Here is a 57,671-nt window from a genome sequence, read left to right on the forward strand (position 1 = left end):
TGCCCACGTGGTTCGACGACTACAATCACGTGCACCCTCACAAGGGCCTGAAGATGCGTTCCCCCATCGAGTACCGAAGAGCAGCATCACCCCTCTGACCGTGTCCGATTTGACGGGGGCAACTCCAGAACCAGTTTCAACCCACGCTCCTCGCGGACACGAGGAGCGACTGACACCAACATCGAGTGGACGGACGTGGTGTGGTTTCAACCCACGCTCCTATCGGACACGAGGAGCGACGGCGCCCGAGAATCACCGACTTGCGCCAAAACGTAGTTTCAACCCACGCTCCTTTCGGACACGAGGAGCGACCCCCACAGCCGGTACTTCACGAGCAAGTACGACGCGTTTCAACCCACGCTCCTCTCGGACACGAGGAGCGACCGAAGCGCCCGCGCCTGTTGTCGTCGCTGCGAAGTTTCAACCCACGCTCCTCTCGGACACGAGGAGCGACTGACCGAGACCACGAAGAAGAAGCGCACCCCGAAGTTTCAACCCACGCTCCTCTCGGACACGAGGAGCGACCACCCGACCAAGAGCGCTCAGGGCGCTGCGCGGAGTTTCAACCCACGCTCCTCTCGGACACGAGGAGCGACCGCGCGAGGTCGAGTCGATTGTGTGCGTGCCCATGTTTCAACCCACGCTCCTCTCGGACACGAGGAGCGACCCGGGCGCTCACGCAGATATGGCAGGATCTCGCGGTTTCAACCCACGCTCCTCTCGGACACGAGGAGCGACTAGAGCGAGAGGGGAGACACAAGCAGCACTTTCAGTTTCAACCCACGCTCCTCTCGGACACGAGGAGCGACCCGCTCGGCCATCGTCACTCAGCGCACCAACCGCGTTTCAACCCACGCTCCTCTCGGACACGAGGAGCGACGCTCCCCGAATCTTGAGAACCGCCCGTGCGTAAGTTTCAACCCACGCTCCTCTCGGACACGAGGAGCGACTACGTGGTGCGGCCGAGCCTCGCGCCGCACGTGGTTTCAACCCACGCTCCTCTCGGACACGAGGAGCGACCTCCATGCCACCTCGACCGTGCACCCTGCCTGTTTCAACCCACGCTCCTCTCGGACACGAGGAGCGACTGAGGACCGTTGTCCGGCTCTGCTCGAAAGCGATGGTTTCAACCCACGCTCCTCGCGGACACGAGGAGCGACTGCTGCTCACCGTCCTTGGTGGTCCAAAGGAGGAGTTTCAACCCACGCTCCTCGCGGACACGAGGAGCGACTGGTGGCGTCCTCCAGCGCAAACGCGATGACCTCGTTTCAACCCACGCTCCTCGCGGACACGAGGAGCGACCAAAGTGAGGGCGCTGATACCGGCCGTCGTGAGTTTCAACCCACGCTCCTCGCGGACACGAGGAGCGACTGGGCCGGCGCTGAGACTGGAGGCCTCGAGTGACGTTTCAACCCACGCTCCTCGCGGACACGAGGAGCGACCCGCCGAGCGCGAGACGCAGGAAGACGTCTCACGTTTCAACCCACGCTCCTCGCGGACACGAGGAGCGACCGGCCGGCGCACTACGCAGGAGGAGCAATCCAGTTTCAACCCACGCTCCTCGCGGACACGAGGAGCGACTCAACCGGCTCCTGTTTCACCACGTCCCATGGGCGTTTCAACCCACGCTCCTCGCGGACACGAGGAGCGACCATGCTCCGCGACACGATCCATTGCCGACATGTGTTTCAACCCACGCTCCTCGCGGACACGAGGAGCGACGAGCCGCGTTGCTGTTGCCCATGCCTCGCCCAGCGGTTCAACCCACGCTCCTCGCGGACACGAGGAGCGACCGCGTCGCGCCTACGCACTACACCGCAAGTCGTTTCAACCCACGCTCCTCGCGGACACGAGGAGCGACCTGACCCAGCAGCCGCGGCCGGCCCACGCGAAGTTTCAAGCCACGCTCCTCGCGGACACGAGGAGCGACTGGAGCGCGCGGAGCCGCTCCTGGTCAACTCGCGGTTTCAACCCACGCTCCTCGCGGACACGAGGAGCGACCGCGCGGACCCCTATGCGGCCCGCATCATCGAGTTTCAACCCACGCTCCTCGCGGACACGAGGAGCGACCTTGGTTTTCTTTGGGTTGGGTTTCGTGTCTGGTTTCAACCCACGCTCCTCGCGGACACGAGGAGCGACTCCGGCTCTTGGTTGAGGACGGCGTGTTGGCAGTGTTTCAACCCACGCTCCTCGCGGACACGAGGAGCGACACCAGCCACGTCGTCATGCGGCCTCCCTCGTGCGTTTCAACCCACGCTCCTCGCGGACACGAGGAGCGACACCCTTCGCGTCCAGGGCGTTCTGACTCAGGACCGCGTTTCAACCCACGCTCCTCGCGGACACGAGGAGCGACGATGCGAGAGGGGTCCGCACTCGTGGACCCGGTTTCAACCCACGCTCCTCGCGGACACGAGGAGCGACCACCCGCCGCACGCGTCGCCGCCGACAGGTGAGCGTTTCAACCCACGCTCCTCGCGGACACGAGGAGCGACCATGAAGCTCAGAACGGAGCTGGTGCTCCGCCTGGTTTCAACCCACGCTCCTCGCGGACACGAGGAGCGACCGAGGAGAGCGCGCGGGCGCGCAGCGGGAGAGAGTTTCAACCCACGCTCCTCGCGGACACGAGGAGCGACGGGCGGACAGAGCGTGTCGGAGTGGCGTGATGCTGTTTCAACCCACGCTCCTCGCGGACACGAGGAGCGACTGGGACAAGGCAGCTTGCGCATATCGCAAGCAGTTTCAACCCACGCTCCTCGCGGACACGAGGAGCGACCAGCCGGTGCAGCGATGGCCGGAGCGGCCCCAGGGTTTCAACCCACGCTCCTCGCGGACACGAGGAGCGACCTCTCGACCCACCAAGCATCGCCCGACACACGGTTTCAACCCACGCTCCTCGCGGACACGAGGAGCGACTCTGGCGGGATCCCGACGCGTCGTCGGGCGTGGAGTTTCAACCCACGCTCCTCGCGGACACGAGGAGCGACGAGACCGCCCACCTGACCTTCATCGCCCTCGTGCGGTTTCAACCCACGCTCCTCGCGGACACGAGGAGCGACGAGCACCCTCCCCTCTTCGGCTGAGGTGGTGGTTTCAACCCACGCTCCTCGCGGACACGAGGAGCGACGCCAGGGCCGCGCGCTGCTCGCGCTGGAGCTCCTGTTTCAACCCACGCTCCTCGCGGACACGAGGAGCGACGCGCATGCCCGCCGGCAGCGTGGAGGCGACGCAGTTTCAACCCACGCTCCTCGCGGACACGAGGAGCGACCCCGAGATTTTCGCGGCCCCGGAGTGGTGTGCGTTTCAACCCACGCTCCTCGCGGACACGAGGAGCGACCATGGCCACCCCAGTCCACCACGAGGATAGGGTGTTTCAACCCACGCTCCTCGCGGACACGAGGAGCGACGTTCGCGGTGGGGAGACCTACAACCGCAAGGACGGTTTCAACCCACGCTCCTCGCGGACACGAGGAGCGACCAACCGCAACCACCAGAATCCAAAAATCCTTCAGTTTCAACCCACGCTCCTCGCGGACACGAGGAGCGACGTCTCCTCACGCAATGGCTGGGGGGCATTATCGTTTCAACCCACGCTCCTCGCGGACACGAGGAGCGACGGCGTGCTGGATGGCGCGCCCTACGACATGGCGTTTCAACCCACGCTCCTCGCGGACACGAGGAGCGACCGCCTTGTGCGCGCGCTCCAGTGGGAGCTGAATCGGTTTCAACCCACGCTCCTCGCGGACACGAGGAGCGACTTGTGGGTTCGACTCCCACCCCACCCGCTCCTGGTTTCAACCCACGCTCCTCGCGGACACGAGGAGCGACTCCGCAGCCTCCAGGCGTGAGAGCACGGCGGGGTTTCAACCCACGCTCCTCGCGGACACGAGGAGCGACCGGCGGGACTGATCAACTACGGAGCTGCCTGGGCGTTTCAACCCACGCTCCTCGCGGACACGAGGAGCGACCACGTCAGCAGCAAGGCGCGCGGTGTAGATACGGTTTCAACCCACGCTCCTCGCGGACACGAGGAGCGACCGCTACCGGTGCCGGGGCGCCCAATCCAAACAGGTTTCAACCCACGCTCCTCGCGGACACGAGGAGCGACGACCTTCTTCACCACCCGACCCAACTTCTTGAAGTTTCAACCCACGCTCCTCGCGGACACGAGGAGCGACACGTCACCTGGAGTCGACGCAGCAGATTCTCGTCGTTTCAACCCACGCTCCTCGCGGACACGAGGAGCGACTCATCGCGGTCCCACACCATGCGGACGAAGTCGGTTTCAACCCACGCTCCTCGCGGACACGAGGAGCGACCGCGAGTGGTTACGAGGGGTTGCCGGTTCGCGCGTTTCAACCCACGCTCCTCGCGGACACGAGGAGCGACGCGGCCCATCGCTGGTGATGATGTCCACCGGCACGTTTCAACCCACGCTCCTCGCGGACACGAGGAGCGACCGTCGTGGTATCAAGACCTGATTCACCAGTGTTTTGTTTCAACCCACGCTCCTCGCGGACACGAGGAGCGACCAAGGTCCTTGTTGTTGATGCTAACACGGCCCAGTTTCAACCCACGCTCCTCGCGGACACGAGGAGCGACCGCCTGCGGTCACCATCTCGTCACCACGCGGTCAGCGGTTTCAACCCACGCTCCTCGCGGACACGAGGAGCGACTCTGCCCGACTAACTTACCGTAATTACTGACGAATTGGGCCGGTTTCCGCGAACCTCCATTTTCGAGGCCGCTGCGCTCCGGGAATAGGGCTCCACTCCCCTGTAACCCCTGACGACTATTGTTGATTTCAATGAGCGCGAACGCTCGACGAACCCCGCACCGGCGGAGGTTCGCGCGCGCGCCATCGGCAGCCGTGCAGTCTAGAGGATGAGCGGCCCCTCGACATCCAGCGGCAGCCGGACACCGTGGTGCTCGGTACGCTTCGCCGTGTCCGCGCCCAGGAAGTAGAACCGCAGGCTGTCACCGGCGGCGTCGAACTCGCTCAACAGCCGCGCTCGGAGCACCACCCAGTCCTTCGGTTCCAGGACACACTCGAACACGGAAAACTGGACCCGCACGCCGTGGTCCCGACAGGCTCTCGCGATGCGCCTCAGGCGCCGCGGCCCCTCCGAGTCCGACACGCGCACGTCATAGCAAATCAAGACCGTGAGCTTCTTCATCCGTGCACGGCGAACGGTGGATAGGCGTCCAGCTCCCCGCGCACCGTACGCGCGAGCAGCAGCGCCTGCAGATGCGGCGCCAGCCCCCACGTCGTCTCCTGCTCCAGGAACCCGTGACGCACCTTCGCTTGCTTCGCGGTCTGGTACGCCACCAGGAACGCCTTGCGCGCCTCGTCCCGCAGCAGCACCGCCCCCGCGAACTCCGTCCGAAAGTCCTCGGGCTTGACCTGTCCGCGATTGACCAGCGAGAAGACGAGGCGATCCACCACGGGCGCTCGGAACTCCTCCATCAAGTCCAAGGCCAGTGACAGGCGACCCGGCCGCTCCTCGTGCAAGAACCCCACGGCGGGATCCAACCCAACGCCAGACAAAGCGCCCGCGCAGTCCTGCAACAGCAGCGCATATCCAAACGAAAGCAAGGCGTTCATGGGGTCTCTCGGAGGACGCCGGTTCCGTCCCTCGAACGAGAAGCCCTCCGCACCCCCCTTCTTCAACAGTGCGGGGAACGCCTCGAAGTAGTCCCGCGCCGCAATGCCCTCCACTCCGCGCAGCGCGTCCAGCTCCGACACCGGCTCCAAGGCTCTCAGGTGTATCGCCAATCGGTTCGCGGTCTCCGCAAGCTCCGCGGCGTGCACGGGCTCTGCGTCACGCCGGGCATGGAGGATGAACTGCCTCGCGTTCGACACCTTTCCAATCACGATGGCCCGCGCCAACTCCAAGGTCCGCGCGGCGTCATCCGCCGCCCGGAACTGCTGCCTTCGCAGCAAGACATTGCCTCCGGGAACACCCTCGACCCTCGCCAGGAATCGCCCCGTCACTCCAAAGAAGGAGACGTGGATTCCGGATTCAATCCAGCTCTCCATCAACTCGGGCGTGAGCCAGGCGCGCGACAGGCACACCACGGAGCGCAGATGGCGCAGGGGCACCTCTGCCTTCTTTTCGTCCTGGACGGTGACGACCACGCATTCCCCCTCCTTGTTCAGTCGGGTCCCTTCCACGGTGATGAACAAGGTGTTGAGCGCAGTCGTCACGGTCACTCACTCCTTCTTGGGCAGGCTCAGGACTCCGCGGTCACTCGCTGCCTCAAGTAGTCGCGGACTCGCTTCTGGCCCGCGGTGACTTGCGGCAGGCATCTTGGCTCCAAGGAGCAGCCATCACATTTCGGGGCGCGCGCGGCAGTGGGCACGGACTGGGTGCGTAGCAGGATGTGCATCCGCTCGATGGAATCCTCGGTGAGGCGCCTCAAGGCCGCGTCGAAGAGGACGACGTGGCGCCGGTGCTCCACGCCCGAGAAGATGGCTCCTTCGGGGACCTCGACTCCGTGCATCTCTTCCAGGCACAGCGCCTGCGCGCAGAGCTGAACCCGGTCCGCGTCGAGCAACTTCCTCCGGCGGTGCTTGACCTCCACCGGATACGGCCGCCATCCCGAGGGGGTCGTCGCGTCGCGCAGATACTCGACGAGGTCCGCACGCCCTGCCACTCGCAGCCGGTCCGAGCCCAGGAGTACCGCGCGCTCCACCCGACTCGTGCGCCGGGCGTCGTGCCCCGGCAGGTCCACGCGCTCGTGCAGCAGCCTCCCCGATGCGGTCAGCAAGTCCTCCAGCCAGATTCGCTCCACGTGGATGAGCGCCGCCTGCCGCTCACAGAACAGCAGGTGCTGCAAAGCAGACAGCGTCACCCACGTGTCTCGCTCCATGACTCAGCCCATCAAGTTCATGACCTCGATGCCCGCGGGCAACCCCGCCTTGTCCACCGAGACCACGTAGTCGGAGTAGGCACGCGCCGGCCGGCCCTCATGCTGGGGCTTCACGCTCACTCGGTCGAACAACATGTGGGCCGGCGCGTTCCCCAGGTCGGAGGCGTGCTTGAACACGATGACCTGCCGCATGGACATGAGCCCCCGCGCGGCGCTGCGGTCCAGTTCGAAGATGTGCTCGAAGGACTTGAAGAGCAGGTCCACGTCCGCCATCGCGAACCGCGTCTGACGCGCCAGATGCGGAGAGATGAAGCCGTGGGCGCGATAGAGCCCGTAGGGCACGATGTTCTTACGTCCCATGGTGCGGTTGTCACCGCCCTGCTTCTCCGCCTCCCCTTCGGTGGCCACGGCCATGCGCGTGATGGAGTGCTCCAGCGAGACGATGGGCTCCACCGAGCGGGCGAAGGTGAGCTGCACCGGGCCCCGTACCTGGCCGGCATTCGCTCCCGTGGACATCACGGCACCAAAGGCGCGCACATCGAAGAAGGTCTTGCACATCCAATCGCGGCCCTTGACCACCTCGGACCCCTGGGCCGTGCCCTTGTCATTGCGCTTCTTGCCGTCCTCGGCATTCTCCGGCTTCTCGTTCAGGTTGACCTTCAGCGCCTCGTAGGCCTTCGCGATGGTCACATTGAGGATGGCCTTCTCCTTGACGAAGATGTCCAGGCCCTCCTTCCCGCCCTGGGTGAGCTGGATGAAGTTGCGCACCTTGCGCTTGAGGCAGACATCCGTCACCAATCCATGCCCCGTCTCCGGGTCGATGCGCGGCAGGTTCCCCGCGTCCGGATCGCCATTCGGGTTTCCATCCTGCACGTCGAACAGCAGCACGAAGTCGTAGCGGTTCTTGAGCTCGTTCATGGTCATTCCTCAGGAGGCGAGTGGAAGTCAGGATTCAGAGGGGGGAGCGCCGCCCTCCGTGGGCGAGCGCTTGGTGAAAAAGGCTTCACGCTGATGGTAGTAGCCGACCGCGAACAGCCCCTGGTCCTCGAGCGAGAGGATGCGCGGGAAGCGATTGGCCGGAAGCAGCGCCATGACCTCGCCTTGGACTCGCTCCAACCACTTGCCGTTGTCCGCCTTGGCGGCGTGGTGCACCGCCAGCTGCAACAGGCGAGGGAACACCGTGATGGGATTGCGCGATGCGGCGCCGAAATAGCGGTCTCGGATGGTGGCGTTCAGGTCACCTCCGAGCGCGGCGGATTGCAGCCGTTCCAGCACGGCGAAGAGGCGGCCCAGGACATAGGGCTGCGCCGTTTGGGTCTTGTCCAATGACACGGTGACCTCCAAGAGAGTGGTGTTGTCTCGTCGCAAGCGCAGCAGATAGGCCTTGATGAGCGCGACGCGCAGCCGCAGTTGCTCGCGCTCCAACTCGGGTTTGCCTGGCGGCAGGCGCAGGCGGTCCAGCGCGGAGACCAGGACCTGTCGGGGAAGGGCATGCCCCAGGAGCGCGGCCCCCAGCATGCGCGTGGCCACATCAGGCGTGAGGCCGCGTCCCCCTGGCGCCTCAATCGCACTGAGGAGCCTCCAGACGGGGACAGGCTTCGGGGGTGTGTTCCCCACGTGCAAATCCGTGAAGTACTTTCGGATGTTCCTGACCACGTCTCCCAGGCGCGTCTCGAACCAGTCGCGCACCACGACGCGGCCCGCGTTGCCAGCGAGGGTGACCGAGTAGAATCGCTTGTCATCCAACTCGATGGACTCCAGGCCCTTGAGCGGCGCTTCGAGCACCCGCCGCAGATCCTCTTCGGTGGGATCCATGTAGCTGAGCAGGAGGCTCTCCGCGCTCTCGGACGCGTTCGTCCAGAACACCAGCACCGAGTCCTTCCCCACCTGGATGCCCTGACGGAAGCGGCGCGACTCCGTCCCCTTCAGGAGGTGATTGAGCGCCAACGCATAGCCGAGCGCCGCATCCTGTGAGATGGGGGCATTGTCCCCTTGCTCCAAACCATGGGACTCGAAGGCCTTGGCATTGAAGGACACCAGCGAGGCCCCGGCCGCCTGCGCTTCAGGGACGTTCTTGAGCTTCTCATGAAGGCGGGCGAGGACCGCCTCCCTCCCCGTCACCAGGCAGCGCCCTGTCTTCCCTTGGGCCTTCTTCTCATCATTGATCCGTGCCCACTCCTCACGGACGGTGGGCAATTGATGAACCGGATCCGTCGCGTCGCCCACCGCGAAGGCCAGCAACTCCGAGCCCGTCCATTCGTCCTGGGGGCGCTCCGCAAGCACCGCACCTCGCGCCTCGTCGCTCTCCAGAAAGGCCGCGACGGCTCGAACCTCGGGACTCTTCGCGCTGGCGGCCACCGCCCGGACTGGGGCGAGGAAAGCCGCGAGGCGAGCAGCGGTCTTCTCCGCGCGCTTGGCCTTGTTCCCCGCGCCACCATCATCCTTGTCGAAGCCTAGGACGTACTTGGGGTTGTCCACGAAGAAGCCCGCCGCGATGTTGGCGGCGCGCATCGGCAGGCGTGGGATGGACATGGGCGCGCCACGCCCATCCTCGTCCTGTCGCGACTCCAGCTTGATGAACTTCCCCTGCGAACTGATGCGGACCAGGAAGTCCACGGGCTTGGTCTCGTACAGCGGGTCATCCACGAGTCCGCGCGCGTGGGCGAACACATTGAGCGCCGCGAGCATCATGGGTGGCTCCCTTCGAGCGCGATCACTTGCTCGCGGGGCGGCACCTTCAGCACGCCGTGCTCCAGATACGCCTCGAAGAAGACCGGGCGCACAGCCGCTCCGCCATCACCGAAATCGAAGTCGTAGAACATCAGGCCCAGCGGGCGCTTGGGTTCGGACTCGGCGGGGTGCAGGTCGAGCGGTGCTGGCTCGACGCGTGCGGCGAACTCGCGGCAGCCCAGATAGGGCGCGTGGAAATACTGCCCTTTCTCCAAGCGCCGCTCGAACATCTCCTCGAACTTGCGGACGTTGTCCTCGGGGCCTGCCTTGCCCGGGACCATCGTCAGCGACGCCGTGATGACGTAGTCCACGTCGCTCAGCGCCACGGTGTTGCGCTGGGCTCGGTCTTCATCCGCCGCGTAGTCGAATTTCCCCACCGTGGCTCGGCTGTTCACCTCGTTGCGGCGGAACGTGGTCCACTTCACCGGCGCCAGCACGGCGATCTCATGGATGTGCCAGCGAATCGCTGGCTTCCACAAAATGGCCTCCAGGACACCCCGGGCCGCCGAGGGCGTCATGACTTCGTAGCTGACGCGCTCGGCCTTCATCTCGGGTCTCGTGAAGCACGCAATGGGCCCTCCGGCGCGCACACGAAACCGCTTGCTTGCAGCGGCTCTCATCACTGCCTCCTGAAGTGTTCTCAAGCGGGAATGAGGGACGACGGGTCACGCAGCCCCACCTGGTCCGGGACCAAACCAAAACGCTCGCCATAGGCGGGCCGGTGTGCCGTCCCCAGGAACGCCACCGTGTCCTGGATGAGCTCCACCATGCCGCCCGTCAGCCATTCCTCACGGACCTTGCGTGGCACGGTCACCGTGAAGCGTTGCAAGGCACGCAGCCGCTCTCGGGACGGACCGAACTGTCGCAGCGCCTCGATGTGAGGCTCGACACCTTCGTAAGGGACCACCAGCGCGGCGCTCCAGTCGTCCTCGACGAGTTGGAATCGCTGCGCCACTTCCTTGAAGGAGAGATTCGCTCTCAGCTCCTGGATGCCCTTCGCATCGAGCTTCTGGTTCGCAAAGAGCCGCTCGAAGTAGAGGCGGAAGTTCTCAGGAGCAGAAAGGTCCAGGTCCGGCCGCTGCGCGAGGAGCGAGCGGGTCACATCCTGGGCCGCCTGCGGGACGCCTCGGGGTGGTCGAGTCTCCGCCTCGAAGACGCGCAGCTCTCCCACTCCGTCGAGCAGACCTTCGCGATTGCAGCGCCCCGCCGCCTGCGCAATCGAGTCGAGCCCGCCCAGCGCGCGATAGACAACGGCGAAGTCCAGGTCGACTCCGGCCTCCACCAACTGGGTCGCCACGACACGCACGGCCTCTCCGCGCGCCTTGCGGGCCTTGATGTCCGCAATCACCGCGGAGCGATGCGCGGGGCACATGAGCGCGGACAAGTGCACGGTCCCCTGATGTCCCAGCCGCGCATCCACGAGCTCACACAGCCGCCGCGCATCATCGCGGCGGTGCACGATGGCCAGGACGTCGCGCTCCCCCGCCATCGCCTCCGCCAAGGCCTCGTAGGTCATCTTTCCGGCTTCGGCCTTCGGCCAGGAGACCCTCACGCGCCGCAGCCGCTCGAAGGCCCTCAGCTCCGTGGGCACCAACTCCCTCACGTGAGGAAATCCGAGTGGGAGTCCCGCCCGTTGCCCCAGCGCCGGTTGGGTCGCGGTGGAGATGACAACCGAGCATCCGTAGTCCGCCACGAGCGCCTGGAGCCCACTCAGAATCGGATCCAGCAGTCCCGGTGGCAGGGTCTGCGCCTCGTCGAGCACGATGACGCTGCGAGCAATGCGATGCAGTTTGCGACAGGCTCCGGGCCGGTTCGCGAACAGGCTCTCCAGGAGCTGCACCGTGGTGGTCACCACCACAGGCGCATCCCAGTTGTCGCTCGCCACGCGGTTGAGCGCCGTCTCACGCTCGGGGTCGATCGCGGAGTGGTGCTCGATCAGCCCCTGCTCCAGTCCCGCGAAGGCCTGCCGGTAGACCTCCGCGCTCTGCTCGATGATGGAGGTGTAGGGGATGGCGACGATGACGCGATGATGGCCGTGCGCCTGGGCGTGCTCCAGCGCGAAGGCCATGGACGTGAGGGTCTTCCCGCCTCCCGTGGGCACCGTGAGGCTGAAGACGCCCGGAGGCTGCACCGCCGCCGAGAGCGTGGCGGTCAGGACCTCGCGCCGCACACGATTGACCTCCGTGTCGCGCGCGCCACTCTGCTTCTCATCCAGGTATGCGCGCAGCCGGTTCGCGAGCTGAGCAAGGGTCACCTCCACCTTGCGCTTCTCGTGCCTGTCCGAATCGAAGAACGACTCCGAGTCCAGGAAGTCCGCATCGCAGAGCACGGAGAACAGCATCCGCGTCCACATCTCCAGTTGGAGCTTGTTGAACGACAGCAGCTTCTGGATGTCGAGGTTGACCGAGGCGTTCAGCAGATCCGCGGGCACCCCCTGCCTCAGCACCTCCTCCAACAGGGCTTTCTTCTCCGGGCTGGTGATGCGCGCCTTGAATTTCGGCAGGTCCGACAGCCCGGCGTGGTGCCCCAGAATCGCCAGCGCGAGCGGCATCCACCGCGCATCCCGGCGCAGCGCCCACAAGCCACCCGCGGTCGAGTGGTCGCGCTCCAGCTCCCCCTCTTTCTCCAGGTGCGCTTCGAAGCCGTTCTCACTGCGGATGCGGAACTGGAAGTCCCGGAGGTACTTCCCCAGGTCGTGCCAGAGGCCCACCGCTCGCGCCGCGTCCGCGAGGTCCTGTCGAGGCGCCAGGCGGGCCGCCAACGTCCCCACCGCCTCGAGGTGCTCCCGCAGCGAGTGGAAGCGCCCATCCCACGTCGCGTGCGCGAGCGGCTCGTCCGGCGGCTTCGCTCGCGGTCGTTCCCCTGCCCCCGTGTCTGGCTGACGGCTCTTCATGCGCCCTCCCGCGCTGAAGACAGTCAGCCATGACGAACCACGAAGGCCAATCCCTTCGGAGAGGTATGTCGAGAACGTCAGCTTCGACTCAGAGTGGGCCGCTCAGACCCCAGACACAGAGTGTCTGTCATCAACTCGACATTCCGCTTGCCATCCCCCTCAGTGTTCACGGGCGGCGACGTAGCGGTCGACCTCGCGGTCCACGGCCGCGGTGAACCGAGGCTCCAGCTCCTCGAGAATCTCCCACTCGGTCTCCAGGGAGCGATTGAGCGTCGGGTGCGCCGAGCGCGGAATGCCGGGCTCCACCGCGATGAGCTCCTGCGGCCCCAGGTTCGCCACGTCCGTTGACGTGTTCAGGCCGGAGCTCGGGAAGTTGGGCAGGGATTGTTGGCGGGCGAAGGAGAACGCGGTGATGTTGTAGGCGCGCACCACCATCCCACCGCGCTTCAGCGGATACCCTTGGATGACGGCTTTCGACCAACGCACGCCCATGTCGTGGCTTCCGCTCATCTTCCAGGGCGTGTGGAGCAGGAAGGGGTCCGTGCTCGGCAGCAAGGAATAGCCTTGCGCCGACAGGACCTTCTCCGCCGCATGCATCACCTGGGCGGGCTCCTGGTGATACACGACGAGGCTGCTCGTGCGCTCCTTGAGCATCTTCCGGTCATTGGCGCACCCCACCAACCCCAGCGCCAACACCACACCCCCGAGCACCCCGAGCCTTCGCGTCATGTCCCCTGCTCCCAGGACCCACTGAGCTGGCGACGGGGTCCCAAGACATGAACGGCGCAATGCTCCAGGCATATCGAACGTTCACAGCGAGCCCAGGAACGCCAACAGCGCGCTCCGGTCCTCACGAGACAGACGGACATACATGTCTCGCGACTTCGCCGCTTCGCCGCCATGCCAGAGCACGGCCTCCTCCAGGGTTCGCGCCCGGCCGTCGTGCAGGAAGCGCGTGTGTCCACTCACGGCCTCGGTGAGCCCGATGCCCCACAGCGGCGGCGTGCGCCACTCGCTCCCCGAAGCCTCGCCATCCGGACGTCCATCCGCGAGCCCCTCGCCCATGTCGTGGAGCAGCAGGTCCGTGAATGGGCGAATGGACTGTCTCGACACCTCGGGAAAGCCATCCACGTCGCCGGTCATCACCGGCGTATCCACATGGCAACCCGAGCATCGCAGCGCCCGGAACACCGCCTTGCCACGCAAGACATTCGGCGCGCCTTCGTCCCGGCGCCTCGGGACCGCCAGGAGGCGCGTGTAGAAGAGCAGGCGCTCCAGGTCCTCGGCGGACACCTCGGGGCCCTCCGCGTCCACGCCGTCACGGTGTCCTTGCTCGCGCGGATAGAGCGTCGTGGTCATCCCCATGTCCGCCAGCAGCGCGTGCGCCACTTGCTGACGCAGCGTCGGTTGGTTCGCCTTCCAGCCGAAGCGCCCCAGGAGCGGCCGGTGCTCGGTGACATCCTCCACCCAGTTCGGCCGCCCCGAGATCCCATCCCCGTCCGCGTCGTCGGGGTCGGCTCGCGCCAGGAGCGTCTCCTCGGGGATGGCCTCCAGCAAGCCCAAGCCAGGATTGGCGGGCGCGACCCGCGGCGAGAACCGCGTGCCTTCTTCCAGCGCGCCCTGAGCCATGTCCATGAAGCGATAGCGTGGCGAGGTGAGCGAATAGGACTCACCTGTGGCGAACGCACCGGAGCGTGTGTCCCAGGTCACCGCGACCCACCCCTCCGCGGCCTGGCCCTCCACGGCTCGCGAGTCGAGCTGTCCGCCGTATCGCTCGTGGGGCAGCGCCCCCATGGGCGCGCTCAATTGAAACACCAGGGAGACGGGCCGCTCGGTGGCCTCGGCGGGAGGGCGCCCACGCCCATCCTTCACGTGGCACGTCATGCAGGAGGACGCGCTGAAGAGCGGCCCCACCGGGATGGGCGCGAAGCGGGGCTCGCTCCAGTCTCGTTCGAAGACACCCTTGCCCACGTAGAACGAGGGCCACCGGGCCGGGTCCAGGTTCATGGGCGAGCGACCGAAGGAGTTGCGGCCCGTGTCCTCCACCGTGGTGGCACCGCCCAGGAGCGCCTCGCCCTCCTCGACCGAGGCGCGGATATCGCCCAGGTCGAGCACGTCGGAACGGCAGCCCGCCGCGCCCACCCACAGCGCGAGCAATCCCACACACCCAGCGGCTCGCATCACGACGTTCCTCCCGGGAATGAACAGACATGAGGCACCGGGCAGGACTCCCCCCTGCCCGGCGCCTCGGGACTTCAGACCGCGATGACTGGGATTACCGAGCCGCCGTGACGTACTCGCTGGTGATGTTCATGTCACCGGACGAGCCGCGCACATCGATGCCCGTGAAGCTCTGGTAGGGATAGGCACCCAGGGCGATGGTCTCGATGAACTCGACCTCGTCGCCGACGATGTCCTTGCCGTCGATGTTCACCGTGAAGGGCTGCTCGGCCGTCTTCACGCTCCAGGCGCAAGCCCCGATGGCGCCCTTGCCGTGGTTGGAGATGGAGTGGAAGTCCACGTCGAACTGGTAGAAGTCCGTCTGCATGGCCATCCAGTTGAGGAAGTCCCGCCAGTTGGTGAAGGTGATGACCATCCCGGCCGGCTGGCTGGTCGTGCCCGTCAGCGTGCCGTTGTGATAGACATTCATGATGTAGCCCGAGCCGCCCGGGCCACCCGTGAAGACAGGCTTCAGCAGCGCCTCGCCCTTCACCTTGCCCTGGACGACCTGGAGGCTGCTGACCACCTGGTCACCCGAGCGGGCGGCCAGGGTCAGCGCGGCCTGGTCACCCCCGAGGCGAACCTGGGACGTCTGGGACCAGCGCACGGCCTTGGCGAAGTTGCTGGAGACGCCGTCGGCCCGGGCGCTCGCGAGCCCCATGACCTGCACGCCCTTCTCGGACGCGGTCACGCTCGCCTTGCCCAGCGCGCAATGAGAGACACCATCGAACCGCTGGACGCAGGAGGACTCGGCCTTGGCCTCCTGGTTCGCGAGCTCGGGGTTGGCGGCGGTGGCATCGTCGGGGCCTGCCTGACAACCCGCGGCCAGAGACAGGATGGCCGCGGTCATCAGGCGGCCGGTCAGCTTCCACTGCATGTCATACCTCTTGGTGAGAGAAGAACCAGCGTCCCCGCCCCACGAGAACCGTGAGCCCTGCCCCCCAGTGGCTCGCGTTTCTCATCAGGCGGTCGCGATTCTTCACTGCACTGTTCGCGCCAAGCCGTGAAACACACGCCGAGACACGCGCTCCCGAGTGAGACAGGCGTGGATGTCTCGGGCGCGTGTGGCACGGCCCGTCTCAATCCCATGCGGGCCTGTATCATGTCTCGTTACAGACCCCGTCCGAGGCGCTACCGGCCGGGCAGACGCAGGTCGCGCGAGCGGAAGAGCAGCCCGGACGCAGTGGCGGGCGCGAGCACCGACGCGACGATGACCAGCCAGTCCCCAGGCCCTCGCGCGCGGGCGGCGTTGAAGACCGCGGCCTGAAGGAAGGTCAGGCACGCATCCGCCGCCGTCAGCCCACCCAACGCGGTCGCCAGCCGGTCACTCCAGCGGCGCACGAGCGCGAACAACCCCGCGGCCAACCCGATATCGAAGAACACCCAACCCCACTGCACGGACTCGGAGGGGAACCAGCGCGCACTCACCGGCAGGGCCAGCAGCGCCGTCCAGGGCACGAGCAGCGCCGCCAACAGGTGCACGAGCAGGCGCGGCCGGCGCACCAGGGTGGCCAGGCCGAAGAGCACGAGGCTGCCCTGCGCGAAGGCTCGCAGCGCGTCGTACACCGCCAGGGGGCCGCTCCCACCAGGAGGGTAGGACAACGAGATGGGCACCCACGCGTCCGGCCGGAACTTCGCCTTGAACGCGTGCAGGCCCTCGAAGTCGAACAGGGGACGGCCGCAGGCCCGCGCCAGCCGCAGCCACGGGCGCACCGGGCCCGCCAGCGGCGCCAACCCCAACGTCACATAGCGGCGCCCTTCCGAGGCCGCCGCGCGCATCGCTGCGTCCACCAGCAGCTCCACCGTGCCGTTGGGCGCGCTCGGGTCTCGCAGCAGGTCCTGGAGGAACCAGCCATCGCGCGCGTACACCGGCGACACGGACAGGAAGCCTCGGACCTGCCCGTCCACCTCGGCCACGAAGGCGCGCCGCTCCCGCGCGAACGCCGAGGGCGCCAGCCGCACCAGGAAGCCCATGGGGGCCATGCGCCGCGCCGCCAGCCAGCGCTCCATCAGTGCCCCCACCGCGCGATGCGTGGGGTGCGCCGCGTCCTCCATCACCTCGGCGGGGACCTCGCGCACGGTGACGCGGTGGGCGCGGGCGCGGCGCAGCTGCTCGCGCAGGCTCCGGCTGCCCCGCACCACGCCCTCCCATCGCGCGGGGTCCCACACGGGCTGCTCACCCACGGAGAGCTGCTCCACCGAGGTCAGCTCCGCGAAGCGGGGCTCGGTGGCGAAGAAGCACACGCGCCGGCCCGCGCCTCGCGCTGCCTGCTGGAACTCGAGCGCCACCTCGCGCACCCGTTCGTGCGAGGCGATGGGCGCGCCGGCCGCCACCCACGCGCCGCCCGTGTCCACGTAGGCGACGCACCCGTCCCCCGCCGCGTCGAACCAATACGCGAAGCCGGGCTGGAGCACCTGGAACGACGTCGCGTTCCAGCCGTACTGGCGCAGCAGGGACAACACCCGGGCGCGCTCGCCGTCCGGCCCGGATGGAATGGCGTCCTCCACGAGATGCGACTCCTCAGCCCGCGTGCGACGCGCGCGGCGCCAGTTGGCGCGTGGGCCGCAGGCCCTGCTCCACCCGCCGCGCATTCTCCAGTCGCTGCCGATGCGCGGACAACAAGTCGCTGCGGGTGACGATGCCCACCACGCGCGTGGGGGCGTCTCGGCACACCACGGGCAGGCGGCCCACGCCCTCCTCCACCATGAGGTCCGCCGCCTCGCGCAGCGAGCTGTCCTCGAAGGCCACCGCCAGCGGGCGCTTCAGCAGCTCCCCCACCCGCCTGCCGTCGGTCGCCGCGCCATCCAGCAAGTCCCGCCGCGTGACGACGCCCAGCAGCGCGCCGTCGGGCGCCACCACGGGGAAGCCCTGGTGCCGGGTGCCCTCCGCGCCCGAGCCGAGCCACGCGCGCACGTCCTCCAAGGTCCGCTCGGAGGCCAGCGTCACCACCTGGCGCGCGGCGTGGTCCTTCACCAGCGCCTGACTCAGCGGATCCACGCCGTACTCGGTGAGGACGCGACCACCTCGCCGCGCCAGCTTCTCCGTCATGATGGAGTGGCGCATCAGCAGCGATGACACGAGGTACGCCGCCGAGCACCCGCCGAGGAGCGGCAGGAGGCCCATGGGCTGACGCGTGGTCTCGAAGGCGAAGACGACGGAGGCCAGGAGCGCGCGCGAGGCGCCCGCGAAGATGGCCGCCATGCCCACCAGCGCGGCGATGCGCACGTCCACGCCCAGTTGCGGCGCGACCCGCGTGGCCAAGAGCCCCAGCCCCGAGCCCAGTCCGCCGCCCAGGGTGAAGAGGGGCGCCAGCGTGCCGCCGGACGTGCCGCTGCCCAGCGCGATGGACCAGGACACGAACTTCATCACGCAGAACAGCAGCATCGCCGCACCCACGAAGCGCCCCGAGAGGATGTCCTCGATGTTGGTGTAGCCCACGCCCAACGTGCGCGGGGAGAAGTAGCCCACCGCGCCCACCACCACCGCGCCCAGCGCCGGCCACCACATCCAGTGCAGCGGCAGCTTCTCGAACGCGTCTTCAATCGCATACACCGCCTTGGTGGCGCCCATGGAGGCCAGACCCACCACGGCGCCCATGACGATGTAGAACGCCAGCGCGGACCCCGACGGCGCCACCAGGTCCGGCATGGCGAACGCCGGCGCGCCGCCCACGAAGGCCATGCGCACCCCCGTGGCCGTCGCCGTGGCCAACGCCACGGGGATGACCGAGCGCGGCCGGTACTCGAACAGCAGCAACTCCACCGCGAGCAGCACGGCCGACACCGGCGCGCCGAACGTCGCCGCCATGCCCGCCGCCGCGCCCGCGGCCAGGAGCGCCTTGCGCTCATCCGCCGTCACGCGCAGCAACTGCCCCAGGAGCGAGCCCAGCGCGCCGCCCGTGGCGATGATGGGCCCCTCGGCGCCGAACGGTCCGCCCGTGCCGATGGCGACCGCGGCGGACAGCGGCTTGAGGAACGTCATGCGCGGCGGGATGCGGCTCTGGTTGTAGAGCACCTGCTCCATGGCCTCGGGGATGCCGTGGCCTCGGATGGCGCGCGAGCCGTAGCGGGCCATGAAGCCCACAATCACCGCGCCCACCACCGGCACGCCGATGACCCACGGGCCGAGCGCGTGGTCCGCGGGAGACAGGTTCTCCGTCGACAGGCGCCCGAAGAAGGCGATGTTCGTGAACAGGTGGATGAGGGCGCCCAGTCCCTGGGCCACCAGCCCCGCCGCGAGGGCCAACAGCACCGCCATGCCGCTGATGAACACCACGCGGCCATCCACGGGCTCGACGGACCGAGGCCAGCGTTGCTCCGCCAGCGTGGGCCCCATGGAGGGCGCGACCGGCAAGCGCGCCCGCGCCTCGGGGCCTTCTCCGTGACCTTCCTCCACCCGCTCCTGCTCAGGCCTCTTCATCGGATGAACCTCGTGTCCTCTTGCCCCGCGCACGGGGCTCGTCTTCAAAGAAGAGCGGGGCCTCGTCACCCTCCAGGCCCAGTTCGGACACCCATGCCGCAAGCCCGCGCGCCAGCCCCTCGCGCGTGGCGGGGTCCAGGGCGCGCAGCCCGGTGATGAGGCGGGCCTGCGCCATCGGCGGGGCCTCTCGCACCACGGCCCGTCCGGCGGGCGTCAGGGACACCTCCACCCGACGGCCGTCCTCGGCGGAGGCGCCACGGCTCGCGAGCCCTTGCTCGATGAGCTTCGTCACCACCACGGACACGCTGCTTTGGTGCGTGAGCGTTCGCGCGGCCAGGTCGTTGATGGAGCACGGCCCGCCCTCCGCCAATTGCTGGAGCACGAAGAGCTGCGCGCCGCTGATGCCCACCAGCCGCTCCGATGCCCGCGCGGAGACGCGCAACAGCCTCACCAGCCGCCGCACGCCATCCATCACGGCGCGCACCTCGGCGGGGTCCTCGGTCCGCTTTGTATGGGAGCCCATATGTCAGGCGCGGAAGGTACGCGCCGGCAATTCACGTCGCAAGCCGGAGTGCGGGCACGCACAGCCTGACGCGGGGCTTCTGGACGGTGGGGCGTTAGGCCAGCTGCTGGCTCCCCGCAGGGAAGCCACCGGACCTCGTGATGCATCCTGGACAGTGGGAGCGCCGCGACCGAGCCGAACCGCGCTCAGCCTTCTTCCTCGACGGGCTCCTCCGCGTCACCGGCTCCAGCCGGCGCGCGGCCCAGGAGGCGGTCCACTTCGGCGTGCGCTTCCTCGGCCTGCGCGTGCGTGATGCGACGGACCGTCTCCAGCTGCGTCACGATGCGCTGCGCGTGACGCCACAGCGCGGGTGAGCCGGAGCTCGGCGAGCGCTTGCGCGGCGCGGGCAACATGGCGGCGAGGATGGCGGCCTGGGCCACGGAGACCTGCGCCGCGGACACACCGAAGTGCTCCCGCGCGCCTGCCTCGATGCCATAGACGCCGTTCCCCCACTCCACGACGTTCAGGTACAGCGTGAGGATGCGCTTCTTGGTGAGCGCGTCCTCCAGCCGCCGTGCCAGCACCAGCTCCTTGCCCTTTCGCCAGAGGCTGCGGTCCGTGGACAGCCAGAGGTTCTTGGCGAGCTGCTGCGTGATGGTGGAGGCGCCCCGTCCCAGCTTGTGCTTGCGGACCGACTCCTCCACGGCGCGGGCCAGCTCCACCGTGTCCACCCCGTCGTGCAGATAGAAGCTGGCGTCCTCGGAGATGACGACCGCGTCCACCGCGTGCTTCGCGATGGAGGACAGGGGCACCCACTGCTGGCGGCGGCGCGCCTTCTTCCCTTCCTCGCGAGCCTCCTCCGCGCGCTGCTCGATGAGCGCCGTCGTCTTCGGGTTCTGCGTGGCCAGCCACGTCGCCTCGGGCAAGGCGAGGTAGGCGTACGCGCCGAAGCCCAACCCCACCACGAGCGCCAGCATCAGCCAGCGACCCCAGCGCGTCCCCGCGCGACGGCGCACCGTCCGCGTCTTGCGGGTGGTGACCTGGGAAGGAGGGCGAGAATCCGGCTTGGACCGGCGCGCCGGGGGCGAGGTGGCCATCGGGGCTTGTCTCTAGCGCCTCCCTCCCGCCTCGTCACGATTCGAGCGGTAACTCCAAGACAAAACACGCGCCCTGGCCCGGCTGGCTGCTCGCTGACACCGTGCCGCCATGCGCCTCGGCGATCTGCCGGGTGAGGAAGAGACCCAGCCCCAGGCCGCCATATCGCCGCGAGGACACGGCGCGCTCGAACCGCCCGAAGATGCGCTCCAGCGCGTCCTCCGGCACGCCGATGCCGTGGTCACACACGCGAAGCCGCGCGCGACGCTCCCCCTCGCGCGCCAGGGACACGTCCACCGGCTGCCCCGCGCCGAACTTGATGGCGTTGGACAGCAGGTTGGTGAGCGCCTGCTCCAGCCGCGCCCGGTCCCACGTCCCCATGAGCCGAGGCATCACCGACGCGCGCAGCTCACAGCCCGCCCGCGCCGCCGCGTCGCGGAAGCGCTCCACCACCTCCAGCACCAGCTCGGACAGGTCCATCGGCTCGCGTCGCAGCTCCAGCCGCCCGGTGTTGATGCGCCCCACGTCCAACAGGTTCTCCACCAACTGCGTGAGCCGGGACACCTGCCGCGCCAGGAGGTGCACCTTGTCTCGCACCTCGTCCGGAACATCCGGCCGCCTCAACCGTGACTCCATCCCGTGCACCCGCAGCGTCAGCGCGGCCAGCGGCGTGCGCATCTCATGCGCGGCGATGGCGATGAACTCGTCCCGCGCGGCGATGGCCTCGCGGGCCTCGTCGAACAGCCGCGCGCGCTCCAACGCATGAGCGCAGCGGCGCGCCAGGTCCTCCGCCAGCGCGCGCGCCCCTTGCCCCAAGGGGGCGGACGCGGGCCCCGTGCACAGCGTCAGCGCGCCCACCACCTGCCCGCCCGTCCACATCGGCGCCACCAACCCCGAGCCACCCGGTCCCTGCCACGCGCGCAGGGCCCCCGACGACGCCGGCTCGGGAGGGCGCGCGGAGCACGTCCCCGCGCTCGCGAGCGGCTCCATCGTCCGGTCCGGTCGCATCAGCCAGAGCGCGGCCCCGTCACACAGCTCCGGTACCAGCAGCGCCACCACGCGCGGCAGCGTGCCCCGCCAGTCGAGCGACTCGCCCAGGACCGCGCCGGCCTGCGCCAGGACGCGCTGCGCGTTCTCGGCCCGCCTGCGCTCGGCCGCGACCGCCGCGAGCGTCAACCCCGACAACGTCAACACCGCGAGGAACGTCTGCACGGACAGCACCTGCTCATTGTTGTCCACGATGAGCGTGCCAAAGGGCCCCAGTCCCTGGCTGGTGTACCAGATGGCGATGGAGCCCATCATCGCGGCCACGGTCGCCGCGCCGCGGGGGCCCATGCGCAGCGCGGCGGTGATGACGACGGGGAACGCCGCGTAGGGCAGCGTGGCGAGGATGCCCTGCGAGGACGAACTCACGGGCTGACGGAACAGGAACGCCGTCACGAACACCGCCACGCCAACCACCAGGCCCGCCTCCGTCCCCGAGACCCGCCAGGGCACGCGCGAGCGCAACGGCCACCAGGTCAGCAACACGGGCGCGACCAGCACGGTGCCCAGCGCGTCACTGAGCCACCAGCTCACCCACTCGCGCCAGAACGACGGGGACTGCAACCATTGCACGGACGCGAGCGCGCCCAGCGTCGCGCTCGGCAACGCCGCGACGAGCGAGCCCAGCACCAGCAAGCCCGCCACTTCACGCACCCGGATGAGCAGCACGGGAGTGCCCAGCACCTGACGCATCAGCGCCGCGCCCAGGCCCATGCGCAGCGCATTGCCCAGGCCCCACAGCAAGCCCACCTGCACGGGGAAGCCCTGCACCACGGCGATGCCCAGCTCCACCCCCAGCACCGCGCCCAGAAGCGCCGCCCACATGCGGAGGGGCGAGCGCAGCAGGAAGGCAAGGCTCACCCCGGCGGGCAGCCACACCGCCGAGCCGCGCAGGGGCTCGAAGAGGAAGCGCGCGCTGATTCGCTGCAAGGCGAGAAAGGCGACGCCCAGGACGAGGGCACGGCCCCAGGTCGCTCCCAGCGCGGCCCTCACCCGGGATGCGCCGGGCATGACCTCCATGCCACCTCCTCCGCTCCAACCTATGCCCCGTCTCCTGGGGAGGCTCTGGCAGGGCAGGCCGGCGACCCACCCCCACCTCGGGCGCCGCCTCGCTTGTGGCGTGCCGCGCGCATCCCCATCCCTTGCGGGCGACACCGCCGGGGAGGTCCGCCATGAGGTTCATCGCCTGGTTCGAAGCGCTGGGACGCCGGGACACCCCCACCGTGGGAGGCAAGGGCGCCAACCTGGGAGAGATGACCCACGCGGGCCTGCCCGTCCCCCCGGGCTTCGTCGTCACCGTGGAGGCCTTCCGCACCTTCGTGCACGAGAACGGCCTGGGCGAGGCGCTCGGCTCCGAGCTGAACGCGCTGCCCGTGGATGATGCCGCCGCGCTCCACGCCGCCGCGGAGACGCTCCAGTCCCGCGTGCGGCGCGCGCCCATGCCCGCCGCCGTGCGCACGGCCATCGTGGAGGCCTACGCGGAGCTGGGCCGCAAGGTGAACTCGGGCGCGTCGCCCTGGGTCGCGGCGCGCTCGTCCGCCACCGTGGAGGACGCGGCCCAGTCCTCGTTCGCGGGCATGTTCCGCAGCCACCTCAACGTGCGCGGCGCGGAGGAGCTGCTGCGTCGCGTGCAGGACTGCTGGGCCTCGGCCTTTGGCGCGCGCGTCCTCTTCTATCGCGCGAAGCAGGGGCTCGGCGCCACCGAGCAGCTCGTGGCCGTCGTCGTCCAGAAGATGGTGGCGTCGGAGAAGTCCGGCGTCATGTTCACGCTGGACCCCACCTCGGGCGACACCGGGCGCGTCGTCATCGAGACCGCGTGGGGCCTGGGCGAGACCGTGGTGTCGGGGCAGGTGGAGCCGGACCGCGTCGTGCTCGACAAGCGCGACCTCGCCGTGAAGGAGCGCGTCGTATCCCACAAGGAGCGCGAGCTGGTGCGCGACCGGGACAGCGGCGTCACGCGCATGCGCCCCGTGCCGCCCGAGCGCGCCGACGCCGCGTGCCTCTCCGAGGACGAAGCGCGCACCCTCGCCCGGCTGGGCCTCCGCGCCGAGAAGCACTACGGCCGGCCGCAGGACCTGGAGTTCGCCATCGAGGAGGGCCACACCTATCTGGTGCAGACGCGGCCCGTCACCACGAAGGGCCCGCGCGCGCCCGCGGAAGGGGCGGCACACCCCACCGACGCGAAGTCGAGCGGCGGCGAGGTGCTGCTGCGCGGGCTCGGCGCCAGCCCCAGCACTGGCAGCGGACGCGTGCGCGTGCTGCACACGCCCGACGAGGGCCCGAAGTTGGAAGCCGGCGAAGTGCTGGTGACGGGCATGACCACGCCGGACTGGGTGCCCTTCATGCGGCGCGCCTCGGCCATCGTGACGGACAGCGGCGGCATGACGAGCCACGCGGCCATCGTGTCACGCGAGCTGGGCCTGCCCTGCGTGGTGGGCACGCACACCGCCACGTCCGCGCTGCGCGACGGCACGGTGGTGACGGTGGACGGGCGCACCGGCACCATCCGCGCGGGCGCCACCGAGGCGTCGAGGGCCCCACGCGCGGCCCCGGCCTCCTCGGGCGTGGAGCCCGTCACCGGCACGCGCCTGTACGTCAACCTGGGCGAGGCCTCGCGCGCGGAGGAAGTCAGCGCGCTGCCCGTGGACGGCGTGGGACTCTTGCGCGCCGAGTTCCTGCTGCTGGAGGCGCTGGAGGGCAAGCACCCGCGCCTGCTGTTGGAGCGCGGCCAGTCCCGGGCCTTCGTGGAGCGGCTGTCGCACGGCCTGGACCTCATCGCCCGCGCCTTCCACCCACGCCCGGTCATCTACCGAAGCACGGACTTTCGCAGCAACGAGTTCCGAGGCCTGGAGGGCGGTGAGCGCTTCGAGCCCGCCGAGGCCAACCCGATGATTGGGTACCGGGGCTGCTTCCGCTACGTGAGCGAGCCGGACCTCTTCAAGCTGGAGCTGGAGGCGCTGCGCGACGTGCGCTCGCGCTCCGACAACCTCCACCTGATGATTCCGTTCGTGCGCACCGCCTGGGAGTTCGAGGCGTGCCGAGACCTCGTGCTCCAGAGCGGCCTGCGCCCCGGGCGGCACTTCCAGCTCTGGGTGATGGCCGAGGTCCCCTCCGTGGTGCATTGGATCCCCGAGTACGCGCGCCTGGGCGCCACGGGCGTGTCCATTGGCTCCAATGACCTGACCCAGCTCATCCTCGGCGTGGACCGGGACAGCGCGAGGTGCGCCCCGCTCTACGACGAGCGGGACCCCGCCGTGTTGGACGCCCTGCGTCGCATCATCCGCGCCGCCCAGCGCGCGGGGATGACGGCCTCCATCTGCGGGCAGGCCCCCTCGGTCCACTCCGACTACGCCGAGGCGCTGGTGGACTGGGGCATCGACTCCATCTCCGTCACGCCGGACGCCGTGAGCGCCACCCGGCGAAACATCGCGTCCGCCGAACAGCGCCTGCTCCTGCGCGAGCGCCGGTCCCCCCGACGCCGCCGGTAGGCCCCACCCCGGGGCCCCGAGGGGATGGTGCGCCGTGTAGCGGCGGACACCTCGGTGGCCCCGGACGCGGGGTTTTGCATCCGGTGCGCTTTGCGAGGTGAGCAGCCGGCACGGCCAGCGCTAGATTGCCCCTCCCTATGGCGCATCCCACCGAAGACAAGAACTTCCGCCTGCCCACCACCGTTCGCCCGCGGCGCTATGCGGCGACCCTGACGCTGGACCTGGAGGCGCGGGCCCTCAGCGGGCAGCAGACCGTGGACCTGGAGCTGGCGCAGCCCACCCGCGAAATCATCCTGCACGCCATCGCGCTGCAGGTGGGCGAGGTCACCTTCCGCGCCAGCGGTGCGTCTCACCGGCCCGCCTCCATCGACGTCATGCCCCAGAGCGAGACGGTGGTGCTGCGCTTCGCGGAGGCGCTGCCCGCGGGCGCGGGCTCGCTGGACGTCGCGTGGACGGGGCGCTTCACCGAAGGCCTGCGCGGCCTGTATCTGGCGGGCAAGGTGGCGGCCACCCAGTTCGAGGCGGCCGATGCGCGACGCGTCTTCCCCTGCTTCGACGAGCCGGCCTTCAAGGCGCGCTGGGCGCTCACGGTGCGCGTGCCCCAGGGCAACACGGTGCTGAGCAATGGCGCCGTGGTGAAGGAGGAGCAGGACGGAGCGCTGCGCCGCGTGACGTTCCAGGAGACGGAGGTGCTCAGCTCGTACCTCATCGCGCTGGTGGTCGGTCCGCTGACCGGCACCGCCGAGGAGCGCGCGCAGGGCGTGCCGGTGCGCACCTGGGCCCTCACGGAGAAGGCGCACCTGACGCGCTTCGGACAGGACGTGGCGCTCAACGTGTTGCCTCGGCTCCAGGACTACTTCGGGCTGCCCTATGCCTACGGCAAGGTGGACCAGGTGGGCATCCCGGACTTCGAGGCGGGCGCCATGGAGAACGCGGGCCTCATCACGTACCGCGAGGTCACGCTGCTGTTGGACCCCACCACCGCGCCGCTGTCCGTGCAGAAGCGCGTGGCCGAGGTGGTGACACACGAGCTGGCGCACCAGTGGTTCGGCAACTGGGTGACCATGGTGTGGTGGGACGACCTCTGGCTCAACGAGGCGTTCGCCACGTGGATGGCGTTCAAGATTGTCGACCAGTGGCGCCCCGACTGGCGCATGTGGCTGGACTTCGACGCGCACAAGGCCAGCGCGCTGCACCTGGACGCGCTCAGCTCCACGCACCCCATCCGCGGTGAGGTGCGCAACGCGGGCGAGGCGGGCGAGAACTTCGACGTCATCACCTACGAAAAGGGCGGCGCGGTGCTGCGCATGATTGAAGGCTTCCTCGGCGAGAACGCCTTCCGCGACGGCATCCGCCAGTACATGCGCAAGCACGCGCGGGCCAACGCGGTGGCGGATGACCTGTGGAGCGCGCTGGGCGAGGCGGCGAAGCAGCCCGTGGTGGAGCTGGCCAACGCGTGGATCGGCCAGAGCGGCTATCCGCTCGTGTCCGTGAGCGTGTCGGGTCGCACCCTGACGCTGACGCAGCGGCGCTTCTACTCAGAGCCCGGCATGCGCAGCGATGAGCGCTGGCCGGTGCCCGTGGTGCTGCGGTTCGCGGACGACTCGGGGGTGCATGAGCAGCGCGTGCTGCTGCGCGACGCCCAGACCACGGTGACGCTGGAGGGCTCCACGGCCCCGGTGCGCTGGCTGTGCGCCAACGCTGGGGCCACGGGCTTCTACCGCGTGGCCTACGACGCGAACGCGATGAAGGGGTTGGCGGCGAACCTCTCCGCCCTCGCGCCGTCCGAGCGCATCGCGCTGCTCGCGGATCAGTGGGCGCGCGTGCGCGCGGGTGAGGCGTCCGTGGCGGACTTCCTGGACCTGGCGGGGCGCTACCACGGCGAGCAGGACGACGCGGTCCTCGACGAGTTGGTGGGACGGCTCGCCTACGTCGAGGGGCGCCTGGTGGAAGGCGAGGACCAGGAGCGCTTCCGCCGCTGGGTGGAGCGCCTGCTGGGCGACGGCCTGAAGAAGCTGGGCTGGCAGCCCGCGGCCGGCGAGTCCGACCGAGACCGCCTGCGTCGCGCGGCGCTGGTGCGCGCCGTGGGCGGACTGGCGCGCAGCCCCGAGACGGTGGCCGAGGCCCGAGGCCGCGTGGCCCGCATGCTCCAGGGTGAGAAGGACGCGCTGGAGCCCAACCTGTTGGACACCGCGGTCAGCATGGTGGCCCGCGCCGGAGACACCGCGCTGTTCGAGCAACTCCTCGCGCGCGTGCCGACCGAGCCCGACCCCGCCACGCAGCGTCGCTACCTGATGGCGCTCGCCGCCTTCGAGGACCCCGCGCTGGCCTCGCGCGCGCAGGGACTCCTCTTCACGGAGACGGTGAAGACGCAGGACTCGGCGGGCTTCATCTCCGGGCTGCTGGCCAACCGCACCGGCCGCGACGCGTGGTGGCTGCGCATGCAGCAGCAGTGGAAGGAAGTGGTGGGACGCGCGGGAGGCGCCCCCATGTTGCTCCGTCGCGTGGTGGAGGCCCTGGGCTTCTTGCGCACGCGCGCGCAGCTCGAGCAGGCCCGGGCCCTGCTGGACGCGCAGCCCATCCCCGAGGCGCAGCAGGCCACGCGCCAGACGCTGGAGCGGCTCACCCAGGACGTGGCCTTGCGCGAGCGCGCCGCGCCCGAGGTGTCCGCGTGGCTGAAGCGCCAGCCGTGATGCCCCCCACTCCGCGCCCATGAAGACCACCCTCGACCCCGCTCATCCCGTCCCCTCTCGCGAAGCGCTGCGCCAGGCCAACCGCGCCAGCGCGCTCGCGTATCCAGGGGACTCGCCGCGGCGCCAGCCCGTGCACTCCGTCTACGGCGGCGCCCACCTCTTCCGCGCGGAGACGGCGCGGAAGATGGGAGACCTGGCGCTCGCGGCGCTGCGCGAGTACGCGCCCGACGCCGCCGAGCTGGCCCACAGCCTGGGCCTCCCCCAGCGGGGCCGCTTCGCCCAGCGCGTCTACGAGCGCGTGGTGGACAAGCTCCAGCGCGAGCCGGTCGAGGACTTCCGCATCGACTTCGAGGACGGCTACGGGCACCGCCCGGACGCGGAGGAGGACGGCCACGCGGTGTCCGCCGCCGAGGAGCTGGCGCGCGGACTCCTGCAAGGCACCCTGCCGCCCTTCATCGGCATCCGCGTGAAGTCCTTCACCGAGGAGCTGTTCGCGCGCGCCTCCCGCACGCTCGACCTGTTCATCACCACTCTGGTGACGCGGACCTCGGGGCGCGTGCCTCCGTCCTTCGTCGTCACGCTGCCCAAGGTGACGCTGCCCGAGCAGGTGGCGGCGCTGACGGAGCTGCTGGAGGCGTTGGAAGCAGCGCACCACCTCACGCCCGGCGCGCTGGGCGTGGAGCTGATGGTGGAGACCCCGCAAGCGCTGTACGACCACGAGGGACGGCTGCACCTGCCTCGGCTGGTGGCCGCGGCCAAGGGGCGATGCACCAGCGTGCACCTGGGCGTGTATGATTACACGGCGGCGCTCAGCGTGAGCGCGCACGTGCAGGGCATGTTGCACCCGGCCTGCAACTTCTTGCGAGACGTGGTGCAGGTCTCGCTCGCGGGCACGGGTGTCGCGGTGGCCGACGGCGCCACCAACGTCCTGCCCGTGGGCCCGCACAAGAAGCCCGCCGAGGGCGCGCTGCTGGCCACCCAGAAGCGCGAGAACACCGAGGCCATCCATCGCGCGTGGCAGCTCGCCTACCGCCACACGCGGCACTCGCTGGAGCGCGCCTATTACCAGGGCTGGGACCTGCATCCCGCGCAGCTCCCGGTGCGCTACGCGGCCGTGTATGCCTTCTTCCTGGAGGGCCTGGACGCCGCCTCGCATCGGCTGAAGGCCTTCGTGGACAAGGCAGCCCAGGCGACGCTGCTGGGGGACGTGTTCGACGACGCGGCCACCGGACAGGGGCTGCTCAACTTCTTCCTGCGAGGCTTGAGCTGCGGCGCGCTCACGCAGGAGGAGGTGCTCGCCACCGGCCTCACGCTGGACGAGCTGCGCGGTCGCTCCTTCCGAGCCATCGTCGAGTCACGGCGCGCGCGCCTCGCCGCCCGCTAGCGACGGTCGCGCCACACGGCGACGTCGAGGAGCACCGCGCCCGCGAGGAACAGCCAGGGGCCCACCAGTGAGGCCATGCCCAGCAGGCCCCACACGGTGACGAACCCCGCGACCAGGAGCGGGACCACCGGCGGCACGGCGGCGCGCGCGCGGCGCAGCGAGACCAGCATCGCGAGCGCCAGCAGGCTCAGCACCACCCACTGACCACCGGGGCGAGTCCGCCCCGGGATGGCGATCTGCCACGTGCCTCCCGCGCCGGACTCCCACTTCCACGTGGCCTTGTCCTCCACGTCGTGGCTGAAGTCCTGGCCCACGTAGAGGGTGCGCTCCTTGTGCAGTTGGAGGCCCGGGATGGGCACCCCCACGCCCGTGCCCCACGGCAGCAGCAAGGCCACGACACAGACCGCGACACCCGCGAGCCCCCAGCGCTGCAAGCGCACCGCTTCGAGCGAGCGCGCTGCCTCCTCGGTCGACGCGGGCGCGACACGGAAGGCGCGCCACTGCACGAAGCCGAGGACCACCGCGGCGAGCAGCCACAACAGCGACGCCAGACTGGCCCCGAGCTGCACGAACGCATGCGTGAGCGTGAGCGCGGTGAAGAGCGGCAGGAAGGCGCGGTGCTCAGCCACGTCCACGGTGCGGACAATCGCTTCCGGCAAGGTACGGCCCGAGGCGCGCAGCTCCCGCGCCACGAGCATCGCGCTGCCCACGAGCATGACGAAGGCCCAGGGCGCGGGGACGGCATACGCCAATCCGAACACCCAAGGCATCACGACCGCGGTGGCCACCAGCCCCGCGCCGAGCAAGGGCAATGAACCACCCGGGAGTCGCTCCCGGAGACGCGGATCATCGAACACCCGCTCCACCGCGCGCCCCGTGGCCTCCGCCGCTTGACGAGCCCCGTCGGTGACGTCCTGGACGATGGGCGCCACGGCATCCCTGCCCGTCGTGGGGGCGAGTGAATGACCACAGTGGGGACACGCCTCGCTCGGCGTCGAAGGCAGGGGTTGACCACAAGATGGACAGGACATGAAAGCCTCGTAGCAGCGAGCGCGGTGCCAGCCTACCGTTTCGCGACGACAGGACAACGCGCGCTGCCCGCCGGTCCTCATGGCGCCACGCCATGGCTGCGCCAGGCACAGTGTCGGCGGATTCATTCATCCCTTCCCGCCATGGCATGTCGCAGCGAGAAGAAGAGCGCGTCACCCACGCGCCTTCGGAACGAGCGACATCCCAGCGGGTTTGTCACCGAGCTTCGCGCACGCCCCATCCATCACCGAGCATCGAGCGTGCGAGCACAGTCCTCGCGAGGTCTCGCATCAACGACGCGCACGCCGTCGCTTCGCCGCGCATCGAGCACCTCTGCTCGCGCCCGAGCAGCGAGCCGCGCACGCGTTCTTCCTTCGCGGCCGACATCGACCGCACGAGCGCGTCCTCGTCGGGCTCGGGCCGAGACACCCCACCGCCATGCCCGCGTGGCTCCTTGCTCCCCCGCACTCTCCGCGACTGCACGCGGCGTCGCGATGACGCTGACGCCTTCCCGCGTTAGCTTGCGTCCCCCGGCACGAACCGCCGGCCAACCACTCACCTCCGCCGCGGGCGGGAACAGGGGCTATCCCGGATGAATCGCGAGCGACGTGGCTCCCCCTTTCACTTCGGCATGTGGCGCTCCCTCCTCGTGCTGGGACTCATCACCGGTTGCGCCGCGCCCACGCGGATGACGGTCGCGCCCGCGCAATCCTCCGAGCCACCCGCCGCTCCCCCCTCCTCGCCCACCGTCGAAGCCACGCCCCCCGCGCCTCCCACGCCACCGGAGCCGACGGGCCCCGCGGCGCGTGAACTGTCCGACCTGCCTCGTCAACGCGTCGCCTCGCCCGAGGGCACCTTCATCGCGGAGGTCGAAGGCAAAGCCCCACCCACCCTGTCGCGCGGCGAAGGCGTGGTCCGAGTCACCGTCCCCCTGGGCACCAGCGCCCCCCTCGTGTGCTTCGTCTACGAGCGCCCCTTGGACGCGGCCAGCGCCCTGCTCGCCTTGGCGGACACCGTGAAGAAGGGCCCGGGCGTCACCGTGAAGCACATGGGCCTCACCGAGTTGGTGGAGGTCGCGCACACGCCCGCGCTGTTCCTCGACGTGGACTACGAAGCCCCCACGAAGGGAGGCGAGCGCGGCGCGGGACAACTCAAGCTGATGGTGCACGCGGACAAGGACCTCCCGCTGCTCTGCGCGCACGACGAGCCCGGCTACATGCGCACGTTCCACCGCATCACCACCGCCCTCGCCGAGTCGCTCCAAGTCCCCGGCCCCCGCCGTCCCCCCGAGCCGTGGGAGGAGATCCAAGCGGTGCGCCTCGAAGGCCAGCTCGTGGGCTTCGTATGGCGGACCCGAGACGACCTCCCCACCCTTCCCGCATCGCCACACCGCACCCAGTCCACCACCAGCCTGCTGTGGACCACCGCCGAGGGCGACCTGCGCGCGGAGGACACCACCACCACCGCGCTCGCGGATGCACAGGGGCAGCTGCTCGAGTACCGCTCCGCCCACGCCGAGAACGGCGTCCTCGCGCTTCAAGTGACCCTGCGCAAGGACCCCAAGCAGGGCTACAAATACGAGGCACGTCAGGGCGCGAAGTCCGCGCAGGGAAGCATCGCCACCCAACGAGGACTCACCGCCGAGCCCGCCGACCTCGCCACCCGGCAACTGCTGGCCGAGTCCTCGCGCGACGCGGAGCGCGTGCTCGACGTGTATCGCCCCGAGGACTCGCTCGCCGCCGCCGTGCAGCTCACGCTGCGCAAGGACGCACCCCGCGGCCCCCGCGCGCTCACCACGACCACGCACGAGACGACCACGCGCGCGCTCGTGGATGCCTCGGGCCACCTCCAGCGCGAGGAGGCCCGCACGGCGCAGGGACTGCGCGCCTCCGAGCGGCTCTTCCCCGTGGAGGTCAGCGCGCCCTGAGCCGAGGGCTCACCACAGCATGTCCTGGTCTTCGGTCACGCCGGGCACGTCGGTCAACGTGAGGGTGCGGTTGCCCACGCGCACGGTGCCCTCGAAGAAGCCCACCGGCTGCGCGAACCGACTCACCACGAGGCGCAGGTTCCGGTCCTCGCGGTGCGCGTAGAACGGCTTGAAGCGCAGGTCCACCGCGCCATCCGCCGTCGTGAGGCGCCACGGGTCCAACAGCTCCTTCGCGTTGTACTCGAAGCGCGCGCGGCCCAGCGGGTACAGCTTGTCGCCCAGCCACAGCGCGTTCTCGTTGGCCTCGGTGGCGCCCTCGTTGAAGCCCTCCACCAGGTTGAGGCTCAGGGGCGTCCCGTCCTCCAGCCGCCCCGCCGCGAAGGCCCAGCGCCACGACGTGTGCCGCGCGAGGTAGCCCTGCGTGTAGTCCATTCCGCCCACGCCCCCATCCAGCGAGAAGCGCCGCCCGGCCACCTCCAACGTCCCGGAGGACAACAGCCCGCCGCGCTTCTGCGTGACGTTCACCAACCCGTCGCCGACCACGGGGGCAATCACGGTGAGCGCCGGAGGACCGCCGGCCACCGCCAGCTCGCCCGTCCATCGGAACGCCTGCATGCCCTTGGTGCGCAGGCGGCTGACGTCCAGGTCCACGCGGTAGTGCTCATCGTCCACGCCCCGCCGCACCGCCATGCGGCCGCCGAGCGTCCGGAACGAAGCCTCCAGCCCCGCGCCGGGCTTGTCTCCCACCACCGCCAATGGACCCGGCACGCCGAGGAAGCTCACGTCGCACAGCGGCTTGCGCGCCTTCAGGTCCAAGGCCACGGCGAACGCGCTGGACGAGTAGCTCAGGTCCACCACCGCGAAGAGCACCGCCACCTCGGGCGTGGCCGCGAAGGCGTAGTGCCACCGCTTCTGCCGGAGCAGTCGCTTCACCCGCGCGGGCGCCCACGGGCCCAGCAGCCGCGGGAGGTCCACCTCGGGAAGCTCTCCCTGGTACGTGCCGAACCGCGGCTCGCCCTGCGACGTGGCGACGGACGCGGGGGCAGCGGGAAGGATGGCGTGGGATTCGAGTGTCATCTGTCCACCATTGGAGGCCAGTCTCCTGGCCCTGTCACGTGGAGTTACTGCTCGGGCATGTCCCCGGACAGTCCTCCTCGCCCGGCCGCTTCCCCAGGAATGTGCGGCGCTGGACGCGCATTCCCTCAACTGCGTCCGAAGATGATTCGCTCGCGCGACAGGAGCCGCGTCGTGAAGCGCAGGCAGACGAATGCAGCCACTGCGCTCGAAAGCGCCGCCAGCAGGAAGGGCACAGGCCCCAGCCACTCACCGCGCATCACCTCGCCCGCGAGCAACTCCTGCCCCAAGACGGGGACCGCGAACATCCACGTCTGGCTCTGCATCGGCGACAGCGCCAGCACCATGCCGGGCAGCATGGGCAGCACCATCAGCAGGGACAGGTACGTCTGCGCCTCCTTGTAGGAGCGCGCATAGGTGGACACCCACATCTGCACTGCGGACGCCGCCAACGCCAGCGGCAGCACCGCGGCCAGCATGCCCAGCGCGGCGGGGCCATCGAAGCGAGCCTTCAGGCCCAGGTCTTCCAAGGGCACTCGCCGCACCACGAGCATGTACGCCACCAGACTGAGCAGCACCGCGCCGCACGCCATCGACACCGTGGCCAACCACTTGCCAGCCACCAGCGCGCCTCGGGGCACGGGGTTGAGCAGGAGCGGCTCCAGCGAACCGCGCTCACGCTCTCCCGCCATGGTGTCGCTCGCCAACGACATGCCGCCCGCGAACGTGGCCAGCACCAGGAAGAGCGGCACCATGTTGAGGACGCTCGCCGCGGAGCGCTCGGGCGTGGACAGGTCCAGCTCCTCCACCTGCACGGGCACGGCCAGCTCGGGCACCACGCCGCGCGCGGACAGCCGCTGTCCGCCGAGCTGCTGCCCATAAGCCTGGAGCAACCGATGGGCGCGCTCGATGGTGTGGCGCGCCTGATTGCGCGAGCTGTCCACCACCAGATGCACCGACGCCGTATGGCCCGCGGAGAAGTCCTGGGCGTAGTCCTCGGGCACCACCAGCACCGCGTCCAGGGAGCCCGCGCGGATCCGCTCTTCATAGTCCGCGGGGGCTTCGGACAGGTGAGCGCCATAGCGTTCCAGGAACGCCATGAGGCTCGGCGCGCGCGCGCGGCCCACCACCGGCAGCTCCAGCGGACGGTCCTGGCGGTACCAGGAGGCCATGAGGTTGAACATCACCAGGAAGACCGTGGGGCCCAGCAAGGGCCAGAGCACCGCGGTCCCCAGCGCGCGCGTATCGCGGAAGTGGTCTCGCAGCTCCTTGCGGAAGACCGTGCCGATCAGGTGTCTCATTCCATCAACCCCTGCTCGCTGCCGATGATGGACACGAACGCTTCCTCCAGGCTGTCCTTGCCCGTGTGAGCCCGCAGCGCGTCCGCAGTGCCATCCGCCACCACGCGGCCCCGAGCCACCACGACGATGCGGTCACACAGCGCGGCCACCTCCTGCATGACGTGGCTGGAGAACACCACGCAGCAGCCCTGTGCCTTCAATCGCCGCAATAGCGCGCGCACCGCGCGGGTGCTCATCACGTCCAGCCCGTTGGTGGGCTCGTCCAAGAGCACGTTGCGAGGGCCGTGCACCAGCGCCCGCGCCAGCGCCACCTTCACGCGCTCGCCCTGGCTGAAGCCCTCCGCGCGCCGGTCCGCGATGTCCTTCATGTCCAGCAGCTCCACCAACTCCGCCACGCGCGCATCGAGCGCCGCGCCGCGCAGGCCGTGCAGCTCGCCGTAGTAGCGCGCGTGCTCGCGAGCGGTGAGCCGCGGATAGAGACCGCGCGCATCTGGCAGCACGCCCAACGCACGCCGAGCCGCCTCGGGGTCGCGCACCACGTCCACGCCGTCCACGCGCGCCGTCCCGCCGTCGGGCCGTACCAGCGTGTAGAGCATGCGCATCGTCGTCGTCTTGCCCGCGCCGTTGGGCCCCAGCAATCCGGTGATGACGCCATCCGCGGCGGAGAAGGACACGTCCTCCACGGCGGTGACGGTGCCGAAGCGCTTGTGCAGATGGATGGCTTCAATCATGGCGAGCGGTCCTCAGGGCACGGGACCCGCGAACGAGGTGAAGAACGGGGGCCGCTTCAGATTCGCGCCGCAGGCGGGGGACAGCCCGTCCACGCTCCCGCGCGACAGCACCTCCGACATGAGCGTGCGCGCGCACTCCGCGGCCACCGTGTTGTGCCCCACGCCCGGCACCACCACATGCAGCGAATGGCTCAACGTGCGCTTCGCCTCCTCGGCCCACGGTGGCGGCGTCACGGGGTCCAACTCGCCGGAGAGCAGCAGCGTGGGCACCGCCGACACCACCGGCTCGCGATACCCCGACGGCAGCGTCGCCTTCGGCCAGCGCGAACAGACCTCCAGCACCGAGCGCGGCGAGTCCGCGCCGAACCACGTGCCCCGCGCCTCGCGCTCGGCATCCGCCACGCTGAAGAAGGGCGCGTCCTCGGCGCAGACCACCGCGAAGAAGAGGCCCGGGCTCATCGACTTCTCCAGCGCCCGCCCACCGCCGAACGCCAGCGCGGCCAGCGGCGCCCAGTCCTCTCGCGTCGCGCGGTCCAGCATCAACGGGACCAGCGCGGCCTGCTCCGGGCTGTACAGCAGCGAGAACACCTCCGCGAGGAAGGCGCGGCGCGTGAGGGTGAAGTCCTCGGGAACACCGGTGAGCGGATGCGCGACGCGGGCCTTCGCGGGCGTGGCCTCCAAGCGCGCGAGCAGCGCCTCCGTGCGCGCCCGCAGCGCCGGGTACGCCGCCGAGCACGCCACATCCTGCTCACACTGCGCCAGCAGCGCGTCCAGCGCACGCTGCCCGTCGCGTGCGGCATACAGCGGCAGGTACAGCCCCATGGGCGCCACGCCATCGAGGATGGCCGTGCGCACGCGCTCCGGATGCTGGCGCATGTACACGAGCGCCGCCCGCGTGCCGTACGACACGCCCCAGAGGTTCACCCGCGCATAGCCCAGCGCCTGGCGCACATCGTCCAGGTCATCCATGGCGATGGAGGTCGTGTAGAGGCGCACGTCCGCGTCCCAGCCCGCGCGGCAGCGCTGCATGGCCTCGGCGTCACCCCGGTCATCGAAGCGCGCGGCCAACGAGGACCGAGCACCGCTGAGCGCGTCACACCGCAGCGGATTCGAGTCCCCCGTACCGCGCGAGTCCACCAACACGATGTCTCGGTGGCGGCGGATCTGCTCCAGCACCGGCAGCACCCCGGAGCGCGAGGCCGCCTGCCCCGGCCCTCCCGCCAGCACGAACAGCGGATCCGCCTCCGCCTGCGCGGACAACGCGGGCACCACCACCACGTGCAGGGGAATCTTCCGTCCCGTCCGCGTGGCCCGGTCCTCGAAGACCTCGTAGGTCCCACACTGGGCCGGCGCCGAGGTGCCCTCCAATCGACACGGGGTCAGCCGCACCCGGCGCTCGCCCTCCGCGCCGCCCGCCGGGCGCGCGCACGCGGACACCTCGATGACCCCCAGGACGAGGAGCCCCAGCGCCCACAGCCATCCACCTCGGCGACGCGAGACACCGGAGGGCGCGGCGCGAGGTGGATGCAAGCAGGGGTGCGAATTGATGCCACCTGACACGGGCGTCGACCTCCATCGCGGAGCGGGGACACGCCGCATAGCATCGCCCCACGTCACGCGCACCTGCCGCTCCCGCCTCCTGACCTTGAATCCCGAGCCACCGCGGTCCGTCGGTGGTACGCCCATGCTCATGAAGAAACGCTCGCTCCTGGTCCTGTTCGTTCTGGCCGTCACGACGCTCGCCGGCTGCGCATCGCTCCAGAACATGATGAAGAACGCGTTCAAGAAGCCGCGCATCAGCTTCAAGACCGCGCGCCTCGCGGACGCCTCGCTGTCCAACGCCACCGTCAACCTGGTGTACGAGGTGGAGAACCCCAACGGCTTCGGCCTGGAGCTCGCCTCGGTGAGCTACGCCTTCTTCGTCGAGGGCAAGCAGGTGGTGGCCGGCTCCCCGCCCAAGGGCCTGGACCTCAAGGCCCACGGCAAGAGCGAGCTGGTCTTCCCCGCCAACGTGAAGTTCGCGGACATCGTCCCGGTGGTGGAGACCTTCCTCAACAAGGACCAGGCCGCGTACAAGGCTCAGGGCAGCGTGGGCATCCAGACGCCCATCGGCGTGCTGACCTTCCCCCTGGAGAAGGAAGGCACCTTCGAGGTGCCCAAGATTCCGCACGTAGAATTCCAGGCGCCACACATCACCCAGGTGGGCCTGACCAGCGCCACGGTGGAGTTCCCCCTGGCCATCACCAACCGAAACAGCTTCGCGCTGCCCATCGCCAATATCTCGGGCGCGTTGAAGGTCGCCGGCGCGGACGTCGGAACCCTCTCCACTGGAAATCTGGGCTCCCTCGACGGCAGCGGGACGCGACAGGTCCGCCTGCCCCTCACCATCAACCTGACCCGCGCTGCCGCCGCCGCCCTCGCGGTCCGAGCCGGCGGCAATACACAGGTGCGTCTGGACGGCCGGTTGACCTCCGACACCCAGTCCGTGCCCCTGAACCTCACCCAGTTGGTCAACTTTATTAAGTAGAAAGCCCGACCCCGGACGAGGCGAGCGGGGAGTCCCCCGCTTGCGGAGTTGTCCTCAGCTTCAGGAGCCGTTAGCGTTGCGGCGCCCACCGGGGTGTCAACCATGAGACGAATCCTCTTCAAGTCCAAGATTCACCGAGCAACCGTGACCCAGGCGGACCTGGACTACGAGGGCTCGGTCACCATTGACCGGAACCTGCTGCACGCGTCCGACATCCTTCCGTACGAGAAGGTTGCTATCTGGAATGTGACGCGCGGAACACGACTGGAGACCTACGCACTCGAAGGTGAGGCAGGCTCTGGTGTTATCTGTATCAATGGCGCCGCAGCCCACCTGAACCAGCCGGGCGACCTCGTCATCATCGCCACCTTCGCGGAGGTCGAGGAGTCGGAGCTGGCCGGTTGGAAGCCCACCGTTGTCTTCGTGGACGCGAAGAACCGGCAGGTCAAAGGCATCACCGAGGAAGTCCCCGGTCCTGCCCGCCGTAGCGCCTGAAAACCTGTGTGCTTTGCCGGGCCCGAGGGGTCTGCCATGCTCCTCGCCGTTCTCTTCTTCCAGAAGGGCGCGCGTCAGGCGCGGGCCCGGAGGCACTGATTCGATGAGGCGGATGTGGATGGGCGTCGGCGCCGGCGCGCTGTGGCTGTCGGCCTGCACTCACGAGTCGTCCTTTCGACGCGACCCCAACGACGAGGACGCCCTCACCACGAACATCCCCGTCGTGAAGGCGCCCGCCTCCACTCGGTGCGCCGCGCACGGGAAGTCCTCCGTGCGCGCGTCGTGTGACGAAGCCCTCTACCTGGGAACCGAGTACACCCGCCGGCTCGCGGTGGGCGACGAGGTCTGCCTGGAGGGCGGCTACGGTGAGCAGGTCGGCCCCGCCTGCAAGGCGCGCGCGGCCATCATCGACACCGACACCAACATGGTGAAGCTCGAGGTGCGGAGCGCCAAGCCGGACTCGCGTTGGTTCAACGCGGAGATGCGGCACGCCTGGTACGAAGAAGGCGCGTTGGTGGACCTCTATCTGGCCGAGCGGGGTTACTAGAAGGACCGTCCGCGCTCCGAGGAGAGGCACATGGCACTCTACGATTCCGTGACCGAGCGACTTGGCTTCATGAAGAAGCTGTCGCCCGCCGAGCTGAAGAAGCTCGCGTCGATGCGGCTGTCGGACCTGGTCCAACAGGAGGTCGCGCGCGCCAAGGTGCGGGTGGCGAACCTGGAGAAGCGCTACCCCTCCGCGGCCACGCGTGAGCTGGCGCAGCGCCTCATCGACGAGAAGAAGAACCTGGCCAGCATGGTGGGCGGCATCAGCGGCGTCTTTGGCCTGGTATCGCTGCCGGCGGACCTGCTGTTCATGGCCTACCTCCAGCTCGTCCTCCTGACGGACGTCGCCACGCTCTACAAGGCGAACCTCAAGACGGAGCGAGCGCGCGGCGAGCTGTTGGACTTGTTCGGCTACGCCAACGGCCTGGGCCCGCTGCATCGCACCGGCCCCAAGGTCATGGGCAAGCTGGCCGCCATCATGCTGGAGCGCGGAGGCATGGCCACGCTGGGACGCGCCATGCCCCTGGTCGCGGCGCCCATCACCGCCTACTTCAACAACCAGCACATTCAAATGGTGGGGGAGCAGGCGCTGCGCTTCTATGAGGGCTTCGACAAGGCGCACGCCAAGGCGAAGGTCCATCAACAGAAGAAGGCAGCAGGAAGCTGACACGGCCCCGAGGCCCTCCTGGCCGTCGGACCGATATGCCACCTTGACTGTGGCGTTCTGGAGGTGCGGGACATTCCAGTCCCGCGATACGGGTCGCCAGGGCATCCGCGGGCCGGCGGGGAGCCCAGGCCCCCGAGAGATGGAGACATGAAGATGTCGGAGCTCTCGGCGGAAGTGCGGGTGCAGGTGGCGCGGCTGCGCAACCTGCTGGTGGATGTTGCCCGCTGTGGCGCGCTGGCCAGTCCCCTGTCGTCCCTGCCCCATGCGGACGTGGAGCCCTTGGAGCTGCAGGCCCTGTGGTGGCTCCGCGCGGAGAGCCTGCTGCCCGTCAACGTCCTCGCGGACCGATTGGGCGGCATGGCCATGCCACGCCTGAGCCGGCTGTTGGATCGACTGGAGGATGCCGGGCTCGTGCGCCGCGAGCGCTCGGTGCGCTACGACCGGCGCCGCGTGCGCGTGCGGCTGACGGACAAGGGCCGCGCCCTCGCGGACGAGGCGGACTCCGTCGTCCAGGAGCGCATGGCCCGGCTGCTGGCGCCCCTCGGCGGAGAGGTGCGCAGCGCGCTCGTGGACATGCTGGAGCTCTGGGTGGAAGCGCTGGGACACAAGATTCGCGCGGACGCGCTCGCCGCCAACGAGAACGCCGAGTGCGAAGAAGCCGCTCCCGCGCCCGTGGAGATGACGGCCGGCGTGGAGCTGGCGGCCAGCCCCGCCTGAGGACCGCGAGTCGGTCCTCTACCACCGCACCTCGATGCGCCCGGACCGCAGGCACTCCGCCGCGGCCTCGCGCTCCCAGGACGCATGTCCGCTCGCGCCCACCTCCACGTGGAGCGCGCTCCCCTTCACTCGGCCCAGCCGCCACCGGCCCTCCGCGTCGGTGTGTCCGCGCAGCGGCGGCAGCGAGGCCACCTCCCCCGCCGCGGTCACCTCGGCGCCGTACACCGGCCGCCCTCCCTCGGTGACGACCACCTCGCAGGGCACGCCCTCATCCCCCAGCCTGGGCGAGACCGCGCCCTCCAGGTCCGCGGCATTCAGCGAGACAGCCGGGCTCGGCGTCACCGACACGGACGAGGTCGCGATGAGCACGCGGTAGGTCCCCGGCGACGTGAGCGACACCGCGAGGCCCTCGGGCTCCGGCAGGAACGCCTCCGCCGCCACATCGCGCCACGCCCCCGCATCGTCCCGCCGTTGCAACGCATACACGGGAAAGGGCGCCTGGGCCCGGGCCGCGAGCTGGCCTCGCGTGAAGCCATCCAGTTGCAAGAGCAACCAGCGATACGCTGGCACCCTCCAGGCTTCCTCCGCCTCCGTGTGGCCAGCGGTCGGGGTGAAGGTGAAGGCCCAGCGCGCGGGTGCGACGGGTCGGCCTCGCGAGGGCTCCGGCACCCGCAACGTGAAGCGCGTGGGCCGCCACGCGGGCAGCTCTGGCGCGAGGAAGCGCCCATCTGGCTCCACCGTCAGGGCATGTCCTCCCGGCAGCTCCACCACCGCACCGGGCGGCGCACGGGACGCGTCCCCCAGCGTCACACGGCCATGCAATGTGACGGTGCCCGCCATTCCCCCGGGGAACAGGCGATCCGCGTCCAGCGTCACGGGCTCGATGCGGCCCTCGCGCAGCGGCACCTCCACGGGCCCCGCCTCCTGCCCCGAGCGGGCTCGCAGCCAGATGCGCACAAGCCGGTCTGGAGGCAGCGGCGCGAGCACGGTGTCCTGCCCCAGCGAAACAGGCAGCGGCGAGCCATCCCGCAACGCGGACGCGAGCACGGGCGCCGCCAGCCGCACCAAGGTCAGCCATGCGCTGGCCCGCTCGGCCTCGGCCGGCTGGGCATCCACGCCGCGCGTCACGCGGAGGGAGAATGGACCCGCGTCAGCGTGCGTGCTCAAGAGGCGCACCCGCACGCCCGTGGGCGGCGTCGCGCGCAGCACGCCCAGGTCCACCCCGCCCGAGCGCGGTGGCGCACCCGACATCCAGTCGCCAGTCCACGACGTCCCATCCTCCTCCCACGCGAGCACGCGGTAGCGCGGCGCGGAAGGCACGTCCACGGGCCCCAACTCGCCGCCGCTCGCGGTGGGCGTGACGACGACGGGCGACCACGTCGAGACATTGGCCAACTCCTCCAGCCGCGAGGGGCCCGCGCGCTCCCCTTCGCGCCGAGCCCGCTCCCAGGTGAGGCGATCCGCCTCCGAGACGAAGGCCACGCCCAAGCGCGCCTCGCCTCGGAATGGATGGTCTCCGGCCAGCGTCGCGCGCAATCGAAGCCCTGGAGGTACGGGCGCCTCGGCGCGCGGCGAAGGCGTGCTCGCGACCGGCGCCGCCGCGGGCTCGCTCGCGGAGACACCGTCGGCATGACGAGCCCCAGGCAGGGCGAGCCATCCCGCCAGCAGCAGGCAGCCCACCCCCACGCTCAGCAGGGCGATGAGACGGCCGCGCCTCAATCCGTATCGCTGGTGGAATACAAAGACATCCACACCGGCGCGTGGTCCGAGATACGCGTCACGAAGTCCAAGGTGTCTTCGACGTAGTCTCGGCCCGCGCTGGAGAACTCCGTCACGTACGCGTCCTGCAACCAGAAGTGGTCATACGCGCTCGCGAACCCGCCCGAGGAGTTGAGCGTGGTGGGCGTGTTCAGCTTGCACGACACAGCGGGGACCGTGGCCTTCAGCGGAGCCCAGGCCGCCGCGGTGCCCGCCTGGTTGTGGTCGCCCAAGAGGATGACGTCCTGGTCCGTGTCGCTCTCGGCCTGCACGGCCTCGAACACGGGCTGGATGGCCATGGCCTCTGCCTTGCGGTCCGCGGTCGTGCCAAACACGGTGTGCCAGTTGAGGAACGTGTAGTCCTCCCCCGTGGGCACGTGGCGGACCTTGACGATTTGCGGCTCGCGCTCGAACACATCGTCCACGTCGTCCCAGACCGTGGAGGACACCAGTTCCACCATGTCCGCGCGGTACAGCACCGCGTAGGCCTCCTTGTAGGACGAGCGCCCCAGGAGCGGCGTCACCACCGCCGTCCACGCCACCCCCGACACCTGCGTCAGCGACTGCGCGATGCCCTGGGCCGCCGAGGCGTTCATCACCTCTTGGAGGAACACGAGGTCGCAGCCCGCGCTGGACGTGCTCGCGGACCCGAACTGATTCCAAATCTGCTGGGCATCATCCTGGTAGGTCTGCTCCGCGGCCCACCCCTCGTGCCGCAGGTTCCAGCTCACCACCCGCAGGTAGGAGCCCGCCTGCGCGAGCGTGGGTACGGCGAACACGGCCAACACCACGGCGCGCAACACCAACGACGGCAGTCGCATGAACAGGAACCTCATCGGATGGGCCCAGGACCTCGGCATCCATCTTCTGAATCCCCTGCTCGGTCAGCAATCCTCTTTCTCGCAACAACACGCAAAAGCAGCCAGTCGCGACGGACTGGAGGACGGGGTGCGTTGCGTCAGACCGAGAGACTCCCGCGGCCGTGCGGGCCCACGGGAGTCTCGGAGCGCATCAGGCCTTGGGGGTCTCGTTCGCGCGCCGCTCGGCCATCTCGCGGCGGACTTCCTCCATGTCCAGGGCGCGCACCTGACGAATCAGGTCATCCAGCGCCGCGGCCGGGAGCGCTCCCGGCTGCTCGAACAGGAGGATGCCGTCGCGGAACGCCATCAGCGTCGGGATGGAGCGAATCTCGAACGCGCCCGACAACTCCGGCTGCGCGTCCGTATCAATCTTCCCGAAGACGATGTCCGGATGGACACCCGACACAGACTCGAAGGTGGGCGCGAACGCGCGGCACGGGCCACACCAGGCCGCCCACCAGTCCAAGAACACGATGCCCTTGGACACCGTCTCCTTGAAGTTCTCCTTCGTGATTTCCACCGTCGCCATGACGGACCTTCCTTCCCGGGCACGCCGGGGGCAGTGCTAGCGGACCTCGAGCAGCTCCACCTCGAACAGGAGCGTCGAGTTGGGCGGGATGACAGGCGGGAAGCCGCGGGAGCCGTAGCCCATCTCGGGGGGAATGGTGAGCTTGCGCACACCGCCCACCTTCATGCCGGCCACGCCCTTGTCCCAGCCCTGGATGACCTGGCCCGCGCCGAGCTTGAACGTGAAGCCCTGCCCACGGTCCCGGCTGCTGTCGAACTTGGAGCCATTGGTCAGCGTCCCCACGTAGTGCACCGTGACGGACTTGCCCGCCGTCGCCTCGGTCCCCGTGCCCACCTTCACGTCTTCCAGCTTCAACGTCATGCTCGCGGCTCCTCTGGATTCAACGCCGAAGGACCCACTTTAACGCGGAGTCTCGGCGGCCGCCGCTCCCAAGCGAGCAGCGGCGCGGCCCCGTTGGATTCCGGGCACCGCGCCGCTGTCTCTACCAGGGAACACGCCAGGGCTGGCGCCTAGAACGTACCGCCCAGGTTGAGCGTACCCGCGTAGCTGCCACCCCCGCTCAAGTCACCGCCGCCCGAGGAGATATCCGGGGCGAAGTTCTTGTCGAAGAGGAGGTTGTAATTGACGCGCGCGTCCGCGGTGAAGTGGCCCACATGGCCTCGCAGGCCCACGCCCACCGGCACGTTGCCCACCGTGTCGTCCTTGAAGCCCAGCGCCTGGCCTCCACGGAAGTGGTAGTTGCTCACGCCAATGCCGCCGAGCACGTACGGCTGCCACGCGCCCGGGGTCACCGCCAGGGTCAGCGCGGCCTGGCCACCGTTGCGGACCAGGTCCGGGCCGCTGACGCCCACGTTGGTGTTGTCACGCGACTTCACGTCGTTGAGCGCGCCCGTATAGCCAACCTCCACCCCCAGCACCGAGGTAGGGCGAATGGCCGCGGACACGCCCGCCGTCGCGCCCGGCTGGATTTGCGGCGCCAGCGCGCCCGTGTAGCCCTCCACACCGGCGCCCAGGAGCACCGTGATGCCGGTCTCCTTGTTCTTCTTCTCCTTCTCCGGCTTGGGCGGCTCCACGTTCACGACCTGCGTGTTCGAGGGCCGGTAATCCGGAGGCGGCTGCGCCAACCCACTGCCACCCGTGCCGCTCTCACCGGAGAGGCTCCCCTGCTGCGGGTTGGGGTAGCTCTCCGACTGGCCTTGCGGCGGCGTGGAGGGAGCCGCCGGCGGTGGCGACTGCATCATCGGCTGGGCGGGGGCAATGGAGCCGCTGTTCCCCTGGACCTCCGAGCCACTGCCACCCGAGCCACTGCCACCCACGCCAGCGCCCGAGCTCTGATTCACGGGCTCGCACCGATAGGGCACGTTCATATACACCGTGCCCGGCGAGCCCTGGCTCACGCCGCTCGACACCGCGCTGGAGGAAGCACTGCTGCTCCCCTGCGAGTCGCCGCTCATGCCACTGCCGCCCACGCCCGAGTCCTGCGGCATGGACGGGTCCTGGGCCTGCGGCTCGATGATGAGGCTGTCCTCCTGGACATCCACATCGGGCGCCTGCGCCACGACCTTGTCGGCTGCCTTCGTGCGGTCCGCCTTCACCTGCCCCGGAGGACAATCCGCGGCCACCGCTCCCGACCCATACATGAGCGCCGCCAGCGCGCCCGACAGAATCGCTGCTTTCATCCCGACCTCCATCGTCGAATGACTGACGAGAAGGTTGTTTCCGGCGGAACATCCGACAAGGCACACCCCGCCCGCGGGGGTGATTGCTGGCCGCCCGCCCGGAGGGCTGGCGGTCAGACGTGGCGCGGGACCGACATGACAGCGAGCGGGCGCACGGCGGGGGCCGAAAACTAGGCGTCCTTCAGCCACCCGGTGCCGGTGACGACAGGCAATTGCAGGGCGCGCTCTCGGTCCAGGTCCAGGTTGCCAATGTGCAGCGACAGCGGCGACTGCACCCACTTGTAGATGGACTGCTGGAACAGGCGGACGAACTTCTCCACGTAGGCCGCGGCGCGCGAGGCCTCGACCTCCGGGAACATGGCCGCGAGCGCCGTGCGCATCTCCGAGGGCGTCAGCTTCTCGCCCGCGTACAAGTAGAAGCACGCGTCCAGGATGGGGAAGGGCATCAGCTCCTCCTCGCCCACCTGATTGGGCGCCAGCTCCGGACCGGCCGGCTTCGCCAGCACCTTGCGGATGCCCTCCAGCCCCATCGTCTCCAGCAGGTAGTCCAGCAGGTACATCACCACGGTCTTCGGGACGTTGGCGATGACCGCGAGCGCGCCCATGAGGTCGCCGCCGATGGTGGTGTAGCCCACGGACTTCTCGCTCATGTTGCCGGTCTGCAGGAAGAGACCGCCGCTGGAGTTGCTCCAGTTCCACATGCGCTGCGCGCGCAAGCGGGCCTGGATGTTCTGCTCGGTCAGGTGGCTCACGGGCGCATCGCCCAGCATCGTCTTCGTGACGGCGAGCTCGCGCGCGAACGCCTCTTCGATGGACACCACCTGGAACGGCACGCCCAGCTCGCGCGCGATGGTCTCCGCCGCATCGCGTGTCTGCGGACTGGAGTACGGGCTGGGCATGTAGAAGGCCTGGAGCAGCGAGCCCGGATTCTGGGGCCGCACCCGCTTCGCGTAGCGATGCGCGATGAGCAGGGTCAACAGCGAGTCGCGCCCGCCCGACAGGGCAATGCCCAGCAGCTTGAAGGCCTTCGTCTTCTCGAAGTAGTCGCCCACGCCCAAGGCGAGCGCGTCGAGCACGTCCTCGCACAACGCCACGCGCGCCGAGCGGCGGGTTTCGGGGCCGGGCAGGAAGAAGCTGCGCTGGGGCGGGACGGGATACGTGAGCGACTCGCGGCGCGAGCGCACCGCGCCCGTGCAGTCCACGGTGGGCACCGGCGCCTTGCCCGAGGCCGACCAGGCCTCACGGTCCACGCGCCACGTGGTGGCCTCGGCGCGCAAGCGCACGGTGCGGTCCAGGTCCACCACCGCGGCGGCGAAGCCCTCCTGGAAGCGCGGCGTCTCCAGCACGTGTCGGCCGTTCTGATTGAGGAAGCCGCCGCCGTCGAAGATGAGCCCGTCATTGCTGCCCACGGCGTTCGCGTAGGCGATGGTGCATTGATGATCCGAGGCGCGCGTGGCGATGAGCTCGCGGCGCGTTTCCACGTAGCCAATGCGGAAGGGCGAGGCGGAGATGTTCACCACCAGCTCGCCGCCCGAGTAGGTGCGGCGGCGCATGGGGCCATCCGCGCTCCAGATGTCCTCGCACACCTCGGGAGCGAGCACGCCGAAGTCGAAGCGGAAGACATAGTCACCCAGCGGGATGCCGCGGTGAACCTCGGCCATGCCCGGCTGGCCGCGGCCGTACGTGCGCCCCTCGTAGAAGATGTTGTAGGTGGGCAGCTTCTCCTTGGGCACGAGGCCCAGCACCTTGCCGCCCGCGACCACGGCCGCGCAGTTGAGGCGCACGCCCTGGTGGGCCACGCCCACGCCGAGCACGAACGCCATGGGGAGCGCGGCGGTCTCCCTGGTGAAGCGCTCCAGCTCGGGCCACTGGTGGTCCATGAAGCCCTGCCATTGGACGAGGTCCTCGGCGGGGTAACCGGAGATGAGCTGCTCCTGGAAGACGCCCACCGTCACCTGCTCATCCGCCATCCGTCGGGCGAGCGCGAGCGCCCGGTCCACGTTCTGGGCGAAGGCGCCCACGGTGGTGTTGACGCTGGCGATGCCAATCTTCACGAGCCGCATGGTGCGTCGATTCCTTCATGCCGCCGCGCGAGGGAGCGGGCGGTCGCTGACGTTGAGGGCCCCAGCAATGCCCGGGACGGGCGCGGAGGCAAGCCCCGAGGCATGGCCCGTCAGTTGAGCGGGCCGCTGGGCCGCATGGGCTGGAGACGGCCGATGAGCTCGCCCACGTCCGCGAGCACCATCTCCAGTCGGCGGCGCACATCCAACTCTTCCAACAATTCCTGGCGGCGCTCGGCCTCGGGAATGACGGCGGAGGCGACCACATCCGCGAGCATTCCGCCGCTGGCGCGAGCGGCCACGGGCAGGAGGTTCTCGGCGAAGGACGGGGGCACGCGGCCGGCGAGCTCGAACACGGCCTGACGGAGCTGCTCCTCCTCGGGGCCCGAGTAAGGCAGCTCGGGGAGGACCTCGCCGCGGACCTCGCGGTAGAGGTGCTCGGTGGTCAGCTCCTCGAGGCAGCGCACGCGGCTGACGCCTTGAAGGAGGATGTTGTAGCGCCCCTCCTCGACCTGCTCATCCCAGAGGATGACGCCGGCGCAGAGCATGGGCTGGAGCGAGGGTCTTCCCTCGTAGTTGCCCTCCCAGCCGGGGACGAGCTGCGCCATGGCCATGACGCGGTCGGTGGCGAGGGCCTCCTTCACGAGTGCGCGGTAGCGGGGCTCGAAGATGTGGAGGGGGATGACGGTGTGGGGAAACAAGACAGCGGAGGGCAGGGGGAAGACCTTGAGCGAGGCACGGGCAGCGCGCTCGACGCGTTCCTGGGCGGTCATCGGGGGCATCCTTCCTGTGTTGATAAGCTCCCGGGGCGCCGGTCGCATTTCAATCAAGCGCCGGCCCGGCCGCTCCTGGCAACCCTCCCCTTGAAAGTCCCTGGAATCTCAAGGGAATCCGAGCCCGTGCGGCGCTGCCCCCGCAGCCAACTCAGCGCGAGCTTTCCCTGTTCGCCCGAAGCCATCGCGACACGGACGTGCGCGATGGCCGTCGTCGCATCCTCGACCTCTCCCCAGCGAATGGAAGCGACCTCATGGCCCTATCCCAGGACACCGCGCTCGGTGGTGACGAGCAGCCACCGCTCCGGGCTCTGGAAGAACGCAATGACTGGCAACTCTCCCGCGTGCACAGAACATCGTCAGGGCCTCCAGTGAAGTCGCAACTCACCCACCCAACAACCCCGGCCCCTGAAACATGGTGAGCCGCACCATCACATTGCCCGTCCAAGAGGGCGCATGCGAGGCTCACCGCTCTGTCCAGCCACAGAACGCCGGAGCCGCCATGGCCAACTCCGTGGGAGTCAACACGCTCTCCGTCATCACTCAAGACTCCAGCGGAGTCTCGGTCGCATTCCCAGACGTCTGCAAGACACCGAGCCCCGCCGGGCCGATTCCCCTCCCCTACCCGAACATCGCGAAGTCGTCGGATACGGCCAAGGGCACGAAGCAGGTATCGGTCGACGGCAATCCCGTGTGCGTGAAGGACTCGAACTTCAGCACGAGCACAGGCGATGAAGCAGGGACCGCGGGTGGCGTCGTCTCAGGCAAGACCCAAGGCAAAGCCGAGTTCGTCAACTTCTCCTTCGACGTGCAATTCGAGGGAAAGAACGTCGCTCGCGCCATGGACCTGATGTTACACAATGACAAGAACACACCCCCTTCGCCCGTCATACAACCACCCGTGGTCGCCGTGAGCCAAGGGCCAGGGAAGTGCAACTGCCTGATCTGCGACAAAGAAATCTAGGCAGCACCTGCAGCATCCTGTTGGAGGGGCCATGCCTTCACGTGAGCAGGACAAGCAGCAGGCAGCGCTCGACACGGATGAGCCCATTCTCGGGAATCTCGTGGGCTGGGTTACAGGACTTGGGGCCAAAGGAACCGTGCAGGTTGACTTCGAGGGCAACCGCCGAGGCCCCATTGAGGCGCGCTTGGCGACGCCTGCGAATACAATGACACTGAGCTTGGCCGTGCAGCGGCGCCAAGGGGTCGTCCTCTGCTTCGAGCGAGGACTTCCCTCACGCCCACTCATCCTTGGTTTTGTCCAGGAACCATCAGAGACGCCCTTGCTCGATGAACTGCTCAGCGAACCTCAACCAGGCACATCCGAGTTGGTCGTCAATGGAAAGCGTTTCTCGTTGGACTCGATGGTGGGTGAATCCGCCGACGAAATCTCCCTGCGCTGTGGCAAGGCCAGCCTTGTTCTTCGGCGCAACGGGCAAGTTCTCATCCGCGGTGAAGACGTGAAGGTTGATGCGGGACGAGTACTCCGCTTGCGAGGCGGCAAGACTCAGATCAACTAGCGCGAAGTATCCCATCAACCCGAAATTTCTCCGAGCCCTCTCCTCGATTCGCATCATGGCGCTACTGCCTCCCCACCTTGCGCTCCCCATCGCCTGGGACACCTACGCAGCCCATCTCGACGAGGGGGCCTTCCTGTGGCGCCAACGCATGCGTGCACTCGTAGGACCAGACTACGTGCTCGACGAAATGGCAGAACTGGAAGGGAGACTGCTCGCGCATGTCGACGCACTGGTGCTCGGAGGGAGAAAGGTCGCCGCCCGAGTGCTGGTGCCAGCGCTGGGCCTGCACGACGACGCAGGTGTCGTGGCGGCCGCCACCCTTGCACTGCTGATGCAGGAAGACTCAGCGACTGAATCCATCGAATCCATCCTGCAACACATCTTGGAGGGAGACGAGGCAACATGCATGGCGCTCCGACCAGCGCTGAGCCTCGCGGGCACAGAGTCCATGAAGCAACGACTGCTTCCTTTGCTGGACTCCGCCACAACGCCAGCCTTCCTGACGAAGACCGTGCTCGACATCCTTGGAGCATGGCGAGTCGATCCTGGCCCTGTCCTTCAGCCCTTGCTGACGCACGAGGAGCCCGGGATCCGAGCAGCGGCATTCCGGTGCGTCCGCCCATATCCTTCCCGACTGTCGGACGAGGTCTTGAGGTGGGGGCTACGTTCGTCACTTCCCGAAGTGAGCGACTCGGCCCTGGAGGCGGGACTCATCGCGGGAATGCAACGCGCCTGGCATGAGTGTCGACGACAGGTGGAGACCCGAGACAGCTCCCCAGAACTCGCGCTGCAGGCCCTGGCCATCATGGGAGGACCAACGGGGCAAGCCCTCGTGCTCGCTGCCCTCAAAGACCCAAGACGACAGAAGCATGCCCTGCACGCACTCGGACTGCTAGGAACCCTAGACGCCGCGGAAGCCGCACTGTCATTCATGAAGACGGACGAGCTCGCGCCTCTGGCGGCGGAAGCATTCTCTACAGTGACAGGATGGAGCGTGACGCCATCAGGGACCGGAACGGAGCCACAGGCGATGGGCACCACGGAAGCGCCCTCTGAACCGAAACCCAAGGATGACCTACCCCACCCCAATGCGGCCCAGGCAGAGCATTGGTGGCGAACCCAAGGCCGTCGTTTCGAGCGCACACAGCGGTATGTGCTCGGACGCCCATTTGGCCAAGAGACCCTCCTCAGCGCGCTTCGCGAGAGTTCCATGTATCGCCGCCGCTCATTGGCTTTGGTACTCGCTCTGCGGACGCGGGGCGAATGCGTTGTTGATCCAAATGCCTGGGCACGTGACCAGCACGCGCAATGGGAGTCCGCGCGGAGAGCCCCTTCAACGCGGTTCCTTCGCTCACTGGAGGCACTCCATGGCTGAGGCTCAGCATCGAGGCGCGATGGTGGGACAAGCACCATGAGGGTCCGCGTCCACGCGGTGGGCATGGCCTCCTGTCTCGGTGCGGCCACGCCCGCGTGCGCTGCGTTTCGCGCCAACCTCTTCCAACCCTCGCAGTCCCCGGACGCAGAAGTCGCGGAGCCAGGAGACGAGACGCCTCAAGCGGTCACGGTCTGCAGCGCGCCGGTATCTACCTTCGGCTTCAGCGGCGTCGGAAGACTCGTCGCGCTAACCTGTGAAGCCCTCAAGGACCTGTGGTCGCGCGTGGACCTCGCGACGCTCGCGTCGAACACCGGCTTCTTCTTCGCACTCCCAGATCCGCGGGAGCGAGGACTCGAACTCGGTGACTTGGACGAGTCGCTCCAGGACCGTCTGGATGAACTGGGGACGCGAATACTGAAGCAGAGCCTGCGAAACCTGGGGCTGACCTGGAAGGGCCCCTTGCGCTTCTTTGGCGGTGGACACATCGCCTTCGCCCAGGCGCTCCACGCAGCACAGGCGGAGCTGATGCATCGGAGCATGAAGTCCTGCGTGGTCATGGGGCTCGATTGCCTCGTGGAGGAAGGCACGCTTCACTCACTCGCAAGCGAAGAACGATTGAAGTCGCCCGCGCGCCCCACTGGGCTGGTCCCTGGCGAGGCAGGAGCCGCCCTCCTGCTCACGACAGAGCCATCCTCGAATGAGTCTCGCAGCAAACCCACGGTGGAACTCCGCGCGATACGAACGGGGAGCGAGCCATTCCCACGTGGCGCCGACAAGCCCTCGGACGGACGGGCACTCGCAGAATGCGCTCGAACTGCGCTGGCTGCGGACGGCCCCCTTCAAGGCACGCCTCTGCTGGTGAGCGACCACAATGGTGAGGAGTGGCGCGCGCGGGAATGGGGAGTGGCGTTGATTCAACTCCGAACGCTGGGGCTCACATTCGAGGCGCCGCCGACATGGTATCCGGCCATCGGTTTTGGCGAGGTAGGAGCAGCCTCCGGTGCGGTGGGGGCTTGCTTGGCCATACGTGGACTGGAGCGCGGCTACGCCCCTGCGACGTCCTGCCTCGTCATGTCTTGTGCGGATGACGCTGGCCGCGCAGCATTCCTTCTGTCGGCGGCCCCCCGCCCTCTCCATCGGGGAGCAAAATCATGAGCACGGGTGAAGCTCGTCACGAGCCCAATTCGGACCTGGCCAAGCGGCTCAACGACATTTACAAGCGCAATGCCAAGCGCAAGGACGAGAAGCGCTCGAAGGCCAAAGAGGAAAAGAAGAAGAAAAAGAAGGACGAGGCTCCAGCGCCCGCCGATGGACACATCGACCCGAATGCACCGCTGAAGGGCCTCCTGGCCAAAGGGGACAACTACGCGCGGCGCGGCTATCTGTACCTCAAGGCCCAGAATGGGCGAGGCGTCTACCGTGACTTCAGCCATGCCCATCTCGAGGAAATCCGAGACCTGGTGAAGGAGCGAGCGGAGTTTCCCGGGGGACCGAAAGAGAACTTCAATCCGACCTTTACCCAGCAATATCCCTATCCTTGGGAAGCACATCACATGCTCCCAGGCTCCGCCTTCTATTATGAGCTGAAGGATGGGAAGCCCGCATTCACCTACAAGCAGATTCGGCTGATTCTCGTATCCCAATACAACATCAATCACGGCCACAACGTCATCAATCTACCGTCCGAGGACTGGGCTGTGCCAGTCCACGCACTCATCTGCCATCCCAGCGACCATGCCGCCTACACCTTGCGGATCATGGACGAAATGCGAAAGCTGTCCGCCAAACTCCAGCAAACCATCGACAGCATCAAGGACCATGGAGACCTCCCCGAACTGATGTTCGAGGAACTGAAGGCTCTTGAAGAGGACTCCTGGGATTTTCTCGTCGAGTTGAGTCGGGCGATTGTCGCGGCCAAGGTCGCGGGCGTGCGCTTTACGGGGGAGGGCTCCGAGCACGTTCGCCATGCGAACAAGGACGGTACGACCCAATACGACTGGGGCAGTCTCTGGTAGGAAGCGAACACCCATGAACTACTGGATCCTGAAGGCAGAGTCAGCGGACGGCGGCATCATCGATGCGCTTCCCAAGGAGAGCCCGACCCAGTGGAAGTTCAATGCCGGAGAGCCACTGGGGCGGCAGTTCCCGTCCGGCGGCAAGGTCTCTTTCTCCGACCACTTCCCGGATCGACGCAAGGTCTATGACTTCGTCCGCAATACGGTGGGGGTGCTGCTCGTCTCTTCTCGGGTCAAGCAAGTGCTCGACGCGTTGAAGGTCGAGAACGTGGAGTTTCTACCTCTCACGATGTGCGACCATCAATGGAACCCCATCGCCGAGGGATACGGCATTCTCAATGTCCTGGGTGCTCAGGATGCCATTGACATGGAGAAGTCGAAGTATCGGATGAGCAACCTCGTGAAGACGGACATCGCGAGGATGAAGAGCCTGGTGCTGACTGAGAATCAGATCGACCCCAAGGCAGACATCTTCCGCGCCAAGCACATGATGGAGCTCATCCTCGTCTCAGGTCGCGTGCTCGAGGCTCTTGAGAAGGCGGGCGTGACTGGGCTGAAGGCACTTCCAGCCAACGGCTACAACGAAATGGCCGTGGGCTAGGAATCGCGCACGCCACGGGGAGCACGAGGTGACTCGACTTGCCGCACTTCGGAATGACTCGGGGCGGGCCGTCCAACGGCTGCTGCGTTCATTCGACCCTCTCGCCAACCGAGAGTCACTCATTCGCGACGTGGACGAACTGTGCGTCCATTTCCACGTCATCGCAGTCGCCACCCTGCTGGTCGATGGCAACCCGCAGGGCTTCTTCCTCAACCTGTGCCGAGCAGGAGAGAACTGGCGTCGGCTGCTGAAAACCCTTCGTGCGAAGGAGTTCCTCCTACCGGCCTCTCGACACACGACGCCTCTCGCAGGAGCCGTTGCCGCAGGAGACTGGGCGCTCGCAGAACAACTGGTAGCGCTCTCTGAGAAGCGCTGGAATCCTGACGAGGAGTACCGAACCGAGCACGCTCAGGCCCAGCTCCTCTGTGCACTCGTCGGCCCCGGAACACGTGACTCAGCCCTCGCTCGCGCCGAGTCTCTTGAAGAGCTGGGCGGCCCGGGGAACGACCACCGCGTCGCGTGCGCCAGGGCGCTGCTGGATGCCGATTCTGCGGCCTTCGTGACGGCCTTTCGCGCGGCCTTACTCATCCATGGAGAAGAGGTGGAGAAGAAGGCCAAGCTCTTCACCACGCCGGTCACCCGCTTCGCCCCTCAGCGCTCCATCTGGATGGAGGGACTCGCGCTGCTGCGACTCGCGGAGCGCGCCGGGATTCCCGCCTTCGACGAGGCATTCCTCTACTGCCCACCGCTCGCGCGAATGCCCATGACCGACAGCTATCGCGGGGACTGGGTCCTCGCGCTCGACCCGTAGCTGCCGCTCCCAACAGCCTGCACCAGCGATCGGCCGGCGCGCCCTGTCCATCACGCCACCTTGCCCACCAGGATGGAGTAGGGGCTGTCCGTGGAGATGATGCGGTCCAGCTTGAAGCCCCCCTCGGCGAGCAGGATGTCGTACTCCCCTTGCGTCCGCTCCCGGCCTCCGGTCAGCGACAGCATGATGAGGTCCATCGCCACGGCGGGATGAGGCTCGGAGCCCTCGGGCAGCATCATCTCCAGCACCAGCACTTCCGCGTGGGGCGGCGCCACCTCTCGAATGCGCCGGAAGATGGCGATGGCCTGCGGGTCCGTCCAATCGTGGAGGACATTGCTCAACAGGTACACGTCCGCGCGCGGCAGCGGCCCCGTGAAGAAGTCCCCCGCCTGGCCCTTCATCCGCGGATGCGTCAATGCGTGGGCCACCACATCCGGCAGATCGAACAGCGTGCCGCGCGCGCGGGGCGCGGCATCCAGAATCGCCGTGAGGATGTGGCCCCGGCCCCCGGCGATGTCCGCGATGTGCTCGTAGCGGTGGAAGTCCATCCCCTGGAGCACCGCCCCGATGGCCATGTGGGACTTGCTGTTCATCGCCGCATCGAAGATGCGCGCCTCGTCCGGACGGGCCCGCAGGTAAGGCCAGAGCCCTCCCGGTGACACCGCGTCGCAGGCTGTCTCCCCCGTCCGGAGCGTGCCGCCCAACACCCCCGCCGCGCTCCAGTTGATGTCATTGCCCATCATCAACACGAAGGACCGCTGGGATTGCGGATGGCGCTCCTTCAGGTGCTCCGAATAGTCCGTGTGTACCCACCCGTGGCCGCGCCGCTCGAACACTCCATGCGCGGCAAGCATCCGCATCATCCGATGCAGCGAGTCCGCGTGGGCTCCCGTGGCCCGCGCCAACTCCTCGGAGCTCATGGGGGTGTTTCCCAGGACGTCCGCCACACCCAGCTGTGTCACGAGATGCAAACACCGGGGCGCGAAGTATCCGACGCACAGATTGAACAGGAACGCGGGGGCTGGAATCGCGTGCATGATGACTCCCATCGACAGGCTTCTCCCTGTCTGCGATTGCCACCCTACTCACTTCTCAACAGTGCTCAGAGGCTCGCGGGCCTGGATGTCTCACACCCGACACTCACCCGATGCGCCCCATCCCCCACTCCCTGACGACGTGATGCGCGGCACTGCCCCTGTCCGCCCCCCCTCACGCCCGCGGGTTCACTGTGACGCCCGGGCGATCTCCGTGGGGCTCATGCCCAGGAAGCGACGCAGGCAGCGGGCCATGTGGCTCGAGTGCGAGAAACCCGCCTCCAGCGCGACCTCTGTCAGGCTCATGCGCCCTTCAATCAAGCGCAGTCGTGCTCGCTCCACGCGGCGCTCCAACACGAACCGATGCACCGGCAGCCCCGTGGCTTGTTTGAACAGTGGCTTGAAGTGAGACACGCTGAACCCGGCCACCCCCGCCAGCTCCGCCAACGTCAGGTCCTCGTCCAGGTGCGCCTCGATGTACTCGACCACCTGCCGCAGCCGCCACGCCGGCAAGGCGTGACGACGCTTGGGCTCCGGGGCCACCGCGTTGGACTGCAACGCGAACAGCCGCGCGGCCAGCGCCGTCGCCAGGCTGTCCACGAAGAGACGCCCTCCCGGATAGCCGTCGTGGTCCTCGGCCTGCATCATCCAGCCGATGCGCTCGACCTGCGGGTCCCGGATGTGGATGGCAGGATCCAACGCCGCCCCCTGCGTCCCCAGCCCGGTGGTCTCCGCCACCTCCCGCATCAACCCGGGCGTCAGCCGCAAGAGCAAGGACCGCGCGGGGCTCGACAAGGTCCACCGCGTGCTCGACCCCGCCGGCACCACGCAGAACTGGCCGTGGAGACGCGCCCCCTGGCGCTCCGCCGTCCCTACGCGATACGTCACCGGGACCGGGTCCCCCACGTGCAGGCAGAGCACATGGCGGTCATCCACCGGCGAGTCGAATCGGCCGGAAGGAACTGGCGACGTGAGCACGTCGAGCAATGGCATGCGCCCCGGACCAAGGCTCTTCAGCAACGTGGCTGGCAGGCTCGGGTAGCACGAGGGTCGATCGGTCATCGCAGGAACCTTCCTAATCGGGCTGCCGGGCCACAACACGGAAGATCATCCGTTTGTGCCCGCGAACGGCCAGATATGCGCGCGCCGAAATAACCTCGCTGCAACTATTGGCGCGTTCTCTCCCCCCTGGAGCACGCCTCATGAACCACCGATTCTTCCTCAAGTTCGCGGGTATCGCCTTGGCGGCCAGCACGCTTGGCGCCTGCGCCTCACACCCGGAGTCACACTCCACCCCGGCCGGCGTCAGCGCGGCCCAGGTGACGGACGCCGCGGCCTGGCGCGCGGCGCGGCGCTTCGCCCCGCTCTCGTTCGGAAAGATTGCCTACGTGGAGCGAGGCAGCGGTGACGCGGCCCTTTTCCTCCACGGCGCCCCCCTCAATGGGTTCCAGTGGCGCGGCGCCTTCGACCGGTTGTGCAACGTCCGGCGCTGCATCGCGCCCGACTTCATGGGCCTGGGCTACTCGGAGGTCCCCGCGTCCCAGCCGGTGGCCGCCTCCGACCAGGTCGACATGCTCGCAGCCTTCCTCGACTCGCTCGGCGTCTCCCAGGTCGACATCGTGGCCAGTGACAGCGGCGGCGCGGTCGCCCAGCTCTTCCTGGTCAAGTACCCGCAGCGGGTCAAGTCCCTCCTCCTGACGAACTGCGACACCGAGCCCAACAGCCCGCCGCCCATGGTCATGCCAGTCATCGAGATGTCTCGCGCGGGGACGCTCGCGGCCTCGACCGAGGAGTGGCTCACCAACCCGGACAAGGCCCGGGCGACGTTCGGCGCGGGCGTGTTCGAGCATCCCAGCCAGCTCACCAACGAGATCATCGAGACCTACGCCGCGCCCATGGTGAGCTCGCCGCTGCGCAGGGAGAAGTACCACGCCTTCCACCTGGCGCTGACCCCCAACCCGCTCGCGGGAATCGAGGCGAAGCTCAAGCGCACGCACGTCCCGGTCCGCATCGTCTGGGGCGCGAGCGACGCCATCTTCCCGGTCGCGGACGCACACTACCTCGACCGCACGTTCCCCGGCTCCCAGGGCATCCGCTTCGTGCCGGGCGGCAAGCTGTTCTTCCAGGAGGAGAACCCCGACATCATCGCCGAGGAAGCCCTCCGTCTGTGGAAGGTGAACTGAAACAGACGAGCCCCTCCATCCGTCGAAGAGCGGGCCCGTCTGGCATCACCCCCAGCCCCACTCAAGGGCTGGGGCGGCAGCAACCTCGAGGTTCAGCGTAGCAATAGAAGCCGGTGAGGC

Annotated in this window: 47 protein-coding genes and 1 CRISPR repeat array (1 of these 48 running past the window's edge); of the genes, 17 read left to right on the forward strand and 30 right to left on the reverse strand. The window is 68.6% G+C overall.

Annotated features, from left to right (window positions below):
* A partial coding sequence (locus tag KRR26_RS37880; RefSeq protein WP_217081678.1) for an integrase core domain-containing protein occupies positions 1 to 98 on the forward strand: 98 nt, incomplete at its 5' end.
* 35 nt (positions 99 to 133) lie between these two features.
* A CRISPR array of direct repeats spans positions 134 to 4,673; the repeat unit is 37 nt; unit sequence GTTTCAACCCACGCTCCTCGCGGACACGAGGAGCGAC.
* Positions 4,674 to 4,874: 201 nt separating this feature from the next.
* On the opposite strand, the gene cas2 is transcribed toward KRR26_RS37880, so the two are convergent.
* From cas2 to KRR26_RS32055, 15 genes are all read right to left on the reverse strand, one after another.
* A complete protein-coding gene (gene cas2 / locus KRR26_RS31985) occupies positions 4,875 to 5,174 on the reverse strand; it encodes a CRISPR-associated endonuclease Cas2 (RefSeq protein WP_120209056.1) in 300 nt (99 codons plus the stop codon).
* On the reverse strand, positions 5,171 to 6,205 hold the full coding sequence (gene cas1c / locus KRR26_RS31990) for a type I-C CRISPR-associated endonuclease Cas1c (RefSeq protein ID WP_217081652.1): 1,035 nt from the start codon (positions 6,203 to 6,205) through the stop codon (positions 5,171 to 5,173). Before cas1c ends, cas2 begins: the two co-directional genes overlap by 4 nt.
* A 26-nt stretch (positions 6,206 to 6,231) precedes the next feature.
* Positions 6,232 to 6,870, reverse strand: coding sequence for a CRISPR-associated protein Cas4 (cas4, locus tag KRR26_RS31995; protein WP_217081653.1), 639 nt, complete (start codon positions 6,868 to 6,870; stop codon positions 6,232 to 6,234).
* Between the two features lie 3 nt (positions 6,871 to 6,873).
* The gene (gene cas7c, locus KRR26_RS32000) at positions 6,874 to 7,788 is read right to left on the reverse strand and encodes a type I-C CRISPR-associated protein Cas7/Csd2 (protein WP_217081654.1); all 915 of its coding nucleotides are present in this window, start codon (positions 7,786 to 7,788) and stop codon (positions 6,874 to 6,876) included.
* Positions 7,789 to 7,815: 27 nt separating this feature from the next.
* Positions 7,816 to 9,561, reverse strand: a complete 1,746-nt coding sequence (gene cas8c, locus KRR26_RS32005) for a type I-C CRISPR-associated protein Cas8c/Csd1 (RefSeq protein ID WP_120209053.1) — start codon at positions 9,559 to 9,561, stop codon at positions 7,816 to 7,818.
* Complete coding sequence (gene cas5c / locus KRR26_RS32010; protein WP_120209051.1) at positions 9,558 to 10,220, reverse strand: type I-C CRISPR-associated protein Cas5c; 663 nt, start codon at positions 10,218 to 10,220, stop codon at positions 9,558 to 9,560. Before cas5c ends, cas8c begins: the two co-directional genes overlap by 4 nt.
* A 20-nt stretch (positions 10,221 to 10,240) precedes the next feature.
* Complete coding sequence (locus tag KRR26_RS32015) at positions 10,241 to 12,493, reverse strand: CRISPR-associated endonuclease Cas3'' (protein ID WP_217081655.1); 2,253 nt, start codon at positions 12,491 to 12,493, stop codon at positions 10,241 to 10,243.
* A gap of 159 nt (positions 12,494 to 12,652) precedes the next feature.
* A complete protein-coding gene (locus tag KRR26_RS32020; protein WP_120209048.1) occupies positions 12,653 to 13,222 on the reverse strand; it encodes a hypothetical protein in 570 nt (189 codons plus the stop codon).
* An 81-nt stretch (positions 13,223 to 13,303) separates the two neighbouring features.
* A complete protein-coding gene (locus tag KRR26_RS32025) occupies positions 13,304 to 14,674 on the reverse strand; it encodes a di-heme oxidoreductase family protein (protein ID WP_217081679.1) in 1,371 nt (456 codons plus the stop codon).
* A 94-nt stretch (positions 14,675 to 14,768) separates the two neighbouring features.
* Positions 14,769 to 15,590 (reverse strand): hypothetical protein, encoded by an 822-nt coding sequence (locus KRR26_RS32030; RefSeq protein WP_120209045.1) that lies wholly within the window; start codon positions 15,588 to 15,590, stop codon positions 14,769 to 14,771.
* Between the two features lie 254 nt (positions 15,591 to 15,844).
* Positions 15,845 to 17,221, reverse strand: coding sequence for a DUF2156 domain-containing protein (locus tag KRR26_RS32035; protein WP_328707243.1), 1,377 nt, complete (start codon positions 17,219 to 17,221; stop codon positions 15,845 to 15,847).
* Between the two features lie 13 nt (positions 17,222 to 17,234).
* Positions 17,235 to 19,133 carry a chloride channel protein gene (locus KRR26_RS32040; RefSeq protein WP_120209041.1) on the reverse strand — a complete coding sequence of 633 codons (1,899 nt, stop codon included), beginning with the start codon at positions 19,131 to 19,133 and terminating at the stop codon, positions 17,235 to 17,237.
* On the reverse strand, positions 19,120 to 19,656 hold the full coding sequence (locus KRR26_RS32045; RefSeq protein ID WP_236069398.1) for a MarR family winged helix-turn-helix transcriptional regulator: 537 nt from the start codon (positions 19,654 to 19,656) through the stop codon (positions 19,120 to 19,122). Before KRR26_RS32045 ends, KRR26_RS32040 begins: the two co-directional genes overlap by 14 nt.
* A 185-nt stretch (positions 19,657 to 19,841) precedes the next feature.
* Positions 19,842 to 20,732, reverse strand: a complete 891-nt coding sequence (gene mtgA / locus KRR26_RS32050; protein ID WP_199723875.1) for a monofunctional biosynthetic peptidoglycan transglycosylase — start codon at positions 20,730 to 20,732, stop codon at positions 19,842 to 19,844.
* Positions 20,733 to 20,766: 34 nt separating this feature from the next.
* Entirely contained in the window at positions 20,767 to 22,794 is a 2,028-nt protein-coding gene (locus KRR26_RS32055; RefSeq protein WP_217081657.1) for a sensor histidine kinase, read from the reverse strand.
* A 152-nt stretch (positions 22,795 to 22,946) separates the two neighbouring features.
* Here KRR26_RS32055 and ppsA point away from each other — a divergent pair, with 152 nt between their 5' ends.
* The 3 genes from ppsA to KRR26_RS32070 all read left to right on the forward strand — a co-directional run bounded on the left by ppsA (position 22,947) and on the right by KRR26_RS32070 (position 29,339).
* Positions 22,947 to 25,262 (forward strand): phosphoenolpyruvate synthase, encoded by a 2,316-nt coding sequence (gene ppsA / locus KRR26_RS32060; protein ID WP_120209038.1) that lies wholly within the window; start codon positions 22,947 to 22,949, stop codon positions 25,260 to 25,262.
* Positions 25,263 to 25,399: 137 nt separating this feature from the next.
* A complete protein-coding gene (locus KRR26_RS32065) occupies positions 25,400 to 27,955 on the forward strand; it encodes a M1 family metallopeptidase (protein ID WP_120209037.1) in 2,556 nt (851 codons plus the stop codon).
* Positions 27,956 to 27,974: 19 nt separating this feature from the next.
* Positions 27,975 to 29,339, forward strand: coding sequence for a DUF6986 family protein (locus KRR26_RS32070; protein WP_217081658.1), 1,365 nt, complete (start codon positions 27,975 to 27,977; stop codon positions 29,337 to 29,339).
* Here the strand turns inward: KRR26_RS32070 and KRR26_RS32075 are convergent.
* Complete coding sequence (locus tag KRR26_RS32075; RefSeq protein WP_217081659.1) at positions 29,336 to 30,271, reverse strand: hypothetical protein; 936 nt, start codon at positions 30,269 to 30,271, stop codon at positions 29,336 to 29,338. The genes KRR26_RS32070 and KRR26_RS32075 overlap by 4 nt on opposite strands.
* A 728-nt stretch (positions 30,272 to 30,999) precedes the next feature.
* Here KRR26_RS32075 and KRR26_RS32080 point away from each other — a divergent pair.
* Positions 31,000 to 32,295, forward strand: coding sequence for a hypothetical protein (locus KRR26_RS32080; RefSeq protein WP_217081660.1), 1,296 nt, complete (start codon positions 31,000 to 31,002; stop codon positions 32,293 to 32,295).
* 9 nt (positions 32,296 to 32,304) lie between these two features.
* Here KRR26_RS32080 and KRR26_RS32085 read toward each other — a convergent pair whose 3' ends face one another.
* The 4 genes from KRR26_RS32085 to KRR26_RS32100 all read right to left on the reverse strand — a co-directional run bounded on the left by KRR26_RS32085 (position 32,305) and on the right by KRR26_RS32100 (position 36,961).
* Positions 32,305 to 33,372 carry a DUF2804 domain-containing protein gene (locus tag KRR26_RS32085; protein WP_120209028.1) on the reverse strand — a complete coding sequence of 356 codons (1,068 nt, stop codon included), beginning with the start codon at positions 33,370 to 33,372 and terminating at the stop codon, positions 32,305 to 32,307.
* Between the two features lie 125 nt (positions 33,373 to 33,497).
* Complete coding sequence (locus KRR26_RS32090) at positions 33,498 to 34,670, reverse strand: ABC transporter permease (RefSeq protein WP_217081661.1); 1,173 nt, start codon at positions 34,668 to 34,670, stop codon at positions 33,498 to 33,500.
* Positions 34,667 to 35,401 (reverse strand): ABC transporter ATP-binding protein, encoded by a 735-nt coding sequence (locus tag KRR26_RS32095; protein WP_217081662.1) that lies wholly within the window; start codon positions 35,399 to 35,401, stop codon positions 34,667 to 34,669. The genes KRR26_RS32090 and KRR26_RS32095 overlap by 4 nt, the downstream gene beginning before the upstream one ends.
* 12 nt (positions 35,402 to 35,413) lie before the next feature.
* Positions 35,414 to 36,961 carry an alpha/beta hydrolase gene (locus KRR26_RS32100; RefSeq protein ID WP_407931749.1) on the reverse strand — a complete coding sequence of 516 codons (1,548 nt, stop codon included), beginning with the start codon at positions 36,959 to 36,961 and terminating at the stop codon, positions 35,414 to 35,416.
* A gap of 124 nt (positions 36,962 to 37,085) precedes the next feature.
* On the opposite strand from KRR26_RS32100, the gene KRR26_RS32105 reads away from it, so the two are divergent.
* From KRR26_RS32105 to KRR26_RS32125, 5 genes are all read left to right on the forward strand, one after another.
* On the forward strand, positions 37,086 to 37,928 hold the full coding sequence (locus KRR26_RS32105) for an LEA type 2 family protein (protein ID WP_120209021.1): 843 nt from the start codon (positions 37,086 to 37,088) through the stop codon (positions 37,926 to 37,928).
* A gap of 102 nt (positions 37,929 to 38,030) precedes the next feature.
* Entirely contained in the window at positions 38,031 to 38,423 is a 393-nt protein-coding gene (gene panD / locus KRR26_RS32110; protein WP_120209019.1) for an aspartate 1-decarboxylase, read from the forward strand.
* Between the two features lie 103 nt (positions 38,424 to 38,526).
* On the forward strand, positions 38,527 to 38,970 hold the full coding sequence (locus KRR26_RS32115) for a hypothetical protein (RefSeq protein WP_120209017.1): 444 nt from the start codon (positions 38,527 to 38,529) through the stop codon (positions 38,968 to 38,970).
* A gap of 30 nt (positions 38,971 to 39,000) precedes the next feature.
* Entirely contained in the window at positions 39,001 to 39,636 is a 636-nt protein-coding gene (locus tag KRR26_RS32120) for an EcsC family protein (RefSeq protein WP_120209016.1), read from the forward strand.
* Between the two features lie 153 nt (positions 39,637 to 39,789).
* On the forward strand, positions 39,790 to 40,353 hold the full coding sequence (locus KRR26_RS32125) for a MarR family winged helix-turn-helix transcriptional regulator (protein WP_120209202.1): 564 nt from the start codon (positions 39,790 to 39,792) through the stop codon (positions 40,351 to 40,353).
* Positions 40,354 to 40,371: 18 nt separating this feature from the next.
* On the opposite strand, the gene KRR26_RS32130 is transcribed toward KRR26_RS32125, so the two are convergent.
* The 7 genes from KRR26_RS32130 to KRR26_RS32160 form a co-directional block, all read right to left on the reverse strand.
* On the reverse strand, positions 40,372 to 42,072 hold the full coding sequence (locus KRR26_RS32130) for a carboxypeptidase-like regulatory domain-containing protein (RefSeq protein ID WP_217081663.1): 1,701 nt from the start codon (positions 42,070 to 42,072) through the stop codon (positions 40,372 to 40,374).
* Positions 42,069 to 42,932 carry an exonuclease/endonuclease/phosphatase family protein gene (locus tag KRR26_RS32135; protein WP_120209201.1) on the reverse strand — a complete coding sequence of 288 codons (864 nt, stop codon included), beginning with the start codon at positions 42,930 to 42,932 and terminating at the stop codon, positions 42,069 to 42,071. The genes KRR26_RS32130 and KRR26_RS32135 overlap by 4 nt, the downstream gene beginning before the upstream one ends.
* A 190-nt stretch (positions 42,933 to 43,122) precedes the next feature.
* Positions 43,123 to 43,500: a thioredoxin family protein gene (locus KRR26_RS32140; RefSeq protein WP_120209012.1), complete on the reverse strand. Its 378-nt coding sequence runs from the start codon at positions 43,498 to 43,500 to the stop codon at positions 43,123 to 43,125.
* 36 nt (positions 43,501 to 43,536) lie between these two features.
* A complete protein-coding gene (locus KRR26_RS32145; RefSeq protein ID WP_120209011.1) occupies positions 43,537 to 43,860 on the reverse strand; it encodes an FKBP-type peptidyl-prolyl cis-trans isomerase in 324 nt (107 codons plus the stop codon).
* Positions 43,861 to 44,009: 149 nt separating this feature from the next.
* Positions 44,010 to 45,179 carry a hypothetical protein gene (locus KRR26_RS32150; RefSeq protein WP_217081664.1) on the reverse strand — a complete coding sequence of 390 codons (1,170 nt, stop codon included), beginning with the start codon at positions 45,177 to 45,179 and terminating at the stop codon, positions 44,010 to 44,012.
* 170 nt (positions 45,180 to 45,349) lie between these two features.
* On the reverse strand, positions 45,350 to 47,242 hold the full coding sequence (gene nadE / locus KRR26_RS32155; RefSeq protein ID WP_217081665.1) for an NAD(+) synthase: 1,893 nt from the start codon (positions 47,240 to 47,242) through the stop codon (positions 45,350 to 45,352).
* A gap of 110 nt (positions 47,243 to 47,352) precedes the next feature.
* Positions 47,353 to 48,012 (reverse strand): LON peptidase substrate-binding domain-containing protein, encoded by a 660-nt coding sequence (locus KRR26_RS32160; protein WP_199723873.1) that lies wholly within the window; start codon positions 48,010 to 48,012, stop codon positions 47,353 to 47,355.
* Between the two features lie 502 nt (positions 48,013 to 48,514).
* Here KRR26_RS32160 and KRR26_RS32165 point away from each other — a divergent pair.
* The 6 genes from KRR26_RS32165 (at position 48,515) to KRR26_RS37090 (ending at position 54,334) form a co-directional block, all read left to right on the forward strand.
* Complete coding sequence (locus tag KRR26_RS32165; protein WP_120209200.1) at positions 48,515 to 48,976, forward strand: DUF4150 domain-containing protein; 462 nt, start codon at positions 48,515 to 48,517, stop codon at positions 48,974 to 48,976.
* A 31-nt stretch (positions 48,977 to 49,007) separates the two neighbouring features.
* Complete coding sequence (locus KRR26_RS32170) at positions 49,008 to 49,532, forward strand: DUF6484 domain-containing protein (RefSeq protein ID WP_120209004.1); 525 nt, start codon at positions 49,008 to 49,010, stop codon at positions 49,530 to 49,532.
* Positions 49,533 to 49,587: 55 nt separating this feature from the next.
* On the forward strand, positions 49,588 to 50,907 hold the full coding sequence (locus KRR26_RS32175; RefSeq protein WP_217081681.1) for a TIGR02270 family protein: 1,320 nt from the start codon (positions 49,588 to 49,590) through the stop codon (positions 50,905 to 50,907).
* A gap of 1,151 nt (positions 50,908 to 52,058) precedes the next feature.
* On the forward strand, positions 52,059 to 52,922 hold the full coding sequence (locus tag KRR26_RS32180) for an AHH domain-containing protein (protein WP_217081666.1): 864 nt from the start codon (positions 52,059 to 52,061) through the stop codon (positions 52,920 to 52,922).
* A gap of 13 nt (positions 52,923 to 52,935) precedes the next feature.
* Positions 52,936 to 53,523 (forward strand): imm11 family protein, encoded by a 588-nt coding sequence (locus KRR26_RS32185; RefSeq protein WP_217081667.1) that lies wholly within the window; start codon positions 52,936 to 52,938, stop codon positions 53,521 to 53,523.
* Positions 53,524 to 54,124: 601 nt separating this feature from the next.
* On the forward strand, positions 54,125 to 54,334 hold the full coding sequence (locus KRR26_RS37090; RefSeq protein WP_233577343.1) for a hypothetical protein: 210 nt from the start codon (positions 54,125 to 54,127) through the stop codon (positions 54,332 to 54,334).
* A gap of 50 nt (positions 54,335 to 54,384) precedes the next feature.
* Here the strand turns inward: KRR26_RS37090 and KRR26_RS32195 are convergent, their stop codons facing one another.
* Together KRR26_RS32195 and KRR26_RS32200 are read right to left on the reverse strand one after the other, a co-directional pair.
* Positions 54,385 to 55,371, reverse strand: a complete 987-nt coding sequence (locus KRR26_RS32195) for a methyltransferase (protein ID WP_217081669.1) — start codon at positions 55,369 to 55,371, stop codon at positions 54,385 to 54,387.
* A gap of 186 nt (positions 55,372 to 55,557) precedes the next feature.
* A complete protein-coding gene (locus KRR26_RS32200; protein WP_217081670.1) occupies positions 55,558 to 56,430 on the reverse strand; it encodes a helix-turn-helix domain-containing protein in 873 nt (290 codons plus the stop codon).
* 140 nt (positions 56,431 to 56,570) lie between these two features.
* Here KRR26_RS32200 and KRR26_RS32205 point away from each other — a divergent pair, with 140 nt between their 5' ends.
* A complete protein-coding gene (locus KRR26_RS32205; RefSeq protein WP_217081671.1) occupies positions 56,571 to 57,551 on the forward strand; it encodes an alpha/beta fold hydrolase in 981 nt (326 codons plus the stop codon).
* Positions 57,552 to 57,612: 61 nt separating this feature from the next.
* Here the strand turns inward: KRR26_RS32205 and KRR26_RS32210 are convergent, their stop codons facing one another.
* On the reverse strand, positions 57,613 to 57,671 hold the 3' portion of the coding sequence (locus KRR26_RS32210) for a hypothetical protein (RefSeq protein WP_217081672.1). It continues 277 nt past the right edge of the window; 59 of the gene's 336 nt are visible here — the last part of the coding sequence; its start codon lies off the right edge, out of view; it ends in the stop codon at positions 57,613 to 57,615.

The organism is Citreicoccus inhibens, from assembly GCF_019039035.1.
GTDB lineage: Bacteria > Myxococcota > Myxococcia > Myxococcales > Myxococcaceae > Citreicoccus > Citreicoccus inhibens.

Bases quoted from the DNA above. Each gene is read 5' to 3' on its own strand.
- KRR26_RS32020 (WP_120209048.1), bottom strand. From the start codon at position 13,222: ATGACGCGAAGGCTCGGGGTGCTCGGGGGTGTGGTGTTGGCGCTGGGG.
- KRR26_RS32165 (WP_120209200.1), top strand. From the start codon at position 48,515: ATGGCCAACTCCGTGGGAGTCAACACGCTCTCCGTCATCACTCAAGAC.
- KRR26_RS32170 (WP_120209004.1), top strand. From the start codon at position 49,008: ATGCCTTCACGTGAGCAGGACAAGCAGCAGGCAGCGCTCGACACGGAT.
- KRR26_RS32180 (WP_217081666.1), top strand. From the start codon at position 52,059: ATGAGCACGGGTGAAGCTCGTCACGAGCCCAATTCGGACCTGGCCAAG.
- ppsA (WP_120209038.1), top strand. From the start codon at position 22,947: ATGAGGTTCATCGCCTGGTTCGAAGCGCTGGGACGCCGGGACACCCCC.
- cas4 (WP_217081653.1), bottom strand. From the start codon at position 6,870: ATGGAGCGAGACACGTGGGTGACGCTGTCTGCTTTGCAGCACCTGCTG.
- KRR26_RS32135 (WP_120209201.1), bottom strand. From the start codon at position 42,932: ATGCGACTGCCGTCGTTGGTGTTGCGCGCCGTGGTGTTGGCCGTGTTC.
- KRR26_RS32040 (WP_120209041.1), bottom strand. From the start codon at position 19,133: ATGAAGAGGCCTGAGCAGGAGCGGGTGGAGGAAGGTCACGGAGAAGGC.
- cas5c (WP_120209051.1), bottom strand. From the start codon at position 10,220: ATGAGAGCCGCTGCAAGCAAGCGGTTTCGTGTGCGCGCCGGAGGGCCC.
- cas2 (WP_120209056.1), bottom strand. From the start codon at position 5,174: ATGAAGAAGCTCACGGTCTTGATTTGCTATGACGTGCGCGTGTCGGAC.
- KRR26_RS32140 (WP_120209012.1), bottom strand. From the start codon at position 43,500: ATGGCGACGGTGGAAATCACGAAGGAGAACTTCAAGGAGACGGTGTCC.
- KRR26_RS32145 (WP_120209011.1), bottom strand. From the start codon at position 43,860: ATGACGTTGAAGCTGGAAGACGTGAAGGTGGGCACGGGGACCGAGGCG.
- panD (WP_120209019.1), top strand. From the start codon at position 38,031: ATGAGACGAATCCTCTTCAAGTCCAAGATTCACCGAGCAACCGTGACC.
- KRR26_RS32085 (WP_120209028.1), bottom strand. From the start codon at position 33,372: ATGACACTCGAATCCCACGCCATCCTTCCCGCTGCCCCCGCGTCCGTC.
- KRR26_RS32160 (WP_199723873.1), bottom strand. From the start codon at position 48,012: ATGACCGCCCAGGAACGCGTCGAGCGCGCTGCCCGTGCCTCGCTCAAG.
- KRR26_RS32200 (WP_217081670.1), bottom strand. From the start codon at position 56,430: ATGACCGATCGACCCTCGTGCTACCCGAGCCTGCCAGCCACGTTGCTG.
- KRR26_RS32095 (WP_217081662.1), bottom strand. From the start codon at position 35,401: ATGATTGAAGCCATCCATCTGCACAAGCGCTTCGGCACCGTCACCGCC.
- KRR26_RS32070 (WP_217081658.1), top strand. From the start codon at position 27,975: ATGAAGACCACCCTCGACCCCGCTCATCCCGTCCCCTCTCGCGAAGCG.
- cas7c (WP_217081654.1), bottom strand. From the start codon at position 7,788: ATGAACGAGCTCAAGAACCGCTACGACTTCGTGCTGCTGTTCGACGTG.
- KRR26_RS32125 (WP_120209202.1), top strand. From the start codon at position 39,790: ATGTCGGAGCTCTCGGCGGAAGTGCGGGTGCAGGTGGCGCGGCTGCGC.
- KRR26_RS32150 (WP_217081664.1), bottom strand. From the start codon at position 45,179: ATGAAAGCAGCGATTCTGTCGGGCGCGCTGGCGGCGCTCATGTATGGG.
- KRR26_RS32195 (WP_217081669.1), bottom strand. From the start codon at position 55,371: ATGCACGCGATTCCAGCCCCCGCGTTCCTGTTCAATCTGTGCGTCGGA.
- KRR26_RS32090 (WP_217081661.1), bottom strand. From the start codon at position 34,670: ATGAGACACCTGATCGGCACGGTCTTCCGCAAGGAGCTGCGAGACCAC.
- KRR26_RS32045 (WP_236069398.1), bottom strand. From the start codon at position 19,656: ATGGGCTCCCATACAAAGCGGACCGAGGACCCCGCCGAGGTGCGCGCC.
- mtgA (WP_199723875.1), bottom strand. From the start codon at position 20,732: ATGGCCACCTCGCCCCCGGCGCGCCGGTCCAAGCCGGATTCTCGCCCT.
- KRR26_RS32115 (WP_120209017.1), top strand. From the start codon at position 38,527: ATGAGGCGGATGTGGATGGGCGTCGGCGCCGGCGCGCTGTGGCTGTCG.
- KRR26_RS32065 (WP_120209037.1), top strand. From the start codon at position 25,400: ATGGCGCATCCCACCGAAGACAAGAACTTCCGCCTGCCCACCACCGTT.
- KRR26_RS32080 (WP_217081660.1), top strand. From the start codon at position 31,000: ATGTGGCGCTCCCTCCTCGTGCTGGGACTCATCACCGGTTGCGCCGCG.
- cas8c (WP_120209053.1), bottom strand. From the start codon at position 9,561: ATGATGCTCGCGGCGCTCAATGTGTTCGCCCACGCGCGCGGACTCGTG.
- KRR26_RS32175 (WP_217081681.1), top strand. From the start codon at position 49,588: ATGGCGCTACTGCCTCCCCACCTTGCGCTCCCCATCGCCTGGGACACC.
- KRR26_RS32015 (WP_217081655.1), bottom strand. From the start codon at position 12,493: ATGAAGAGCCGTCAGCCAGACACGGGGGCAGGGGAACGACCGCGAGCG.
- KRR26_RS32025 (WP_217081679.1), bottom strand. From the start codon at position 14,674: ATGCGAGCCGCTGGGTGTGTGGGATTGCTCGCGCTGTGGGTGGGCGCG.
- KRR26_RS32105 (WP_120209021.1), top strand. From the start codon at position 37,086: ATGCTCATGAAGAAACGCTCGCTCCTGGTCCTGTTCGTTCTGGCCGTC.
- nadE (WP_217081665.1), bottom strand. From the start codon at position 47,242: ATGCGGCTCGTGAAGATTGGCATCGCCAGCGTCAACACCACCGTGGGC.
- KRR26_RS32055 (WP_217081657.1), bottom strand. From the start codon at position 22,794: ATGGAGGTCATGCCCGGCGCATCCCGGGTGAGGGCCGCGCTGGGAGCG.
- KRR26_RS32185 (WP_217081667.1), top strand. From the start codon at position 52,936: ATGAACTACTGGATCCTGAAGGCAGAGTCAGCGGACGGCGGCATCATC.
- KRR26_RS32030 (WP_120209045.1), bottom strand. From the start codon at position 15,590: ATGCAGTGGAAGCTGACCGGCCGCCTGATGACCGCGGCCATCCTGTCT.
- KRR26_RS32120 (WP_120209016.1), top strand. From the start codon at position 39,001: ATGGCACTCTACGATTCCGTGACCGAGCGACTTGGCTTCATGAAGAAG.
- KRR26_RS32205 (WP_217081671.1), top strand. From the start codon at position 56,571: ATGAACCACCGATTCTTCCTCAAGTTCGCGGGTATCGCCTTGGCGGCC.